Origin of the sequence: Pseudomonas sp. P9_2 (assembly GCF_034008255.1) — a bacterium.
Classification (GTDB): domain Bacteria; phylum Pseudomonadota; class Gammaproteobacteria; order Pseudomonadales; family Pseudomonadaceae; genus Aquipseudomonas; species Aquipseudomonas synxantha_A.
The window spans coordinates 2,242,598-2,298,842 of the sequence record NZ_CP125376.1; the positions used below are offsets into that span (position 1 = coordinate 2,242,598).

Genomic DNA, 56,245 nt, shown 5'->3' on the forward strand with positions numbered 1-56,245 from the left:
TCTCATCACGGTATTCAAAGGGGGGCCAGGACGCGTCCACCCCAAGGCGAAGCTCCTGATGGTCCGCCAACCAGCTACGCTCATCCTCCGTGAGAGTCAACGCGCCAGCCGTTGCGGTCCAGGTCAGCAGCGACAGTAGCAACACGGTCGGCAATCTGGGCATAACGGTCTCGTTATGGCACGGGGAATAGTTCGAGTGTAGACGGGCATTTCAGGGGAGGGGTGTTGCAGGGAATTTTATCTGTGCAAAACAAAACCCCCGGCCTGGGCCGGGGGTTCTGGTATCACTCGTCGAGGAAGGAGCGCAAATGCTCGCTTCGCGTCGGGTGGCGCAACTTGCGCAGTGCCTTGGCTTCGATCTGACGGATCCGCTCGCGGGTCACGTCAAACTGCTTACCGACTTCCTCAAGGGTGTGGTCGGTGTTCATGTCGATGCCGAAACGCATGCGCAGTACCTTGGCTTCACGGGCAGTGAGGCCGGACAGTACATCGCGAGTCGCTTCCTTCAGGCTCTCAACGGTGGCGACATCGATTGGCGACTGCATGGTCGAGTCTTCGATGAAGTCACCCAGATGGGAGTCTTCGTCATCACCAATCGGCGTTTCCATGGAGATCGGCTCTTTAGCGATCTTCAATACCTTGCGGATTTTATCCTCAGGCATTTCCATGCGTTCGCCCAGCTCTTCCGGGGTCGGTTCGCGACCCATTTCCTGCAACATCTGCCGGGAAATACGGTTGAGCTTGTTGATGGTCTCGATCATGTGCACCGGAATACGGATGGTGCGGGCCTGGTCGGCGATCGAGCGAGTGATCGCCTGACGGATCCACCAGGTGGCATAAGTCGAGAACTTGTAGCCGCGACGGTATTCGAACTTGTCTACCGCTTTCATCAAGCCGATGTTGCCTTCCTGGATCAGGTCCAGGAACTGCAGGCCACGGTTGGTGTACTTCTTGGCGATCGAGATCACCAGACGCAAGTTCGCTTCAACCATCTCTTTCTTCGCGCGGCGGGCCTTGGCCTCACCGATCGACATGCGACGGTTGATGTCCTTGATTTCAGCAATCGTCAGACCGGTTTCGGTCTCAAGCGCAGTCAGCTTCTGCTGGCAGCGGATGATATCGGGCTGCAGGCGGCCGATGGCTTCGGCGTATTTCGCCTTGCCCTTGGCCAGTGCGTCGGTCCAGCTTTCGTCAACTTCGTTGCCCGGGAACTGGCGCAGGAAGTCGGTACGCGGCATACGGGCATCACGCACGCACAGCTGCATGATCGCACGCTCTTGTGCACGCAGACGCTCAAGGGCGCTACGAACGCGCTCGACCAAACCTTCGAATTGCTTGGGCACCAGCTTGATCGGCATGAACAGCTCAGCCAGCGCCACCAGCTCGGCAATTGCCTGCTTGTTGGAGCGACCATGCTTCTTCAGGGCCTTGCGGGTGATTTCCATTTGATCGGAAACCGCACCGAAACGCTGGGCCGCGACGATTGGGTCCGGGCCGCTTTCGACTTCATCTTCGTCGTCGCTGCTGGCTTCGGCGTCGTCGTCTTCGGCGTCGTCATCCGCTTTCGCGGCTTTGGCGTCGACAGGCGGCGGTACTTCGGCGGCAGGCGGCGCAATGCCGTCGTCCGGGTCGATGTAACCGCTCAGGACGTCGGACAGGCGGCCACCTTCGGTGGTGACGCGGGTGTACTCGGAGAGAATGTGGTCAACCGTGCCTGGGAAGTGCGCAATAGCGCCCATCACTTCACGGATGCCCTCTTCGATACGCTTGGCGATTTCGATTTCGCCTTCGCGTGTCAGCAGCTCGACAGTACCCATTTCACGCATATACATGCGCACCGGGTCCGTCGTGCGGCCGATATCGGTCTCTACTGCAGCCAGCGCGGCAGCAGCTTCCTCAGCGGCGGCCTCGTCGGTATCAGCGTCGGCCAGCATAAGGGAATCCTTATCTGGCGCGACTTCGAATACGTTGATCCCCATGTCGTTAATCATGCGGATGATGTCTTCCACCTGCTCTGGATCTGAAATATCCTCAGGCAGGTGGTCGTTGACCTCCGCGTAAGTCAGGTAACCCTGCTCACGACCAAGTGTGATCAACTCTTTGATACGAGACTGCTGTTGCGCTTTTCCGGACATAACACCCTATCCACTGAAGGTCTTGGCGGGCAAAAAACAAGCCGAGGATTATACCCGAGCTATGACCTCACACGCCAGCTGAGGTCGGGTTTGATGCGTAAACATTCTGTTTTAAGAGGTCGCGCATCTGTTTTGCTATCTGAATCTGCTCTTCAGCCGACAATCCCGGCTGCCTTGCTCTCTTAATGAGCTCATCGAGGGTCTGAGTGTGTTGACCCGCAGATAACCTATTAATGGTGTCTAAAAACTGTTGTTCAAGGTTGTCGCCGTCAATTAGCCACTCCTTTTCCGCCAACGCTTTCAATAAACGGCCTTGTTCCGTGCCGTGCCAGCGAGCCATCAGCTGGATTGAGTTTAGCTTGGGATTTTTCTGCACCGCCTCGATCAGGGCAATCAGCACCTGGGCGTAGGTGTTGCTTTCGTTGGCAAAGTGGTCGGCGCTTTCAACCTTGCCGGCCAGTTGTGGGTGATGAATCAGCGTACGCAGCGCAATAAGCGTCGGGGCTTCCACTGCTACGGGTGTGCGTGGAGCGTAGGCTTCATCGCGATCACCGCGCTTGCCGTTTTTGCTCCAGGGTTTCTTGTCCCATTTCTTGCCGCCGGCCCCGGGCTTTTTCGGCGTCCACTCCTGTTGGGGGGCAAAGGCCTCCTGAGGCTGGTGAAAGTCGGCATAGTCCGGCATGGCGTCGTAATCCATGCCTGGATCGTAGGCTGGCGGCGCATCTTGCGGTGCGCTATGCACCAGCTGGCTCACGGCTTCGCCACTCAAACCGGTAATTTCCAGCAGGCGCTGGCGCATCAGCGTGCGCAAATTGGCGCCTGGCACCTTGTCGATCAATGGCGCAGCGAGGGTGGCCATATGAGCCTTGCCTTCGAGCGAGCGCGGGTCGGCTTCTTCGGTCAATTGCTGGAAAAAATAATCCGCCAGCGGCTGCGCATGTTGATTGATGCGCGCACGGAACGCGTCGGTGCCCTCCGAACGGACCAGGGTGTCCGGGTCTTCGCCTTCGGGCAGGAACAGGAAACGTGCGCGGCGCCCGTCCTGCAGGCTTGACAGTGTGGCCTCAAGCGCACGCCAGGCGGCGTTGCGGCCGGCCTGGTCGCCGTCAAAGCAGAACAGCACGCTGGGCACGACGCGGAACAGGCGCTTCAAATGCTCTTCGCTGGTGGCGGTGCCCAGGGTTGCCACGGCGTTGCGCAGACCTTGCTGGGCCAGGGCGATCACGTCCATATAGCCTTCAACCACGATGATTTCGTCGAGGTTGCGGTTGTTCTTGCGCGCTTCGAACAGTCCGTAGAGTTCCTGGCCCTTGTGGAACACCGGAGTTTCCGGGGAGTTCAGGTACTTGGGCTTGTCGTCCCCGAGTACGCGGCCACCGAAGGCGATGATGCGGCCACGGCTGTCGCGGATCGGAAACATCACGCGGTCGCGGAAACGGTCATAACGCTTGCCGGTCTCGGCGTTTTCTATCAGCAGGCCGGCATCGATCATGGCCTTTTGCTGCAGGGTGTCGCTGCTCAGGTGTTTGTACAGGTTGTCCCAGCCGGGCGGGGCGAAGCCGAGGCCGAAGTCGCGGGCGATTTCACCGGTGAGGCCGCGGCCCTTGAGGTAGTCAACGGCGGCCTTGCGCTGCGGATGGCTTTTAAGCGCCTGGCGATAGAAGTCGGCGGCCGCGGTCAGCAGCGGATACAGCGGCGAATCGGTGGGTTGCCGAGGTTTGTGCGGGCGGCCACTTTCTTCCCGGGGGATTTCCATGCCCGCGGCTTTTGCCAGATCCTCGACGGCCTGGGGAAAGTCCAGGTTGTCGTGGTCCATCAGGAAGCCGAGGGCGTTGCCGCCAGCGCCGCAACCGAAGCAATAATAGAACTGCTTGTCGGGGCTGACACTGAATGACGGCGTTTTTTCTTTATGGAACGGGCAGCAGGCGGTGTAGTTTTTGCCGGCTTTTTTCAGCTGTACGCGTGAGCTGACAACATCGACGATGTCGGTGCGGTTCAGAAGGTCGTCAATAAAGCTCTGGGGAATCAGCCCGGCCATGGCGTTCTCGTCATCACTGCGTGTAAATGAGGGCCCGTGAAGTGTTCAAGCGCACGTATGGAGTGCTTGATCATCATCGTCTGCATGGGTCTTCAGGAAGTGTATCTGCCGAATATTCACTGAGGGTAGTTTCTGATCAGTGTTCGGCATAGAAATGTTGCCCGGGCGTCCGGTCTAGGCCAACGGTGGGCCTCGGAAACGCATCGATGGGCACAGCCGATACAGTTGATCGCCTGCTTGAAGAATAGGTGTGCTCGTCAGTAGCCTTGTTAGGCTCGTCAGAAGAGACGTGCACCGCTGGCAAAAGAGCCAGCCCTGACGTGTGAAGCAGTGTCTCGGTCGCATGTGCGGCGTCGACGGTGAAGCATCAAGCGATATCCGCAAATGCCAACAGCCCGGCTGAGGGCCGGGCTTGGCAGAAGCTTGCTACGAACGTCTGTGTATTAGTACAGACGAACGGCGCGGCGCTGTTCGCGCTGAACTTTCTTGGCGTGACGCTTAACAGCGGCTGCTGCTTTACGCTTACGCTCAGAAGTTGGCTTCTCATAAAATTCGCGGCTACGAACTTCAGCCAGAACACCGGCTTTTTCGCAGGAGCGCTTGAAACGACGCAGAGCTACGTCGAAGGGTTCGTTCTCTTTTACTTTGACGGCTGGCATCCAGAGCTACCTTCTTTCATTACCGGGAATCAACGTTCTCGTCGCAAAAAATTCGCGGCTGAGGTCGTCGGTTTTTAAGGGTTGCGGATGTTAACCCCTCATTGGCCGGAATGCAAAGCCTCTGATCGAAAACCGCTAGTCGGGAGGGGGAGTGGCGACTATTATGCGCGCCTTCGAATTCAGCCTCTACAAGGCGCAAACCCATGCTAGTACTGGGACTTGAAACCTCCTGCGACGAAACCGGAGTCGCACTATACGACAGTGAACGCGGGCTTTTGGCCGATGCACTGTTCAGTCAGATCGACCTGCACCGCGCCTATGGCGGCGTGGTTCCGGAGCTGGCCAGCCGTGATCACGTCAAACGCATGCTGCCGTTGATTCGCCAGGTGCTGGATGAGGCCGGCTGTGTACCGACCGAGATCGACGCCATCGCCTATACGGCAGGCCCCGGATTGGTCGGAGCCCTTCTGGTTGGGGCCTCTTGCGCCCAGGCGCTGGCCTTTGCCTGGGGTATTCCCGCCCTTGGCGTGCACCACATGGAAGGCCATTTGCTGGCGCCGATGTTGGAAAAAACACCTCCAGAGTTCCCGTTCGTCGCTTTGTTGGTGTCGGGTGGTCATACGCAGTTGGTTCAGGTCGATGGAATCGGCCAATACACGCTGTTGGGCGAGTCCCTGGATGATGCCGCCGGTGAAGCGTTCGACAAAACCGCGAAGATGATGGGGCTTAACTATCCCGGTGGGCCGGAAATCGCCCGTCTGGCCGAGAAAGGCGTCGCCGGGCGCTACGTTTTCCCGCGTCCGATGTGTGATCGGCCGGGGCTGATGTTCAGTTTCAGCGGTTTGAAAACGTCCGCGCTGAATACCTGGCAGCAGAGCGTCAGCGCCGGGGACGACGGTCAGCAAGCCCGTTGCGACATCGCACTGGCGTTCCAGCAGGCCGTGGTAGAGACTTTGACCATCAAGTGCAAGCGCGCCCTCAAGCAGGCAGGTATGAAGCGGCTGGTGATCGCAGGCGGCGTCAGCGCCAATAAGGCATTGCGCAGTTCGCTTGAAAAAATGCTCGGCGACATGCAAGGCCATGTGTTCTACGCCCGCCCGGAATTCTGCACTGACAACGGCGCGATGATTGCCTACGCCGGCTGCCAGCGCTTGCAGGCCGGGCAGCATGAAAGCCTGGCGATCAGCGTGCAGGCGCGCTGGCCGATGGAGCAGTTGCCGCCGCTGTAGGGCTTACGTGAACCGGTTTCGCCCGGCGTATTTAAAAATGCCGTTCGCGCCCGGCAAACAGGTCGCGTAGATTGCCGCGGTGGCGCCAGACGATCAGCAGCGTCAGCACGCTCATCGGCAGTAACGCCTGCGGTGCCTGCCAGGCCAACAGCGGCAGGGTAAGCGGCGTGGCAATCAGCGCGGCCAACGAGCTGGTACGGGTCAGGTAGAACGTCAGCAGCCAGGCGAGCATGGCCAGCAATGCTGCCGGTGGGTAAATGCCCAGCAGCATCCCGGCCGCGGTGGCGACACCCTTGCCACCGCGAAAGCGGAAGTACAATGGGAACAGGTGACCGAGGACGGCGCATATGCCCACCCAGGCCTGCTGTTGCAAGGTAAGGCCGGCGAGACTGGCGATCAGCACGGGCAGCAGGCCCTTGCAAACGTCGCCCAGCAGGGTCAGGACGGCAAGTTTCTTGCCGGCCAGACGCAACATATTGGTGGCGCCGGCATTGCCTGAGCCACTCATTCGCGGGTCGGGATTTCCCGTCAGGCGGCTGAGCAAAATGGCGAAGGACAGCGAGCCGAGCAGGTAGGCGAAAATCGCCAGTGACCAAAACATGCTAACTATTCCGGGCGAGGACGCCCTGATTCTAACGGGGCATCGCGCCCTTGTCGTGCTGCGGAGAAGAGTGCTTGGACAGAGTGTTTATCGAAGGCCTGGAAGTGGACACCGTGATCGGGGCCTACGACTGGGAGCGCGGCATCCGTCAATGCCTGCGCCTGGACCTGAGCTTTGCTTGGGATAATCGCCCGGCCGCCGCGGGTGATGACCTGACCCTGGCGCTCGACTACGCCAGTGTATCCGCGCGTATCCAGGCCTTTGCCGAGCAGTCCCGGTATCAGTTGGTGGAAACCTTTGCCGAGCGCCTGGCCGAAGTGCTGATGAGCGAATTCCAGATTCCCTGGTTGCACCTCAAGTTGACCAAGCCAGGCGCGGTGCCCGCTGCCAAGGGCGTGGGCGTGGAGATCGAGCGCGGATGTCGTTGACTCAGGTTTACCTCGGGCTTGGCAGCAACATCGAGCGCGAGAGCCGTCTATGTGCCGGCCTGGATGCGCTGGCAGGGTTCCTGACGCAGATGCGCTGCTCGGCGGTGTTCGAGAGCCAGCCGGTGGGTATCAAGAGCGGGCCGTTTTTCAACCTGGTGGTGTCGGCCTATACCGACCTGCCGTTGATGGAGCTGGACCGTCGACTCAAACTCATCGAGGCCGATAATGGCCGGTATGCACCTGGTCGCAAAGGGTTACCGCTGGATATCGATGTGCTGTTGTATGGCGACTTGGTGGGGGATTTTGATGGATTGATCCTGCCGCGAGCAGAAATTCTTAAAAACGCTTTTGTGTTGTGGCCGCTTTCGATGATGGCGCCGGACCGTGTTCACCCTGAGGCAGGCAAGACAATGGCCGAGCTGTGGCGCGATGCGCAGATCGACCAGGTGCTGGCGCCTGTCGGCTTTGAGTGGCAAGGCCAGCAACTTACACCGGACAATCTCCTGTAGGAGCCGAGCTTGCCACAAAGACCGTGACTACGGTGAAGGCTGTTCCTTGTAGGCTTTCAGCGCGTTCAGCCGTTCGCGCTTGAGCGCTTCTCCCAGCTCGGGGCCTTTGAAACCTTTTTCCAGCAGTGGTGCGACCGGTACTTCGCGTGCAGCCTTTGCCGCGCCGCGCAAATAATCCGCCTGTGGATAACTGCGCTGCTCAAGACCCTTGCGGCCCCGGGCATCCATTTCGCAGGCCATCACAAACTCTTCGAAGCGTTGCGGCCGGCGGTACACGTCAAAGCTTTGCAGCAACTCCAGCAAAGTCGAGGCTTTCAGCTCCAGCGCTCGATGCCCATGGGTATGATATTGCCCCACCAGCAAGGCCAATTCCTGGCAATCCCTAGGTACCTTGAAGCGTTCGTTCACCGCCTTGATCAGCTTCAAGCCACGGTGCTCATGGGCAATATGCTGCGGCAACTTATCCACAGGCGTCAGGCCCTTGCCCAAATCGTGCAGCAGGCAACCCCAGCGTACGGTCAGCGGCTGTTTGTGCAATGCAGCTTGTTCCAGCACGCTCAAGGTGTGTACGCCAGTATCTATTTCCGGGTGATGGGCTTCGGGTTGCGGTACGCCGAACAGGGCATCTACCTCCGGCATCAGGGTTTTCAGCGCATCGCAGTCGCGTAGCACCTGGATGAAAACCTGTGGCTGATCCTCCATCAGTGCGCGGGAGATTTCTTTCCAGCTGCGCTCGGGGGTAAGGGCCTCCAGTTCGCCGGACTCACTGAGCTGGCGCATCAATTCCAGCGTCTCGGGTGCGACCTTGAAACCCAGGTGTGCATAACGTGCGGCAAAGCGGGCGACGCGGAGTACTCGCAGGGGATCTTCGGCGAACGCGGGGGAAACATGACGCAAAATGCGCGCTTCAAGATCGCGTTGGCCGTGATAAGGGTCGGTCAGGGTGCCGTCATCGTCTTCTGCCATGGCATTGATGGTCAGGTCGCGACGAATCAGGTCTTCCTCCAGCGTGACATCGGGGCTCGCGTGAAACACAAAACCACCGTAGCCTCGGCCACTCTTGCGTTCGGTGCGGGCGAGGGCGTACTCATCGCCGTTTTTCGGGTCGAGAAATACCGGGAAATCGGCCCCTACGGGCTTATAGCCTTTGGCGAGCATCTCTTCGGTGGTTGCACCTACGACGACACGATCGATATCGGTGACCTTGATGCCCAGCAGGCGATCACGCACCGCACCGCCGACTTTGTAGATTTTCATGAAAAAGCCTCCATTAGCGGCACAGGATAACGCCTGTGCCTTAGCAATGGAGGCTTTGCTGTTTCAGAGATGAACGACGGCCATGTCCAGGCGGCCGTAGTCGTTGTCGTTATGATCGCTGCGCGGTGGCACATGATGGGTTTTCATCACCTGATCGCCTTGCAGGGTCTCCAGGTGGATGTCAAACCCCCACAGTCGGTGCAGGTGCTTGAGTACTTCCTCGGTGGAATCGCCCAACGGCTTACGGTCGTGTTGCTGATGACGCAGGGTGAGCGAACGGTCGCCGCGCACATCGATGCTGTAGATCTGCACGTTGGGCTCGCGGTTGCCCAGGTTGTATTGGGCGGCCAGGGTTTCGCGAATGATGCGGTAGCCGGGTTCATCATGGATAGCCGGCACCACGAGGTCGTCTTTCAGGTCGTCATCCAGAATGCTGAACAGCTTGAGGTCACGAATCACCTGAGGTGACAGGTACTGCAGGATGAAACTCTCGTCCTTGAAGCTGCTCATGGCGAACTTGATGGTCGACAGCCAGTCGCTGCCAGCGATCTCCGGGAACCAGCGACGATCCTCCTCGGTGGGGTGTTCGCACATGCGACGGATATCGCGGTACATGGCAAAGCCCAGGGCATAGGGGTTGATGCCGTTGTAATACGGGCTGTCGAAGCCGGGTTGGAAGACTACGCTGGTGTGGGACGTGAGGAACTCCATCATGAAGCCGTCCGTGACCAGGCCCTCGTCGTACAGGTCGTTCATCAGCGTGTAGTGCCAGAATGTTGCCCAGCCTTCGTTCATCACCTGCGTTTGACGCTGGGGATAAAAATACTGGGCGATCTTGCGCACTATGCGCACAATCTCACGCTGCCAAGGCTCCAGCAGCGGGGCGTGTTTTTCCAGAAAATACAGGATGTTTTCCTGGGGTTCGGCGGGGAAGCGTGCATTGTCCTTGTCGTTGTTTTTGCCGGCGCGCTTGGGAATGGTGCGCCACAGGTCGTTGATCTGTTTCTGCAGGTGCTCCTCGCGTTCCTTCTGGCGCAGGCGCTCTTCCTCGGCTGAGATCGGATAGGGACGCTTGTAGCGGTCGACCCCGTAATTCATCAGTGCATGGCAGGAGTCCAACAGGTCTTCCACCGCATCAATGCCGTGTCGTTCTTCGCACTGCATGATGTACTGCTTGGCAAACACCAGGTAATCGATGATTGAGCTGGCGTCGGTCCAGGTTCGAAACAGGTAGTTGCCTTTGAAGAAACTGTTATGTCCATAGCAGGCATGAGCCACTACCAGCGCCTGCATGCAGATGGTGTTTTCTTCCATAAGATAGGCGATGCACGGGTCGGAGTTGATCACGATCTCATAGGCCAGGCCCATCTGGCCTCGCGTATAAGACTTCTCGGTGCTGAGGAAGTGTTTGCCATAGGACCAGTGGTGATAACCCAGCGGCATGCCCACCGAGGCATAGGCATCCATCATTTGCTCAGCGGTGATCACTTCAATCTGGTTGGGGTAAGTGTCCAGGGCATAACCTGCCGCGATACGGCTGATTTCCCGGTCATAGGCCTGGATCAGTTCAAAGGTCCACTCGGAGCCAGTGGATAGGGGTTGGCGCTTGTTCTCTTTTTTGGCGGTCATGTCACTAACCTGCGCTGGAAGAGTTCACGGAAGACCGGATAGATATCGCCGGCCGAGACCAGTTGCTGTTGGGCGAACGTGTCGGCAAAGGCTTCGCCGATGCGCTCGTATTCGAACCACAGGGCCTGATGCTCACGGGGGGTGATTTCAACATAGGTGTAGTACTGCACGAACGGCATGATCTGGTTGATCAGAATGTCGCGGCAGATCGGCGAATCGTCGTTCCAGTTGTCGCCATCCGAAGCTTGGGCGGCGTAGATGTTCCATTCGTTGGCAGGATAGCGCTCGGCCATGATTTCCTGCATGAGCTTCAGTGCACTGGAGACAATGGTGCCGCCGGTTTCCCGCGAATAAAAAAACTCTTCTTCGTCCACTTCCCGTGCGCTGGTGTGATGGCGAATGAAAACTACGTCAATCTTGTCGTAGTTCCGTTTCAGGAACAGGTACAGCAGGATGAAGAAACGCTTGGCGATGTCCTTGGTGGCCTGGGTCATGGAGCCGGAGACATCCATCAGGCAGAACATTACGGCTTTGGAGCTGGGATTGGGTTGCTTGACCAGCAGGTTGTATTTCAAATCAAAGGTGTCGAGGAACGGCACGCGGTGAATGCGTGCGCTGAGTTTCTCGATTTCTACCTCGATTTCCTGGATATCGCCGAAGTTGTCTGGTTCTTCACGCTTCAAACGCGCCAGCTCTTCCTTGGCCGCCTTCAGTTTTGCGCGGCTGCTGCCCGAGAGGGCGATGCGTCGTGCATGGGCTGAACGCAAGGTGCGGATGATGTTGATGCGCGAGGGGTTGCCTTCGTTGCTGATCCCGGCGCGTACAGTCTTGAACGTGTCGGTGCCGGTCAGGTTGCGCTTGACCAGGTTGGGCAACTCCAGGTCTTCGAACATGAATTCGAGAAATTCCTCCTGGGTGATCTGGAACACGAATTCGTCCATGCCTTCGCCGGAATTACCGGCCTTGCCCGGACCTTTGCCGCCACCGCCGCCTTGTGGGCGCTGGATGTGTTCGCCGGTGGTGAATTCCTTGTTACCGGGGTGCACGACGGTCTGTTTGCCGCCGCGCCCGTGGTGAAGCACGGGCTCGTCGATGTCCCGGCCAGGAATGCTGATTTGCTCGCCATGCTCCATGTCGGTAATGGAGCGGCGGCTGACGGCTTCTTCTACGGCCTTTTTGATGTGGTCACGGTAACGCCGCAGGAAACGCTGGCGGTTTACCGTGCTCTTGTTCTTGCCATTAAGGCGTCGGTCGATCACATAGCTCATGGGGAGCCCTCCGGGCAGCTTCACGTTACAAGCTTCAAGCCGCGAGCTGGAAGCTTAGAGACAAGCGGTCAGCCGCCAGGCCGGATGCCTGGCAGCGTTGGCTTGTCGCTGCCTTACTGCGATTTACGCACCCGCAAGTACCACTCGGAGAGCAGTCGTACCTGTTTGTCGGTGTAGCCGCGCTCGACCATTCGTGTGACGAAGTCGTTGTGTTTTTGCTGATCCTCCTTGCTGGCCTTGGCATTGAAGCTGATGACCGGCAGCAGATCCTCGGTGTTGGAGAACATTTTCTTTTCGATGACCACCCGCAGCTTCTCGTAGCTGAGCCAGGTGGGATTCTTGCCATTGTTGTTGGCACGGGCGCGCAGTACGAAGTTGACGATTTCGTTGCGGAAATCCTTCGGATTGCTGATGCCGGCCGGTTTCTCGATTTTCTCAAGCTCTTCGTTGAGCGCCACGCGATTGAGGATTTCGCCGGTTTCCGGATCGCGGTACTCCTGGTCCTGAATCCAGAAGTCGGCGTACAGCACATAGCGGTCGAAGATGTTCTGACCGTACTCGCTGTAGGACTCCAGGTACGCGGTCTGGATTTCCTTGCCGATAAACTCGATGTAGCGCGGTGCCAGGTATTCCTTGAGGAAGCGCAGGTAGCGTTCGCGGGTTTCCGCCTGGAATTGCTCCTGTTCGATCTGCTGCTCCAGTACATACAGCAGATGCACCGGGTTGGCGGCGATCTCGTGGGGGTCGAAGTTGAAGACTTTGGACAGGATCTTGAACGCAAAGCGTGTCGACAGGCCATTCATGCCCTCATCGACGCCCGCTGTATCGCGATACTCCTGGATCGACTTGGCCTTGGGGTCGGTGTCCTTGAGGTTCTCGCCGTCATACACCCGCATTTTCGAATAGATATTCGAATTCTCCGGCTCCTTGAGGCGCGACAGTACGGTGAACTGGGCGAGCATCTTCAACGTGTCGGGTGCGCAGTGGGCCTTGGCCAGGGAGCTGTTGAAGAGCAGCTTGTCGTAAATCTTGATCTCATCGCTGACCCGCAGGCAGTACGGCACCTTGACGATATAGATCCGGTCGATGAAGGCTTCGTTGTTCTTGTTGTTGCGGAAGGTGTGCCATTCCGATTCGTTGGAGTGGGCCAGCAGGATCCCGGTGAACGGAATCGCGCCCAGGCCTTCGGTGCTGTTGTAGTTGCCTTCCTGGGTAGCGGTGAGCAGTGGGTGGAGCACCTTTATCGGCGCCTTGAACATCTCCACGAACTCCATCAAGCCCTGGTTGGCCCGGCACAGCGCGCCGGAGTAGCTGTAGGCGTCAGCGTCGTTCTGTGGGAATTCTTCGAGTTTGCGGATATCGACCTTGCCCACCAGTGCCGAAATATCCTGGTTGTTTTCGTCGCCCGGTTCGGTCTTGGCCACGCCGATCTGGTTGAGGATCGACGGGTAGAGTTTCACTACGCGGAATTGGCTGATATCACCGCCGAACTCGGCCAGGCGCTTGGTGGCCCAGGGCGACATGATGGTGTTGAGGTAGCGCCGCGGGATACCGAAGTCTTCTTCGAGAATCGCGCCATCTTCCGTGGCGTTGAACAGGCCCAGGGGCGACTCGAAGACCGGCGAGCCCTTGATCGCGTAGAAGGGCACCTTCTCGATCAACTGCTTGAGCTTTTCCGCCAGGGACGACTTGCCGCCGCCGACTGGCCCGAGCAGGTAAAGGATCTGTTTCTTCTCTTCCAGGCCTTGGGCGGCATGGCGGAAGTAGGAGACGATCTGGTCGATGCATTCTTCCATGCCATGGAAGTCTTCAAAGGCCGGATAGCGGCGGATCACCTTGTTGGAGAATATTCGCGACAGGCGCGAATTGTTGGCGGTTTCCACCAGCTCCGGCTCGCCGATCGCCAATAGCAGGCGTTCGGCGGCAGAGGCATATGTGCTGCGGTCCTGCTTGCACAGCTCGAGATACTCTTGAAGCGTGAGTTCTTCCTGCTGCGTGGACGCGAAGCGTTGTTGGAAGTGGCTAAAGATACTCATGACGTCGTCACCTCGCTCGATACGTGGAGCCGACGCCGGATCAATCAGCGGATGCTGGCAGTCATTGACGTACGCCAATGGCTGTTTTCCCCCCAGAACACCCTGAAACGCTACCGATGACCCGTACGCCGGTGTACCGGCTCTCCCCTGATTCGGATGGCCTGCGCTTAAGGATAGTTCGGAATCCGGGAGGTCAAGGCGCGATGCGCAATTAGTTTGGCTGCGCCGTTCGTCAGAAACGGCGCAAGCCCAAGCGTCACGCGGGGTAGCGGGGTATGAAAAAAATTATTGCGAATCGCCTGAGGAAATTTCCGAGGGGTAAGTCGCACGCCACAGCTCAAAGCCGCCGTCCAGACTGTAGACATCGGAGAAGCCCTGGCTAATCAGGTAGGCGGCCGCGCTTTGGCTGGAGTTGCCGTGGTAGCACGCCACGATCAGCGGCGCATCGAGGTCGGCGGCGCGGATGAAGTCGGCGATGTTGACGTTGTCCAGATGCTTGGCGCCGCGGATATGAGCTGCCGCATAGGTAGGCTGGTCGCGGATATCGACGACCACCGCGCCTTGCTCGCGCAGCGCTTGGGCTTCTTGGGGAGGGATACGTTTGAATTCGGTCATGGCGGGCTCCTATGGTTTGGCGGCGGCCGGCTGGGTAATGGAAAGAGGGGATTCACACTGGCAGCCGAAGCGCTCGCCGGTGTCGATGTTCATCAGGGTCATGGCGCCGCCCCACACGCAGCCGGTGTCGAGGGCGAACACGCCGGGTTCGTCGCATTTGCCTTCCAGGGCGGCCCAGTGACCAAAGATGATCTTCGTATCACGGGTCTTGCGCTCCTTATGGGCGAACCATGGCTTGTAGCCGGGAAGGGCGGTGTCGGCGCCTTCCTTGCTCTTGAGGTCCAGTTTGCCTTCGGCCGTGCAGAAGCGCATCCGCGTGAAGTAGTTGGTGATGACTCGCAGGCGGGCCACGCCCGTGAGGTCGTTGTCCCACTTCACCGGATCGTTGCCGTACATGCCGTCGAGGTAAGCGGTGTACAGGTTGTCATCGGCCAATGCACTTTGGACTTCAGCGGCGCATTTGAGGGCTTTTTTCAGCGTCCACTGAGGTGGAATGCCTGCATGCACCAAGGCCATGTTGCGGCCCTCGTCGTAGTGCATGAGTTTTTGCCGGCGCAGCCAGTCGAGCAGTTGAGCGCGGTCCGGGGCTTCGAGGATTTCCCGCAGGGTGTCGCCTTTTTTGAGGCGCTCGATATTGTTGCCGGCCGCAAGCAAGTGCAGGTCATGGTTGCCCAGCACGCATACCAGCGAATCACGCAGGCTATAGAGGTAGCGCAGGGTTTCGAGGGACTGCGGGCCGCGGTTGACCAGGTCGCCCACCAACCACAAGCGATCATTTGCCGGGTCGAAGGCTACGCGCTCCAGCAGGCGCTTGAGAGGTTCCAGGCAGCCTTGCAGATCGCCGACCGCGTACGTCGCCATCAGTGCAGGGCTCCTGGCACGGCCAGGCGGAAGGGCTTGATGATTGCATCGAACAGTTGGCCGTCGGTGGCCTTCATTTGATACGAGCCTTGCATGGTGCCGACCTTGGAAGTCATCACCGTGCCGCTGCTATAAGTGTGGCTGGCGCCTATGTCGATCAACGGCTGCTGGCCGACAACGCCTGCCCCGCGCACTTCCTCGACCTGACCGTCGCCATCGGTGATGACCCAGTGGCGCGACAGCAGCTTGGCCGGCACCAGCCCGTTGTTCTTCACTGTAATGGTGTAGGCAAAGGCGAAGCGATTATGTTCGGGTTGCGATTGGTCCGCCAGGAAGCGGGTGACGACGCTGACGTCGATCTGATAGCGAGGATCGGACATGCAAGAGGCCTTAAAAGCAGAGGACAGCAGATGCGGGTCAGTCTAGGCCATCAGGTGGGCACTAGGCCAGACATGCCGTCTGGGATGACGTGATCCAGAATGTGGGAGGGGGCTTGCTCCCGATAGCGGTGTGTCAGTTGAAAATGTATCCACTGATACTCCTCTATCGGGAGCAAGCCCCCTCCCACATTTGGATCATGTTGTCCTTTTGTCTTATTCCGCCGTCGGAGCAGGCTGGATAGCCAGCTGGTCGGCCAGGCGTACAAATGCGGCCAGGTCCAACTGCTCGGGGCGCAGGCTGCCATCGACACCGGCAGCTTCGATTTCAGCGTTGCTCAGCAGGGCCTTGAGCGTGTTGCGCAGGGTCTTGCGGCGTTGGTTGAACGCTTCACGCACAACGCGCTCCAGCAGCTTGTGATCCTTGGCTGGGTGGGGCAGCACGGCATGCGGCACCAGGCGTACGATGGCTGAATCAACCTTCGGCGGCGGGTTGAACGCGCCCGGGCCGACGTTGAACAGGTGCTCCACGCGGCAATGATACTGGACCATGATCGACAAACGGCCCCAATCACCACCGCCAGGGCCTGCGGCCAGGCGCTCCACCACTTCCTTCTGCAGCATGAAGTGCATGTCGCGGATGATCCCGGCGTTGTTCAGCAGGTGGAAAATCAGCGGTGTGGAGATGTTGTACGGCAGGTTGCCCACCACCCGCAGGCTATTGGGGGCGGCATTCAGGCTATTGAAGTCGAACTTCAGCGCATCGCCCTGGTGCAGGTTGAAGTTGGGCTTGCCGGCGAACTGCTGGTTCAGGATCGGGATCAGGTCCTTGTCCAGTTCCACCACGTCCAGTTGCCCGCCGCTGGCCAGCAGGCCCTGGGTCAGCGCGCCCTGGCCCGGGCCGATTTCCAGCAGGCGGTCTTCTGGCTTGGCGTGGATGGAGCGCAGGATGCGATCGATGACACCCGCGTCGTGCAGGAAGTTTTGCCCGAAGCGCTTGCGCGCCCGGTGTTGGTAATGCTCAGTCATATGCGGGTCTCGGCCATCTGATAGGCGGTTTCCAGGGCTACGTGCAGGCTGCCGGTATCGATCTTGCCGCTGCCCGCCAGGTCCAGGGCTGTGCCATGGTCGACGGAGGTGCGGATGATCGGCAGGCCCAGTGTCACGTTGACTGCAGCGCCGAAGCCTTTGTACTTCAGCACGGGCAGCCCCTGGTCGTGGTACATCGCCAGCACTGCGTCGCAGTGCTCCAGATATTTGGGGGTAAACAGAGTGTCTGCAGGCAATGGGCCACGCAGGTCCATGCCTTCTTGGCGCAGGCGCTCTAATGTCGGTTCAATGATGTCGATTTCTTCATGGCCCAAGTGGCCGCCTTCACCGGCATGGGGGTTTAGCCCGCAGACCAGGATACGCGGTCGGGCAATGCCGAATTTGTGTTGCAGGTCGTCATGCAGGATGCGCGTGACGCGCTCTATGCGCTCGGCGGTGATGGCGTCGGCAATATCGCGCAGTGGCAGATGCGTGGTCACCAGCGCAACACGCAGGCCACGGGTCGCCAGCATCATCACGACCTGTTCGGTATGGGTCAGCTCAGCCAGGAATTCGGTATGGCCGGAAAACGCGATGCCGGATTCGTTGATCACGCCTTTATGCACGGGCGCGGTGATCATGCCGGCAAAGTCGCCGTCGATGCAGCCTTGCCCGGCGCGTGTCAGGGTTTCCAGCACAAAGGCTGCATTGGCCTTGTTCAGTTGCCCGGCGACCACCTTGGCCTGTAAAGGGGTGTCCCATACATACAGGCTGCCGGCCGGGGCGGGCAGGTCCGGCCAATTGCCCGGTGCCACTTCCAGCAAGTTGACAGCCACGCCCAACTGCGCGGCCCGCTCAAGGAGCAGGTCGCGGCTGGTAATGGCAATCAGGGGGTGTGGCTGAGGTTGCGAGGCGAGCAGCAGGCACAGGTCTGGACCAATGCCGGCCGGCTCGCCGGGTGTCACCGCGAAACGCTGGGGTTTCACTGGGCTGCCTGGTCGGTGCCTGTTTGCTCGGCGCCTGGCAGCTTGTTCTCTACGTAGGCTTCGTCACGGATCTGACGCAACCAGGTTTGCAGCTCTTCGTCGTATTTGCGGTTACGCAGCACGGTGAGGGCTTGCTGCTCGCGGGCCTGGTTGGTGTTGTCGGTGGCGCGACGGCCAAGGACTTCCAGCACATGCCAGCCGTATTGAGTCTTGAACGGCTTGGACAATACGCCTTGCGGCGTGTCGGCCATGACCTGTTGGAACTCGGGCACCAGAGCTTTCGGGTCGATCCAGTTCAAGTCGCCGCCGTTAAGGGCAGAACCAGGGTCTTCCGAAAAGCTTTTGGCCAGGGTGGCGAAGTCTTCACCGCTTTCGATGCGGTCGTAGATCTTCTGCGCCAGTTCCTTGGTTTGTGCCTCGGTACGGATTTCGCTTGGTTTGACCAGGATGTGACGAACGTGCACTTCGTCTTTCAGCGAGGTCTCGCCGCCGCGCTTGCCCAGCAGCTTGAGGATAATGAAGCCACCTGGGGTACGTGCCGGTTGGGTGATGCCGCCGACTTCCATGGAACTCAGCTCGCGATCAAACGGAGGTGGCAGCTGTGCGGCTTTGCGCCAGCCCATGTCACCGCCGTCCAGTGCGTTATCGCTGCCGGAGACGGCAATGGCGGTCTGGGCAAAGTCAGCACCGGCTTTCAGGCGGTCGTACACCGCTTGGGTCTTGGCCGCCGCCGCGTTCAGTTGCTCGGCGCTGGCGCTGTCTGGCGTCGGGATCAGGATATTGGCCAGGTGCAGTTCTTCGGAGAGCTGCATCTTGCCAAGGTCCGAGGCCAGGAAGTTCTTCACTTCCTGCTCCGATACCTGGACCCGCTCGGCCACACGGCGCTGGCGCACACGGCTGATGATCATCTCGCGCTTGATCTGGTCGCGGGCGTCCTCATAGGACAAGCCGTCGTGGGCCAGCGCGGCGCGGAACTGGTCAATGCTCATGTTGTTGCGTTGAGCGATGGTGCCGACGGCCTGGTTCAGTTCTTCGTCCGAAATCCGGATGCCGGAACGTTCGCCGATCTGCAACTGCAGGTTTTCGACGATCAGACGCTCCAGTACCTGGGGTTCCAGGACGCTGGTCGGCGGCACACCACCGCCACGCTTGGCGATGGTTTGCTGAACTTCCTTGACCCGTTGGTCCAGCTGGCTCTGCATGATCACGTCGTTGTCGACAATGGCCGCTACTTTATCCAGCTGTTGAACCGCGGCGTGTGCCGAAACAGTACCCAGGAACAGCGCGCCCAGCACTAGCGGGCGCAAACACTCAGAAAGCTTTGTCTTCACGTTCACGATAACCTTCAATGCCTTTGTCGAGGAAGCTCTCTACCTTGGCGCCGGTCAGGCCGCCGAGTCCTTTGAGGACGATCTGGAAGAAGAGCCCGTGGTCACCCTTTTCGTTAAGCGGGGCGATCTGGCTGTATTCGTCGTTGGAAACCCAATAGCGATTGATGACGCGCAGTTTCCAGCAGCAGTTGTCGTACTCGAAACCACCGAAGGCTTCCAGGGTGCGGTTGCGGGCATAGTCATACTGCCAGCGGGTGATCAGGTTCCACTGAGGAATGATCGGCCACATCATCGAGAAGTCGTGTTGCTGGATTTTGTAGTAATCCTTCACGTAGTTCGGTTCACTTGGTTGGCCGTAATCACCACCAAACTGCCATTTGCCGGTCAGCTGGTTGTAGACCACCTGGTCGTTGCGATAGCGATAGCCGAGGTTGACGACCTTGTTCGGGTTGTCTTCCGGCTGGTAGTGGAACATCGCGCTGCCCGAACGAGGGGCGTGGCTTTCAGGGTCCCAGTTGTAGTCGGCTGTTGCACGCCAATCGCGGTTGAAGCGGAACGCGTATTCCAGAGCGATAGGCGAGACGTTTGAGCGTGCATCGTCGCGATCAGCGGCCAATACACCCGGCAGTTGGACTTCGCGATCCTTGAAGTAGACAGCCTGACCGACGGAAACACGCTGGCGTTCAAAGCCGTTTTCTTCGATCCAGCGGCTGGTTACGCCCAGGGAAAGCTTATTCTCATCACCGATCCTGTCTGACCCGCTGAAACGATTATCGCGGAACAGGGAGGAGTAGCTGAACGAGTACTCACCTGTATCGAAGACCGGGATATCGCTTTGATCTTTGTTTGGTACGTAAAGATAGAAGGCGCGAGGCTCAAGGGTCTGGTTGTAGTCCTTGCCGAACCAATTGGTGGTGCGGTCGAAGTAGAGGCCGCTGTCGATGCTGGCGATCGGGACTGCACGATCTTGTGAACTTTTGAACACGCCGCCGGCGTAAGGAGCTGCACCAGGCTGAGCAGCATCCTGCTGCGCGCGGACAATGTCACCCTTGCCTATGCTATCGAGGTCAAGATCATATTTGGTATAGACGTACTTGAGTTTCGGCGTAATGAAGCCATAGCTCCAGTTCATTGGGTACTCGACAGCGGGAGCTACGTTCAAGCGTGTTCCGTTTGCACGGGTCAGGCCGTTTACGTAGGTATCCAGGCGTCGTTCACCGATGGTGCCATCAAGTGGGTTGATCGGCCCGCCATCTTCATTGACCACATTACCCTTTCGAAGGTCTCGGTCAAATCTTACGGCTTCAGTCTCGTAGGAGAAGTTGAGCCCACCCGGGTGATACGGCAGTTGACCATTGAAGGTGATCTGCGGCAAACGGTCATACGGAGTGATCTGCGAAATCGTCGCCAATTGATACGACTGCAGATTCACGCGAGCTTGATAGCTGTCACCACGGTAGGTCACCGAGCCTTGCTGATTCAGGTAGTCCTGGCTCTCAACGCCTTCCTGATACGACTTCAAATCCTGGAAGTAGAACGGATCACTGATCTTGGTGTAATCGACCTGAGTCGTCAGGCGCGAATCCAACCCACCCTTATGCTGCCAATTGAGCATATAACGGGTTTTTTCGTAATCGGTCTGCTTCTTCCGCTCGTCGCTATCATCGTTGAGATACGCCCCACCAAACTGCCCTTCACTCGACTTGGTCAGGTAGCGGAATTCGCCTTCCATCAACAAACCGCGCTTGGTCATGTATTGCGGGTACAACGTGGCATCGTAGTTCGGCGCCAGGTTGAAGTAGTACGGCGTTACCAGCGTGAAGCCAGTCTCGCTGCCGGTGCTGAAGCTCGGCGGCAGGAAGCCGGATTGACGACGGTCGTCGATCGGGAAGTAGATATACGGGGTATACAGGATCGGGATGTTCTTGACCCGCAACGTCGCGTTGGTGGCCGTACCGAAACCGGTGGCCGGGTTCAACGTGATGTTGTTGCCCTTGAGCTGCCAGGCGTTGCTGTCCGGCTCGCAGGTGGTGTACGTACCGTCCTTGAGACGGATGATCGCGTTCTCGGCACGCTTGGCGTACAGGGCGTTACCGCGAATGCGCGACTTGTGCATCACGTATTCGGCGTTGTCGATCTGGGCGGCGCCGGTGTCGAGCTGGACCTGGGCATGGTCGCCCACGATCAGCGCGCCGTTGTCGCGCAGTCGCACTTTGCCGTTCAGCTCGCCACGGTTCTCGGCCTGGTACAGGCTGGCTTCGTCCGCTTCAAGCTGCATGCTGCCCTGGCGCATGACCACGTCACCGGCCAGGGTGGCGACCTGCTGTTCCTGTTCGTAACGCGAGGCCTTGGCACCGATGAAGGTCGGCGCATCGCTCTTGTCCGTCTTGTCGTTCATGCCAGGACGAGTCGGCTCGATGTAGGCACCGCCGCAGTAAGGGCCGGTCTCGGCCAGCTGCGCTGCAGTCAGCTTGTCGCGAGGCACCCAGTCCAGGTGGCTGTAGTCGGCGCTGCGCGAGCGCAGGCCACGGCCCTTGGATTCGGTGACCAGCACAGTCTTGGGCTCGGCGTCGACGCTGCCGCCAGCCTTGCCTTGCGGCGTGCCGTTGGCCGAGCTGACGGCAGAACCGTCATGCACCGGGCGCGGTGGCAATGGGGCTGCGGCGGTCTTCGGCGCGCAATCCCAGGCACCCGAAGCAGAGACTGAGCAGTCATACTGTTCCGCGGCGACCACGAATGAGGTGGCGAAAGGTTGCAAGGCCAGCAGACTGCCGGTTACCAGCAACGGAAATTTTCTACGAAACGCGGGGGATTTCAATGCCATCTTATTAGTCCGGGCTTCCTGCGTGCCATCTGCCCGCGGTTTGGGCCGCACGCCTCTCGATGGTCTGAAAAAGATGCGTGATAATAAAGCATGCCCCGCTTGACGGCTAGCGCCGTCGGAGACCCTTGTAATGCCCGAGCAAGATCTACGTTTACAACAGCTGGAAGTCTGGCTGGATGAGCAGTTGCCGATCCTCTTCAACGCTCAGGACTGGGGCCCCGTACCCCCGGCCACATTGACCGCGGCCAGCAGCGACGCGAGTTTCAGGCGTTACTTCCGGTGGGAGGGCGGTGCCCATACGTTCGTCGTAATGGACGCGCCACCCCCCCAGGAAAACTGCAAACCTTTCGTCGATATCGCGCATTTACTGGCGAAATCAGGAATAAATGTGCCAAAAATTTATGCAGAAGACTTGCCTCGTGGCTTTCTTTTGCTCAATGACCTGGGCAGAAAAACCTATCTGGACGTGATTGACGCTGAAAATGCCGATCAATTATTTGCCGACGCCATCGATGCGCTGCTGGCTTTCCAGCAATTGCCGATGGACGCACCATTGCCCAGCTACGACGCGGCCTTGTTGCGTCGCGAGCTGGAGTTGTTCCCGGAATGGTATGTGCGCCGTCACCTGGGGATCGACTTCGACGCTGAGCAACACGCCCTCTGGCAACGCGTCAGCGAAAAATTGATCGACAGTGCCCTGGCGCAGCCCAAGGTGCTGGTGCATCGCGACTATATGCCGCGCAACCTGATGATCAGTGAGCCGAACCCCGGCGTACTGGATTTTCAAGATGCAGTCTACGGCCCGGTGACTTATGACATTACCTGCCTGTTCAAAGACGCCTTCCTCAGTTGGCCCCAGTCGCGTGTGCGTGAATGGCAGCACGGCTACTGGCAGCGCGCCGGGCAGTTGGGGATCCCGGTGCAGGACGACTTCGAAGACTTTCTGCGCGCCAGCGACCTGATGGGCGTGCAGCGTCATCTCAAGGTCATCGGTATTTTTTCGCGTATTTGCCACCGTGACGGTAAACCGCGCTACCTGGCCGATGTGCCGCGTTTCTTTGCCTATATAGAAGCGGTGCTCGCCGACCGACCCGAGTTGAGCGAACTGGGCGAACTGCTCGCCAGCCTGCGCCAGCCCGCCGAGGCCATTGTATGAAGGCAATGATCCTGGCAGCGGGAAAGGGCGAGCGCATGCGTCCGCTTACCCTGCATACGCCCAAGCCGCTGGTGCAAGCCGGCGGCAAGCGGTTGATCGAGTATCACCTTGAAGCCTTGGCGAAGGCCGGCTTCACCGAGATCGTGATCAACCATGCCTGGCTGGGCCAGCAGATTGAAAACTACTTGGGTGACGGCGCCCAGTTCGGGCTGCGCATCCGCTACTCGCCGGAGGGTGAGCCGCTGGAAACGGGGGGCGGGATATTCCAGGCGTTGCCGCTGCTGGGGGATGACCCCTTCCTGGTGGTCAATGGCGATATCTGGACTGACTACGATTTCACCCGCCTCAGGCAGCCGATCCAGGGCCTGGCGCACTTGGTGATGGTCGACAACCCTGAGCACCACCCGTCAGGCGGGGATTTCTACCTGGATGAAGGTCTGCTTCATGATGCCGCGCCCGGTGCCGATAAGCTGACCTTCAGTGGCATTTCAGTGCTCGACCCCAAATTGTTCGCGGGTTGCAGCGCCGGTGCCTTCAAGTTGGCCCCGCTGTTGCGCGCGGCCATGGCTAAAGGTCTGGTAACGGGGGAGCACATGACGGGACGCTGGGTGGATGTCGGGACGCTGGAGCGTCTGGGGCAAGTCGAAACCTTGCTGACAGCGGAGCAGTAGGATGTTGTGGCCAGGGACGCTGATCGGCGCCGGGGCTGGCTTTGCCATTGCCAGTATTCCGGGGGCCTTGTTGGGTGCATTGCTGGGGCAGGCGCTGGATCGTCGCCTGCAACTGCACAGTTGGGCGCAGTTGCGCGAACGCCTGGGCGGGCGCCCGGCGTTGCGCAACGACGAACTGTTGTTTGTGCTGTTGGGGCGGTTGGCCAAGAGTAACGGCCGGGTTGTGGATGGGCATATCCAGCAGGCGCGTCAGGAGATGCGCGCGTTGGATATGTCCGAGCCGGCCCAGCGTCGCGCTATCAGCGCCTTCAACCGAGGCAAGTCTGGCAGCGACCGTGTGCGCAGCTACCTGCGTGTACTCAAGGCGCAACCCCATGCGGCGGAAGGCGTGCTACGTGCCTGTTGGCGCATGGCCTGGGCGGACGGACGGGCGGATGACGCCGAGCGCGACCTGATCGACCTGTGGGGCAAATGGCTGGGCTGGACGCCGCAACAACTCCAGGCACTGGCAACCGATTACGCGCCGCAGCGCAAACCGCTGGCCAATCGTGGCGGAGCCTATCAGGAGGCGTTGCGGGTCCTGGGTGTGACGGCGACCACTGAGCCCTCGGTGATCAAACGCGCCTACCGTCGCCTCCTGAGCCGCCACCACCCGGACAAGGTCGCCGGCACGGGCGCCAGCCCTGCACAAGTGCGTGAAGCCACCGAGCGTACCCGGGAGCTGCATAACGCTTATGCATTGATTCGCGAGCGTCGGGATTTTCGCTGAGGCTATTGGCCTGAGAGTCCCCTCCCACATTGTTTCTGCAACAGGTTCGAAGACATGATCAGTCTGCGCCGCCCTGCGGGCTGAGCCACCCGCGAACCCGCCGATACAACTGTTCCTGCTCTGCTGCGCTATTGCCGGGCAACGCCGTGAGCGATACCTGCTTGTAACCTTCATTTTTCGAACGCTTGGCCGCCTGGATACGCTCCTGCGCGTTTTTGCGTTCCTGAGGGGCGTCTTGATAGAACACATCCGCCGTGGGCACCTTCAAGCTCGGCGCCAGTTGTTGCAGGTCCGGTTGGCGAGCCGCCGGCGTCTTCCCGGCCACCATGATCAGCTTCTGCACCTGGGATGGTTGTTTCTCGCTCAGGTAGCGTGCGGCCCACCAGGCGCCGGTGCCGTGGCCGAGCAACACCACGCTGCGCGCGCTTTGGGTCTGGGCGAAGGCAACAGCGGCGTCGATGCGGTCGAAGATGCGCTTGGCGTCGGTCTTGTCCTGTTCATCCGCACCCGGCACCACCGCAGGGTCAGTGCCTTCGGCCTCGGCGCTTGCGGCCTGTTCGACAGGTTTGGCGGCCGTGCTGCCGTCCTTGCTGCTGGTGTCGACCGCAGCTTTTGGCGGTTCGATGACCCGTGGCGGCAAGGTGTCTACATTTACGTCCGGCAGTGACAGGCTCAAGGTGCCCCAGGCCGCATCCGGTAGCTTGCGCCGCAAGGGGGCGATTGCTTGCGGCCAGTCGGCGTTCTCCCCGGCGCCCGGTACGATAATCACCACACCTTCGGCCTCTGCGCCGTTGGCGGGTTTCCACAGGGCCAGGAACGAATCGCTACCGGCTTGCAGCTGTTGTTGTTCCGGTTGCGGAATCTGGCGCTCCAGAGCGCTGGCTTGCGACTGGCTGCGCTCGGGCAGGGGTTGGCGCTCAGCTGGTTTTTCGGCAGCGGGCGCGGGCGCGTCGGCGGCGTGAACAGGCAGGGCGCTGGCACATAGTAGCGACAGGCACAACGTTGGCAGTGCCGAACGGTGGAGAAAAAGCATCGTTAATTTCCGGCCATAAGTGATGTGAGCAGCCTAATGGGTTGGTCAGTATTTGTCAGTGATGTGGGGCGTGGTTTTCTGCCAGCAGGTTATCGGCGATGACCATTCAACCAGTGAATGGCAGACAACACGCGATGGGCAGCTATTCTTGTGCCAGCCCATCATTCATAAGAGGCCGCGCACATGAGTACTTCCTCATTCAAGATCGCCCATAAACTGCTGACCGGCGCGGGCGCCATCGAGCAATTGGCCGCGGAACTGACCCGGCTGGATGTGGATAACCCGCTGATCGTCACCGATGCGGCTCTGGTCAAGTCTGGCACCGTGGCCCTGGCCCTCGAACAGCTGGGCGATCGTGCTTACGAAATCTTCGATCGCGTACTGCCCGATCCGGAAATCGCCATCGTTGAAGACTGCATGCGTGCGTACCGCGAAGGCGGGCATGACGGCCTCATTGGTGTGGGCGGCGGCAGCGCTATTGACATCGCCAAGAGCGTGGCGGCGTATGCCGGTTATCACGGTGCGCTGGCGGATTTGTTCGGCGTAGATCAGGTGCCGCGCAAGGGCCCGCCGCTGATCGCCATTCCGACCACGGCGGGCACGGGTTCGGAGGTGACCAATGTGGCGATCCTCTCCGACAAGGCCGCACAGCTGAAAAAAGGCATCGTCAGCGACTACCTGCTGCCGGATGTCGCGCTGATCAGCCCGCAAATGACCCTGACCTGCCCGCGCAGTGTCACCGCCGCCAGTGGTGTGGACGCCTTGGTGCATGCCATCGAATCCTACCTGTCACTGAACGCCTCGCCGATCACCGACGCTCTGGCCATCGGCGCGATCAAGCTGATCGCCAACGCGCTGCCCAAGGCTTACGCCAACCCGGCCAACCTGCAGGCCCGTGATGACATGGCTACTGCCAGCCTCATGGCCGGCATGGCATTCGGGAATGCCGGAGTCGGTGCCGTGCATGCGCTGGCGTATCCGCTGGGCGGGCGTTTCAATATTGCCCATGGTGTGAGCAATGCGCTGTTGCTGCCGTACGTCATGCATTGGAACAAGCTGGCCTGCGTCGAACGTATGCAAGATATTGCCCAAGCCATGGGCGTGAACGTGACGGGCTTGAGTGTCAGCGAGGCTGCCGACCGCGCGGTGGAGGCGATGACGCGACTGTGCGCCGCCGTCGAGATTCCCGCAGGGCTGCGCAGTTTCGGGGTGCCCGAGGACGCCATTGCCTCCATGGCCACGGAAGCTGCGGGTATCGAGCGCCTGATGCGCAATAACCCGCGTCAGCTCAGTGCGGCCGATATCGAGAAAATCTACCGGGCGGCTTACTAACCGTTGAGTTAGGTCACGGTGCGCGCAGCAAAGCATGAGGTATACAATGCGCGCCATCGTGATTTAGCTCAAAAAAGGTGCGTCATGCAGCCCTTCGTCATTGCTCCATCGATTCTCTCCGCCGACTTCGCCCGCCTGGGTGAGGAAGTGGACAAGGTGTTGGCCGCAGGTGCCGACTTCGTGCACTTCGATGTCATGGACAACCACTACGTACCCAACCTGACCATCGGCCCGATGGTCTGCGCAGCGTTGCGCAAATACGGCATCACCGCGCCGATCGACGCCCACCTGATGGTCAGCCCCGTGGACCGCATCATCGGTGACTTCATCGAGGCCGGCGCGACCTACATTACCTTCCACCCGGAAGCCACGCTGCACGTCGACCGCACCCTGCAACTGATCCGCGAAGGCGGCTGCAAGGCGGGCCTGGTGTTCAACCCGGCCACTCCGCTGAGCGTGCTTGAGTACGTGATGGACAAGGTCGACATGGTGCTGCTGATGAGCGTCAACCCAGGTTTCGGCGGGCAGAAGTTCATCCCGGGCACCCTGAACAAGCTGCGCGAAGCGCGGGCGCTGATCGACGCCTCAGGGCGCGATATCCGCCTGGAGATCGACGGCGGGGTCAACGTCAACAATATTCGTGAAATCGCTGCCGCCGGCGCCGATACCTTCGTGGCAGGCTCGGCGATCTTCAACGCACCGGACTACCAGGCCGTCATCGACACGATGCGTGCCGAACTGGCGCTGACGCGTCCATGAGCGGCTTCGAGCAGCTGTTCCCCGGCAAGCTGCCACGGCTGGTGATGTTCGATCTGGACGGTACGCTGATCGACTCGGTGCCTGACCTGGCAGCGGCGGTGGACCAGATGCTGCTCAAATTGGGGCGCAAGCCGGCGGGGATCGAGTCGGTGCGCGAGTGGGTCGGCAACGGCGCGCCGATGCTGGTGCGCCGGGCCCTGGCAAACCATATCGACGCTTCGGGTGTCGATGAGGTGGAAGCCGAGCACGCTCTGGAATTATTCAATGTCGCGTACGAAAACGGCCACGAACTCACCGTGGTCTACCCCGGCGTGCGTGACACTCTCAAATGGCTGAGCAAGCAGGGCGTGGAAATGGCCTTGATCACCAACAAGCCGGAGCGCTTTGTTGCGCCGCTGTTGGACCAGATGAAAATCGGCCGCTATTTTCGCTGGATCATCGGTGGCGATACCTTGCCGCAGAAGAAGCCTGACCCGGCGGCACTGTTCTTTGTAATGAAAATGGCCAATATCCCGGCGTCCCAGTCGTTGTTTGTCGGCGATTCGCGCAGCGATGTACTGGCGGCAAAAGCTGCAGGCGTGCAGTGCGTAGCCTTGAGCTACGGCTACAACCACGGGCGCCCGATTGCCGAAGAGTCGCCGGCGCTGGTGATTGATGATCTGCGCCTGCTAATCCCCGGTTGCCTGGGAGCTGGCGCTGAGATAACGTTGCCCGACATTGATCCGTCCCCTTCTGGAAACGCCATCGTGGTGGTCACTCGCAAACTCTGGATGAAAGTCATCAAGGCCCTGGCCCGCTGGCGTTGGCGCGCCTGACTGATTCTCGCCGCGCTGCGGCACGTTTGCCTACCTGACCGTTTGACCCTCAAGCCACGAGGCTCCCCCATGATCCGTGAAGAATTCCTGCGTTTGGCCGCTGCCGGCTATAACCGTATTCCCCTGGCCTGCGAAACCCTGGCCGACTTCGACACGCCATTGTCGATTTATCTGAAGCTTGCCGATGCGCCCAACTCTTACCTGCTCGAATCGGTACAGGGCGGCGAGAAGTGGGGCCGTTACTCGATCATCGGCCTGCCATGCCGCACGGTGCTGCGCGTGCACGACCATCATGTCAGCATCACCCACGATGGCGTAGAGATCGAAAGCCATGACGTTGAAGACCCGCTGGCCTTCGTCGAAGCGTTCAAGGCGCGCTATAACGTACCGACCATTGCCGGCCTGCCGCGTTTCAACGGTGGCCTGGTGGGGTATTTCGGCTATGACTGTGTGCGCTATGTGGAAAAGCGTCTTGGGAAATGCCCGAACCCAGACCCATTGGGTGTGCCGGACATTTTGCTGATGGTCTCCGACGCGGTCGTGGTGTTCGACAACCTTGCCGGCAAGATGCATGCGATTGTGCTTGCCGACCCTGCTCAAGCGGATGCCTTCGAGCAAGGCCAGGCCAGTCTGCAGGCGCTGCTGGAAAAACTCCGCCAGCCGATCACCCCGCGTCGCGGCCTGGACCTGAGCCGCCCACCCGCGGCCGACCCGGTGTTTCGCTCCAGCTTTACGCAGGATGACTACGAGCGCGCAGTCGATACCATCAAGCAATACATCCTCGCCGGTGACTGCATGCAAGTGGTGCCGTCGCAACGCATGTCCATCGACTTCAAGGCCGCGCCGATCGACCTGTACCGTGCGCTGCGGTGCTTCAACCCGACGCCGTATATGTACTTCTTCAACTTTGGCGACTTCCACGTGGTGGGCAGCTCGCCGGAAGTGCTGGTGCGTGTCGAAGATAACCTGATCACCGTACGCCCGATTGCCGGCACACGCCCACGTGGCGCGACCGAAGAGGCAGACTTGGCGCTGGAAGAAGACCTGCTCAGCGATGACAAGGAAATCGCCGAGCACCTGATGCTGATCGACCTGGGGCGCAATGACACCGGGCGTGTTTCAGAAATCGGTTCGGTGAAGTTGACCGAGAAGATGGTCATCGAGCGCTACTCCAACGTGATGCACATCGTGTCCAACGTGACTGGCGAACTGAAGGCCGGGCTGACGGCGATGGATGCACTGCGCGCGATTTTGCCGGCGGGCACCTTGTCGGGCGCACCGAAAATCCGTGCGATGGAAATCATCGACGAACTGGAGCCGGTCAAGCGTGGCGTGTATGGCGGTGCCGTCGGTTACTTCGCCTGGAACGGCAATATGGACACTGCGATCGCGATCCGCACCGCGGTGATCAAGGATGGCGAACTGCATGTACAGGCCGGTGGCGGGATTGTGGCGGACTCGGTGCCGGCCCTTGAGTGGGAAGAAACCTTGAACAAGCGCCGGGCGATGTTCCGTGCTGTGGCGCTGGCAGAGCAAACTCCACAAGACTAAAGCTGGAATAAAAAGTGTGGGAGCGGGCTTGCCCGCGATGGCGGTGTATCACTCGAGATATTCAGTGACTGATCCACCGCCATCGCAGGCAAGCCAGCTCCCACATTTGTTTTGCGTGGTATTTAGAAATCCAGACTCACCCCCACATTGACCCCTTGCTGGGTTAGGTTGTCATCCTTCCTCACGTTATATGCCGCCCGCAACGCCAGCTCCTGAGTCAGTTTGTGGCTGACCCCAAGGCTCAAACGGTCAGAGTTGCTGCGAGGCGTGTAGCCGTCCAGCTTGAAGTCGATCCCCTGAACACTGTTGAGCGAAATGTTCACCTTCTGGGTGTCATTTTCGAACTCATGCTCGTGGGCCACTTCGCCAAATACCTGGGTTTGCGGGGTGATGCGGTAGCTACCTTGCAGGCCGACGCCCAGGCGCCTGGAGTCGCGTTGTTGGTCATCAAAGGTCAGTGCGGTGGAGCGACTGTTTTTCTCCGAGTAGCCATTCACTTCGACGCGTGCGTAATCGGCGCTGACGAAGGGTGACAGGTGCCAATCGCTACCCGGTGCAGCAAGGTCGTAACCCAAGCGAGCGCTCAAGGCCCAGAGCCAGCCGTCGGTGTCGCCTTTCTCGGACGCTTCGTTGACGCCCAGGGCGAACTTGCGTTTGAGGCTGTCGAAGTCCAGCTTGCCACCCGTTAACGCGGCGTCGGCCCACCATTGATTGTGCTGATATTGCGCGAATGCCGTGCCCATGTAGCTGTTGAGCTTGTAGTCCGAGTCGCTGGCCCCGGCTTCGAGTGTCTGCCGGTACAGGCCGGCTGCAACGCCCACACGCCAATCGTCATCAAGCCGGTAGCTGCCACCGATATTCAGGTTATAGCCGCTGCCGTCACCACTGGCTGAACTGCTCTGATCATCGAAGTCCAGGCGCTGGCCGCCACCGGCCACGATTGCGCGCCATTGGCCGACGGCTTGCCAGTGGCCGTTGTCTGCTTGCCATTGGTTGCGTAGTTCGTCCTGATGGGCGCGCAACGTGCCTTGGGCCATTTCCGGCAGCAAGGTCAGCTCCCAGGGCGCTGCGAGCAGCGAATAGGCATAGTCGGCGATCAACTGTTGCCCGGCTACGGTGGGGTGGACCGAGTCGTTGTAGACCAGCTTGGTCGGGTCCGGGTTGGTGCCGCCGATGCCATAGACCGGGTTGGCGGTGCAGCTGTTGCCGCTGAAGCAGGTGCCGGTCAGGTTTTGCCCGGTTGCGAGGCCGAAGCGCGCAGGATCGGCGAAGGCTTCGTTCAATAGCAGCGGGATGTTCAGTGGAATAACCTGGGCATCGATTTGTGACAGACGCTGTACCAACGATTGGTTGAAAATATTGCTCAGGGCAGAGGTTGCGGCCTGCTGTGGGGTGCCGTTGATGGCTGGCGTCAGCCCCAGGTCGGGCAGCATCCACACCATGATGTAACGCGCACCGGCTTGCTGCAGCACTTGGGCACTGTCGGCCAGTCTCCCACCTGCGGCGACTGCTTGCGCGGGGCTGAGCACGCGGCCCTGAAGGAAGTCATTGCCACCACCGGAGAGGAAGTAGAGCGCGTTCGGGTCGGCTCGCCCGCCATTAGCCGGTAGATAGCCCTGGCGACTGCGCAATACTGTGCCACCGCCAGGATTTCCGGGTGGGATCGCGGCGTTGGAAACCGAGGTAATAGAGTCCAGGATGTTATCGGTGCGGTAGCCACCGACCGCCCAGTTGCTTCCGTCTGGCAAGCCTTGGGCCGCCCGAACCGGTGAGGTGGAGGCATTCAAGTCGTTGGGGGCCACACCCAGTTTGGTGCCCAACAGGGTTGATGAAACCAGGCCGTACTCACCCTGGAAGCTTGGACCTGTCCGGTTGGTAAAACGTAGTGTCGAGCCATTCGAACCGTCGGGGAACTGGCCTGCATCGGCCAGGCTATCGCCAAAAACCACCATGGTTGAATAAGGCGTCGGGGCGGCAAAGGCTTGGGTGCAGGCCAGTGCCAAGAGGCAGCCGGCAAGGGGTGTGAAAAACGCTGGTTTGAGCATGAGAATTCCATTTGGTTGTTTTTATGCAGGAAACAAAACACTAGCAAAACTTCCGGCATTTTCTGTAGGTATATGCGGAATGCGCCTACGCGGGGCCCCGTATTTGCTGCTCCATATTGCACCGCTGGCGAGGCTACGTTACTGTGCCTGAACGTATGAATGAGACCCTCCCCGTGTTGATCATCAGCAAACTCTTGATGCGAGTAGTCAAGGCACACGCCCGTTGGCGTTGGCGCGCCTGACATTTTTCTCTGCCGGCCCGGCCGGACCTGTACCGATCTGCCTTCTTCACCCTGTGTCTGACGCCCCTTGCCGGCCAACCCCGGCAACCGGAACGTGCGTTTGGCAGCGGGTTACTCTCCTGGAAGGCGGTCATTTGAAATCAGTGAATTCAAGAGGTTTGAACCCACATGTTGCTGATGATTGATAACTACGATTCCTTTACCTACAACGTTGTGCAGTACTTGGGCGAGCTGGGTGCGGACGTCAAGGTGGTGCGCAATGATGAACTCACCGTTGCGCAAATCGCCGCCCTGAACCCTGAGCGCATTGTGGTTTCGCCTGGCCCTTGCACGCCGACCGAGGCGGGTATCTCGCTGGAAGCCATCCAGTATTTCGCCGGCAAACTGCCGATCCTGGGCGTGTGCCTGGGTCACCAGTCCATTGGTCAGGCGTTTGGCGGCGATGTGGTGCGTGCGCGTCAGGTGATGCATGGCAAGACCAGCCCGGTGTTCCATAAGGACCTTGGTGTATTCCGAGGCCTGAACATGCCGGTGACGGTGACCCGTTACCACTCGCTGGTGGTCAAGCGTGACACCTTGCCTGAATGCCTGGAACTGACCGCCTGGACCCAGTTGGAAGACGGTTCGGTCGACGAGATCATGGGCCTGCGTCACAAGACACTGAACATCGAAGGGGTGCAGTTTCACCCTGAATCAATCCTGACCGAGCAGGGCTACGAGCTGTTCGCCAACTTTCTCAAGCAGAGCGGCGGCACGCGCTAAGGACTTTTCATGGATATCAAGACTGCCCTGAGCCGTATCGTCGGCCATCTGGACCTGAGCACCGCTGAAATGAGCGATGTGATGCGCGAAATCATGACCGGTCAATGCACCGACGCGCAGATCGGCGCCTTTATGATGGCAATGCGCATGAAGAGCGAGAGCATCGACGAAATCGTCGGCGCGGTCTCGGTGATGCGCGAGCTGGCGGACAAGGTTGAGCTCAAGACCCTCGACGGCGTCGTCGATGTGGTCGGCACCGGCGGTGACGGTGCGAATATTTTCAACGTGTCGACAGCTTCATCCTTTGTGGTGGCCGCCGCTGGTTGTACCGTTGCCAAGCACGGTAACCGCGCGGTATCCGGCAAGAGCGGCAGTGCCGACTTGCTGGAAGCGGCCGGCATCTACCTGAACCTCACGCCTGTGCAAGTCGCGCGCTGTATCGACAGCGTTGGCATCGGCTTCATGTTTGCCCAATCCCATCACGGCGCCATGAAACACGCGGCCGGCCCACGCAAGGACCTTGGCCTGCGTACCCTGTTCAACATGCTTGGCCCGCTTACGAATCCGGCCGGTGTGAAGCATCAGGTGGTGGGGGTGTTCAGCCAGGCGTTGTGCCGGCCGCTGGCCGAAGTCTTGCAGCGCTTGGGCAGCAAGCATGTGCTGGTAGTGCATTCCAAAGACGGCCTGGACGAGTTCAGCCTGGCGGCGCCGACCTTTGTGGCAGAGCTGAAAAACGACGAGGTCACCGAATACTGGGTCGAGCCTGAAGACTTGGGCATGAAAAGCCAGAGTTTGCACGGACTGGCAGTGGAAAGCCCGGCAGCTTCGCTGGAGCTGATTCGCGATGCCCTGGGGCGTCGCAAAACCGAAAACGGCCAGAAAGCTGCGGAAATGATCGTTCTGAATGCTGGCGCGGCACTTTACGCAGCCGACCATGCCTATAGTCTTAAGGAAGGTGTTGCGTTGGCCCACGATGCGCTGCACACCGGTCTGGCTCGAGAGAAGCTCGAAGAGCTGGGTGCATTCACTGCCGTATTCAAGATGGAGAATGAGGGATGAGTGTGCCAACCGTTCTGGAAAAGATTCTGGCCCGCAAGGCCGAGGAAGTGGCCGAACGCCGCGCCCGTGTGAGCCTGGCTGAGCTTGAGGCGCAGGCTAAAACCGCGGATGCGCCGCGTGGCTTTGCCAATGCTCTGATCGCCCAGGCCAAGCTCAAGCAACCGGCAGTGATCGCCGAGGTCAAGAAAGCCTCGCCGAGCAAAGGCGTGATCCGCGAAAACTTCGTACCAGCTGAAATCGCCGTCAGCTATGAGAAGGGCGGGGCGACTTGTCTGTCTGTGTTGACCGATATCGACTACTTCCAGGGTTCGGACCTATTCCTGCAACAAGCTCGCGCTGCCTGCAAGTTGCCGGTGATCCGCAAGGATTTCATGGTTGACCCGTACCAGATCGTCGAAGCCCGTGCTCTGGGCGCCGACTGCGTATTGCTGATCGTCTCGGCGCTGGATGACGTGAAGATGGCGGAGTTGGCGGCCGTGGCCAAAAGCGTCGGCCTGGATGTGTTGGTTGAAGTGCATGACGGCGATGAGCTGGAGCGTGCATTGAAAACCCTCGACACCCCGCTGGTGGGGGTCAATAACCGTAATCTGCATACCTTTGAAGTCAGCCTGGAAAATACCCTGGATCTGTTGCCGCGTATTCCTCGCGACCGCCTGGTGATTACCGAGAGTGGCATCGTCAACCGTGCCGATGTGGAACTGATGGAAATCAGCGGCGTTTACTCATTCCTGGTGGGCGAGACATTTATGCGCGCCGAGAACCCGGGAGCGGAACTGCAGCGCCTGTTCTTTCCGGAGCGCGGTACGACGATCAGCAGTTCGACATTGGATTGATGTGAAATACGCTCGAAACTGTGGGAGCAGGCAAGCCAGCTCCCACATTGGGTTTTGTGTTTATTCAGATAGGTAGGTGTTCGATGCTCCAGCCCGTGATCATGACTGTCGAAGCAGGCCTTGCCGCCGAGCAAGCCCTATTGGCAGCCGTTTGCGCGCAAGAGCAGGAATTCGGGCTGCTGTTCTGGCAGCCCAGCGACCAAGCGCTCGTCATGCCGCGCCGTTTGAGCCGGCTGCCTGCCTTCGCGGTGGCGAGCCAAGTCTCGGCCGATGCGGGTTGGCCGGTATTGCTGCGTGAAACCGGTGGTGAGCCTGTGCCGCAGTCCGGCGCCACGGTCAATATCGCCCTGGTCTATGCCCCGCCCCGTAGCGAAGGCGACCACGGGCGCATCGAGACGGGTTATCAGCGCTTGTGCCAACCGATCTGTGATCTATTGATTAAATTGGGCGGCGATGCATCCGTCGGCGAAATTGACGGTGCCTTTTGCGACGGTCGTTACAACGTCAATCTCAATGGCCGCAAAATGGTGGGCACGGCCCAGCGTTGGCGACAAAGCGGTGGCCGCCCGGTCGGGTTGGTGCATGGGGCGATGTTGCTGGAGAACGATCGTGAGGAGTTGATTGCGGCGGTCAACCGCTTCAATCAAGCCTGTGGCTTGGAGCAGCGGGTTCGCGCCGAGAGCCATATCGCGCTGCACGAAGCCTTTCCCGCACCGGCTGCGATCAATCGGCTCGATACCTTGTACCGTCAGATGCTGGCCAGCTTCCTGCCGGTTTAACGGGTGCCGAATACCACCATCGTCTTGCCTTTGACGTGTACCAGGTTGCGCTCTTCCAAGTCCTTGAGCACGCGGCCGACCATTTCCCTCGAACAACCGACAATGCGCCCGATCTCCTGGCGGGTGACCTTGATTTGCATGCCGTCGGGATGGGTCATGGCATCGGGTTGCTTGCACAACTCCAACAGGCAACGCGCCACGCGACCGGTCACATCGAAGAACGCCAGGTCGCCGACTTTGCGCGTAGTGTCGCGCAGGCGCTGGGCGATCTGGCCGCTCAGGGCGTACAGGATATCCGGATCATGCTGGGCCAATTCGCGAAATTTCGCATAGCTGATCTCGGCCACTTCGCACTCGACTTTGGTTCGGACCCAGGCGCTACGCTCCTGTTCTTTGCCTGCTTGTTCAAACAACCCCAGCTCTCCGAAGAAATCGCCGGTGTTGAGGTAGGCAATGATCATTTCGCGACCGTCTTCATCTTCGATCAGGATGGTGACCGAGCCCTTGATAATGAAGAACAGGGTTTCCGAGCGCTCGCCGGCGCAGATGATGTTGTGCTTGGCCGGATGACGCCGACGCTGACAATGCATCAACAGCTTGTCGAGGTTCTTGATCTTGGGTGTGGGAGTAAGAGCAACCATGGTTGTATCCCGAAAAGACTGCACGGTGTAAGTGGCGTTGTTTTTATCCAGCGGCATCGGCATTGATGCAGGCTGTGAGAATCATGGCAATGCGCCATTGATTTGGCGCCAGCTTACCAGACACATTCTGCCTCGATTAGCCAATTTACCGGCAAACGCAGTCATTTATCGATTTTATCCGGGGCGCTGCTGTTTCAAGGGCCTGTGCTAAGCTGGCGACCCTTTTTTAGCAGTGGAGTCTGGGCGATGAAGGCACGCATCCAATGGGCGGGCGAAGCCATGTTCCTCGGTGAGTCGGGCAGTGGCCATGTGGTGGTCATGGACGGCCCGCCGGAAGCCGGTGGCCGTAACCTGGGTGTACGCCCGATGGAAATGTTGCTGCTGGGTGTGGGCGGTTGCAGCAATTTTGATGTGGTCAGCATCTTGAAGAAGTCCCGCCAGGCAGTGGAAAGCTGCGAAGCCTTCCTGGAAGCCGAGCGCGCCACTGAAGACCCCAAGGTATTTACCAAGATCCATATGCATTTCGTGGTCAAGGGCCGGGCGTTGAAGGAAGCCCAGGTCAAGCGTGCCATCGAGTTGTCGGCCGAGAAGTATTGCTCGGCGTCGATCATGCTGGGTGCCGCGGGTGTGGCCATCACTCACGATTATGAAATCATCGAGTTGGGCTGATTGCGGCAATTGGCAAAAGAAAGGGCGCTTCGAGCGCCCTTTCTTTTGGGTTTAGATCCTGTAGGTGCTTTTGGTCATGACCTTGGCTAAAACGCTCATGCCGAAGCGCACCGGTGCCGGAAAGCGGAAACCGCCTGCGTCCAGCGCGCTATCTGCATGGTGTTCTTCATCGATGCGCATCTGCTCAAGGATGGCGCGGGACTTTTCATCTTCGGCCGGCAGTTGCTCAAGATGTTCGTCCAGATGTTTGCACACCTGATGTTCCGTCGCAGCGACAAATCCAAGGCTGACTTTATCGCTGATCAAACCGGCGGCGGCACCGATACCAAATGACAAACCGTAAAACAGCGGGTTCAGCACGCTGGGGTGGCTGCCCAATTGGCGGATACGTTGTTCGCACCAGGCCAGGTGGTCGATCTCTTCCTCGGCCGCATGCTCCATCGCTGCACGTACCTGCGGCAATTTGGCAGTCAACGCCTGGCCTTGATACAGCGCCTGGGCACACACTTCGCCGGTGTGGTTGATGCGCATCAGGCCGGCGACATGGCGGGTGTCCGTTTCGCTCATCTGGGCATCGGGCTGTACGATGGCCGGTGACGGGCGGTACGGTTGGCCACTGAATGGCAACAGCGTGCGCATGGCCATATCGGCTTGCAGCAGCAGACGGTCAATCGGCGAGTAGTGACGTTGGGTAGTCATGCTGACCTCCGGGAAGAATCTCGGCGGCCAGTTTACCGCAAGAGAGGACGAAGCGTTTGCGCTGAGTCAATTTGACCCTGGGCACTCAACCCGGCGGCCAGTTCATCTGACGTTGACCCAGCACGTGCATATGGATGTGGTAGACAGTCTGCCCACCGTCTTCATTGCAGTTCATCACCACACGAAAGCCTTTTTCGCAGCCCTGTTCCACGGCCAGGCGCTGGGCGGTGAACAAAATATGGCCGGCCAGGGCTTTGTCTTCCTCGGTCAAGTCATTGAGGGTACGAATCGGCTTTTTCGGAATAACCAGAAAATGCACCGGCGCCTGTGGGGCGATATCGTGGAAGGCGAGGACTTGATCATCTTCATAGATAATCTTGGCGGGTATTTCTCGGTTGATGATCTTGGTGAACAGAGTATCCACAGCTGTTTCTCCAGGGTGAAAGTGTAGGTAAGTGTAATCAGGCGGTTAGCGTGGGCAATAGGCTTTGTTGATGGCGCCGGCAATCTTGCGGGTCAGCCAGCGTGGACTGAAACGTGGGCTGAATGCCAGCCAGCGGTTGCGGCGCCCGGGAATGATGATGGCTTTGTTCTTTTCCAGCGCGCGTACGGTGTAGAGCGCGACTTCCTCCGGGCTCATTAGCTGCTGGCTGCGGTCGAGTTTTGCGGTGTCCATCTGCGCAGTGCCGAAGAACGCGGTGCGCGTAGGGCCGGGGCACAGTACTGAAACCTTGATGCCGCAGGTCTTCAGTTCTTCGCGCAAGCCCTCGGAGAAGTGCAATACATAAGCTTTGCTGGCGTAGTAGCTGCTCATCCACGGGCCTGGCTGAAAGGCAGCGATCGAAGCGACATTGAGTATCTGCCCGCCGCCTTGCAGCGCCATGGAGTTGCCGAGGGCATGGCACATACGGGTTAGCGCCAGGATGTTGACTTCGATCAGGTCTTGCTCGGTCATCCAGTCCTGGGCCAAAAATGGCCCGCTGGTACCGATGCCTGCGCAGTTGACCAGCAGGTCGATCTGCCGCTCGCCTTCTTCGAGTTCCAGCAAAAAACCGGACAAACGCAGCGGCTCGCCCAAGTCGCAGGCACGAAACAACACCTCGACGCCGAAGCGTTGGGTCAGTTCGGTGGCAATGCTTTCCAACTGATCACGTTGACGGGCCACGAGAATCAGGCTGCGGCCGCGTCGAGCCAGCGCTTCGGCCAAAGCCAGGCCGATGCCGCTGGAGGCGCCGGTGATCAGAGCGTAACGGGTCATGCCTTTCTCCATCGCAACGTCGCCTGCCTGTGACAGTGGCGTCACAGGCAGGCGGGCGTTTCTTCACTGTTGCGTAGAGTCTACAGGTTCGGCTGCGTCGTCAGCACTTTGCTCTGCGGCTTCATCAGTGATGACGCTTTGATCGGCGCCTTCATCGGAGGTGATTGAGCTGCTTTCGTAGCTGCTGTCCATGTTGGCTTCAAGTTGATCCAGGTAGCCGTTCATGCCCAGGGTCAGGCCGATGATGAGCATCAATGGAATAAACGCCAGCCACAGCGAGGCCAGGATTTTCACCGCAGTAGAGTTCGGTGGTGGCGGTGCGCCGTATTGGTTGGCACCCGCGTTCCCCGGCAATACCAGCAACAGGATAGGGAACACGCTATTGACCACTGGAACCAGGTTCAGCAAGTACAGCCAGCCAGACCAGCCCATATCGTGCAAGCGTTGCACACCGATTTGCACGCTCACGACTACCAGAGCAACAAACAGTGCGAAACCCAGTAGCGAGCCGAGGATGATGGCTATGGTTGGCGAGGCTGTCGCCACTGCGAAGCCGACGGTACTGATGATGCCTGCGGCTACCAGCAACGCGACGGTCAGCGCCAGTGTCCAGGCCAGATAACGCAGGCGCCCGATGCGCCCGTGGATGGTGAAGACCTTGAGTGTGGCGAACTCCGGCAAGTCATCGCCAACCGCTGCGCGTGGCGGGGCATAAGGCGAAGCTTCGGAGCGGGAAAAGTCGGAGCCAGGGGAGCTCGTCTCGTGGGTTTCAGCGAGGCTGAACGCCACGGGCTGTTCGGCTTCGATGCGTGCGTCGACCCCGGCGTTTTTCAATGCCGTCAGGTAGGTTTCGGCATCGGGGCGGGAAAGATCGCGTTTGAGCGCGACCGGGCGGCCGGTAAAGAGTTTTTCGATCGCCTCGACATCGCTCTTGAACAGCTCGGCGAGGTTCAGCTTGGCGGTGGTGCTTTCGACACCCGGAAGCAAGGCTCCGTCAAACACAATCTTGAAACGGCTGTCGCTCATGCGGGCATCCTTGTCACTTAATCAGGGAGGGTGTGCAGGCCCGTCCAATCGGCGGGCCGTGCAGTGGGTCAGCGTGGCCAGCGCAGTTGCGCGGCATGCTCGCGTGCTTTGCGGTATTCGGCATCCAGGCGGGCGACGAGTTCATCGACGCTGGGTAAATCATCGATTTCACCGACGCCCTGGCCCGCTGACCATACAGTTTTCCACGCTTTGGCCTCATCGCTCAATGGTTTGAGCTTGGAACCGAAATTGACTTCACCTTTGCCTTGCAGCGCGGCGAGGTCGAAACCGGCATTTTCCAGGCTCTGGCGCATAAAGCTCGCAGGTACGCCGGAGACTGCCGGAGTGTGCACGATGTCGGCGGCGCGCGACGTGAGCAGCATCTCTTTATAGGCATCTGGCGCGTGGCTTTCGGTAGTACCGATAAAGCGCGTGCCGAAATACGCCAAGTCGGCGCCCAGCAACTGGGCGGCGAGAATTTCGTGGCCGTGGTTGAGGCAACCGGCCAGCAGCAGGGTTTTATCAAAGAACTGGCGAATCTCGGCAATCAGAGCGAAGGGGCTCCAGGTGCCAGCGTGGCCACCGGCACCCGCGGCTACAGCAATCAGGCCATCGACGCCCGCCTCAGCGGCTTTCTCGGCATGTCGCCGGGTGGTGACGTCATGAAACACCAGGCCGCCGTAGCTGTGGACGGCATCGACCAGTTCCTTTACCGCGCCGAGGCTGGTGATGACGATGGGTACCTTGTGCTCTACGCAGATTGCCAGGTCTGCTTCCAACCGTGGGTTGCTGTTGTGCACGATCAGGTTCACAGCATAGGGAGCAGGGTTGTCCAACTGGGCCAAGCCCGCTTCGATTTCTTCCAGCCAGGCCCTGAAACCACTGCTTTCACGCTGGTTGAGCGCCGGGAAGCTGCCAACCACGCCATTACGACAGCAGGCCAGGACCAGTTGCGGATTGGAAATCAGAAACATCGGCGCCACCACGACGGGTAGGCGCAGATGTTGTTCCAGTAAAGCGGGCAGCGACATTGGAAGTTCCCCCGAGTAATTGAAACTAGAACGGTTTGACCACGACCAAAATTACGATAGCCAGCAATATCAGAACCGGTACTTCATTGAACCAGCGATAAAAGACATGGCTGCGGGTGTTTTCGCCACGGGCGAAGCGTTTTACCTGCGCTCCACACATATGGTGGTAGCCGATGAGCAGAACGACCAGGGTCAGTTTGGCGTGCATCCACGCGCCTGACTGGAAAATGCCGGGGTTGAGCGCCAGCATCCAGATACCGAAGACCAGTGTGGCAATCATCGCCGGTCCCATGATGCCGCGGTACAGTTTGCGCTCCATAACGCTGAAGCGCTCCTTGCTGACGCTGTCTTCGCTTTGGGCGTGGTAGACGAACAGGCGCGGCAGGTAGAACAGCCCGGCAAACCAGCAGACGATGCTGACGATGTGGAAGGCTTTGACCCATAGATAGAGCATTTTGGTTATTCCTAGGTTCACGGTAGCGAAGATAGTAGTGGCTCATGCGCCCGTACGTCACGTTGACGGTTGTCGCAGGACGATACGGCCCCTATTATCGACGGCTTTCCAGTGGGTTCGTTGAGGGCAGGTTTATGGTCAAGGTCGGTATCGTCGGCGGCACGGGTTACACCGGTGTCGAATTGCTGCGTCTGTTGGCTCAGCATCCGCAAGCTGAGGTGGTGGTCATCACTTCCCGATCCGAAGCTGGGCTGGCCGTGGCCGATATGTACCCGAACCTGCGAGGCCACTATGACGGCCTGGCGTTCAGCGTGCCGGACATCAAGACCCTGGGCGCGTGCGACGTGGTGTTCTTCGCCACGCCTCACGGTGTCGCCCATGCGCTGGCCGGTGAGTTGCTGGCGGCCGGCACCAAGGTTATCGACTTGTCGGCCGACTTCCGCCTGCAGGACGCCGATGAGTGGGCCAAGTGGTACGGTCAGCCTCATGGCGCGCCGCAGTTGTTGGAGGAGGCGGTGTACGGCTTGCCGGAAGTCAATCGTGAGCAGATCAAGCAAGCACGCCTGATTGCGGTACCAGGTTGCTATCCGACGGCGACACAGTTGGGGTTCCTGCCATTGCTGGAAGCTGGCCTGGCGGATGCGTCGCGCCTGATTGCCGACTGCAAATCGGGCGTCAGCGGCGCTGGTCGTGGTGCTGCTGTGGGGTCTTTGTACTCCGAAACGTCGGAAAGCATGAAAGCCTATGCGGTAAAAGGCCATCGCCACTTGCCGGAAATCCGCCAGGGGTTGCGTCGCGCCGCGGGCAAGGATGTGGGGCTGACCTTTGTGCCGCACCTGACGCCAATGATCCGCGGGATTCACTCCACGCTTTATGCAACCGTCACTGATCGCTCGGTCGACTTGCAGGCGCTGTTTGAAAAGCGTTATGCCAATGAGCCGTTCGTCGACGTGATGCCGGCGGGCAGCCACCCGGAGACTCGTAGTGTGCGTGGTGCCAATGTATGCCGTATCGCCGTGCATCGTCCGCAGGATGGCGACCTGGTTGTGGTGCTGTCGGTGATCGACAACCTGGTCAAAGGCGCGTCGGGCCAGGCGGTGCAGAACATGAACATCCTGTTCGGTCTGGATGAGAAGTTGGGCCTGGCCCATGCGGGGATGTTGCCTTAACGCAGTTTGGTGGTTACGCAAAAGGCCCGGTGATCGGGCCTTTCGTGTTTTTATGGCGGCTGCACGGATTGATATACCGTAACAATAGTTGACCGCTTTTCTAGGAGAAGCGGATAATGCCGGTCATTACGCATATGGCGGCGCTACGCCGGGAGATTATCAGCATGAGCGTTGAATCCTTCACCCCCACGGCTTTGCAATTCACCCACGGTGCTGCGCACAAGGTGAAGAGCCTGGTCGATGAAGAGGGTAATGATCGCTTGAAGCTGCGCGTATTTGTTACGGGCGGCGGTTGTTCAGGGTTTCAGTACGGTTTTACCTTCGATGAAGATGTGGCCGATGACGACACCATCGTCGAGCGCGAGGGCGTCAGCCTGGTCGTGGATCCGATGAGCTTCCAATACCTGGCTGGTGCCGAGGTGGATTATCAGGAAGGTCTGGAAGGTTCGCGTTTCGTGATCAAGAACCCTAATGCCACCACTACCTGTGGCTGCGGATCTTCGTTCTCGATCTGATCGCTAGCGGATACAGAAACGCCGCTTGGCTTTTATGGGTCAAGCGGCGTTTTGCTGTCTGAAGCTAGTTTAGGCCGGGTAGATGGCGCCGAGCACCCGTAACCCACGGGCGCCGGTTACGCTAGGGCGGTTGGCGGCGATGCCTTCCAGGCAGCAGTGCGCCAGCCAGGCGAAGGCCATGGCTTCGACCCAGTCCGGGTCTACCCCGTAAGTGGCTGTGCTACTGACGTGAGTAGAAGGCAATAGCGCGGTCAGCCGATTCATCAGCATCGTGTTGTGCGCGCCGCCGCCGCAGATGAGTAACGTCTCAGTGCTCGTCTGTGCGCTTTGCAGAGATTCGACGATGGTGAGGGCCGTCAGCTCCAGCAGAGTGGCCTGCACGTCTTCGGGCTCAAAGACGGGCAACGGGCTCAGGTGCTGTTGCAGCCAGGCCAGATTGAACACTTCGCGACCTGTGCTTTTGGGGCCTTTGGTCAAGAAGAACGGGTCGCTGAGCAATGCGTTGAGTAGTTGAGGCTGAACCTTGCCGCTGGCGGCCCATTGCCCGTCGCGGTCGAAGTGTTCACCGCGCTGGTGGTGAATCCACGCATCCAGAAGAACATTCCCGGGACCGCAGTCGAAACCCGCTACAGGCTTATTCGCCTCGATGAGGCTGAGGTTGCTGAACCCGCCGATATTCAGCACTGCGCGATTGCCAGTGTGCTCGCCAAACAGAGCTTCATGAAACGCTGGAACCAGAGGGGCTCCCTGGCCTCCGGCGGCAACATCACGGCTGCGGAAGTCGCTGACTACGCTGATCCCTGTCAGCTCGGTGAGCAGGGCAGGGTTGCCGATCTGCACGGTAAAGCTTCGAGCGGGTTCATGGCGGATCGTTTGCCCATGGCTGCCAATTGCGCGGATGTCCTGAGGCTTGAAGCGGTTTTGCTCCAGCAAGGCCCGGATGCCTTGTGCGGCGAGTGTTACCCACTGTTGCTGGGCGATTGCCGAGCGGGCGATTTCATCCGGGCCGCTGGCGCACAGGCTCAGCAGTTCAGCCCGCAAGGTGTCTGGCATCGGGATGTAGTGCGTGGCGATCAGCTTGATCGCCGCACCTTGTTCGATAAGGGCGATATCCAGTCCATCAAGGCTGGTTCCGGACATCACACCGATATAGAGCGGCATACCTTAACGCTTCGCCGAAGCCAGCAAGGTAGAGCGCTCTTGATCCATCCGTGCCATCAACGGCTGGCTCTGTTGCATGAAGCGTGCGCGTTCGGCCTTGGCGATCGGATCGGCCATTGGCAGTTTTTGACCCAGGGGGTCGACGTGTACGCCGTTGACCTGGAACTCATAATGCAAGTGCGGTCCGGTGGACAGGCCGGTGGTGCCGATGTAGCCGATCACTTGACCTTGCTTCACGTTGCCGCCGGTTTTGACGCCCTTGGCGAACCCTTGCATGTGGCCGTATAGCGTACGGTAAGTGTTGCCGTGCTGGATGATCACCGTATTGCCGTAACCACCCCGGCGCCCCGCCAGCAGTACCTTGCCGTCGCCCGCCGCCTTGATGGGCGTGCCACGCGGAGCGGCATAGTCCACACCCTTGTGTGCGCGAATTTTGTTCAGAATTGGATGCTTGCGGCCCATGGAGAAACGCGAGCTAATACGGGCGAAGTCCACGGGCGTACGGATGAAGGCCTTGCGCATGCTATTGCCGTCGGCCGTGTAATAGCTGCTATTGCCTTGTTTGTTTGTGTAGCGAACGGCTGTGTAGGTTTTGCCGCGGTTGGTGAAGCGCGCAGAAAGAATGTTGCCAGTGCCCACCACTTTGCCGTTGGCCACTTTCTGTTCGTAGATCACATCGAATTCGTCGCCCTGGCGGATGTCCTGAGCGAAGTCGATGTCATAGCCAAATACGCTGGCCATGTCCATGGTCATGCTGTGGGACAGGCCGGCGCGGGCAGCCGATTGTGACAAGGAGCTGTTGATCACCCCGTGTACGTAGGCGGAGCGCATAACCGGCTTGGTGGTGATGCGGTTGAAGGCGAAGCCTTTAGCACCTTTGCTCAGGCTGATGCTTTCCAGGTCGCTGAGGCTAGTGTGCAGGTTGCTCAACTGGCCGTCTGGCGTCAGTTCAAATTCAAGCTTCTGGCCGCGTTTGAGCTGGGTGAATTGCTTGGCTTGCTTATCACTGGCCAGCACTTCATTGACAGCGGTGGCAGGCAGCCCAACCTTTTCGAACAGGGTGGATAGCGTGTCGCCTTTGCCCACGATGACTTCGCGATGCTGGGGATTCTTTGCGGCAGCTGCCGCAGGTGCTTCCTGGGCGGCTTGCTGGGTGTCTTCGGGAGCGCTTTCGATCTGTGCGAAAGGTGATTCAGTTGCAGTGTTTGTGGCTTGTTGGGCGTCGGAAGCGTCTTGATCTTGTGTCAGTTGTTCAACTGGGCTTTCCAGATCAAGGCTCAGGGATGTTCGTTTGGCTTCTACGTCACTGGAAGGGAATACCAGCAGTGCCAGGCTGAGAAGGGCGGCGATACCACTTGCGGCGAGCAGGTGGGTCTTCGGGTAAAGCGGCGGCGCTTTAGACGGTTCAGTGGTCATAGGTAATTTGACTTTGAAGATGAAATGGAAAAGATGAATGACATGATGAAGATGAAATAACTGTATAAAATATAACCAAATCATCTGTGGCGCAAGCTCGCGAATGCTGGGCTCGCTGAATGGTGTCCGTGCGCAGGGCAAAACTTGTAATTAGTCCCTGATCTTGTATGGTTGGTTCCCTTTTGAATCTGAGCCTTGCGGGTCTGTTATGAAGTCGGTTGAAGAGCAGCTAGCGCTGATAAAACGTGGTGCGGAAGAACTGTTGGTTGAAGCTGAGCTGATCGAAAAGCTTAAGCGTGGCCAGCCCCTGCGTATCAAGGCTGGCTTTGATCCGACTGCGCCGGATCTGCACCTGGGTCATACCGTGCTTATTAATAAGCTGCGTCAGTTCCAGGAGTTGGGCCATCAAGTCATCTTTCTTATCGGTGACTTCACGGGAATGATCGGTGATCCCAGCGGCAAGAGTGCTACGCGCCCGCCGCTGACTCGTGAGCAGGTTCTCGATAATGCCGAGACCTACAAGACCCAAGTGTTCAAGATCCTTGATCCGGCCAAGACCGAGGTGGCATTCAACTCCACCTGGATGGACAAGATGGGGCCGGCAGACTTTATTCGCCTGACCTCCCAGTACACCGTGGCACGTATGCTCGAGCGCGATGACTTCGACAAGCGCTACTCCACCAATCAGCCGATCGCGATTCATGAGTTCCTCTACCCATTGGTCCAGGGGTATGACTCGGTGGCGCTGCGTGCGGATGTGGAGTTGGGCGGTACCGATCAGAAGTTCAACCTGCTGATGGGGCGTGAGTTGCAGCGCGCATACGGTCAGGAGGCTCAGTGCATTCTGACTATGCCGTTGCTGGAAGGGTTGGATGGTGTCAAGAAGATGTCCAAGTCCCTGGGTAACTATGTTGGTATCCAGGAGGCGCCGGGCGTAATGTACGGCAAGCTGGTTTCCATTCCTGATGCGTTGATGTGGCGTTACTTCGAGCTGTTGAGCTTCCGCTCGATGGACGAAATCAATGCGTTGCGTGCGGACGTAGAGGCAGGCGCCAATCCGCGTGATGTGAAGATCAAGCTGGCGGAGGAGATTGTCGCGCGCTTCCATGGCGAAGAGGCGGCTGCCAGTGCGCATCGTGCCGCTGGTAACCGTATGAAGGATGGTGAGCTGCCGGATGATCTGCCTGAGATTGAACTGACCGCTGCCGAGGCTATGCCGATCGCGGCTGTCCTTAATAAGGCGGGCTTGGTGAAGAACTCGGCGGTCGCTCGTGATCTCTTGGGGTCGGGTGGTGTACGTATAGATGGTGAAGTGGTTGATCGCACATTTATATATGAGCTGGGCGCCACGCACGTTTGTCAGGCGGGCAAGAAGGCGTTCGCGCGAATTACGCTCAAATCCGAATAAGTCTGAAAATAGATGTTGACGGCGAATTATATCTGTCTATAATTCGCCCCACTTCCGGCGCAGTCGAAACGGAAAACTCCTTGTTAAACAATGAGTTACGTAGTTTTCGGCAGTAGGTTGCTTCAGTTCATCGAAGCCAAAAGGAAGTTGAAAAAGAGGTGTTGACAGCAGCGTGTAACGCTGTAGAATTCGCCTCCCGCTTCGGAGAGATCTTAAGCGCAAGTGGTTGAAGTTGTTGAAGAAATCTTCGAAAGCTTCTGAAAATAATCACTTGACAGCAAATGAGGCTGCTGTAGAATGCGCGCCTCGGTTGAGACGAAAGATCTTAACCAACCGCTCTTTAACAACTGAATCAAGCAATTCGTGTGGGTGCTTGTGGAGTCAGACTGATAGTCAACAAGATTATCAGCATCACAAGTTACTCCGCGAGAAATCAAAGATGTAACCAACGATTGCTGAGCCAAGTTTAGGGTTTCTTAAAAACCCAAAGATGTTTGAACTGAAGAGTTTGATCATGGCTCAGATTGAACGCTGGCGGCAGGCCTAACACATGCAAGTCGAGCGGTAGAGAGAAGCTTGCTTCTCTTGAGAGCGGCGGACGGGTGAGTAATGCCTAGGAATCTGCCTGGTAGTGGGGGATAACGTTCGGAAACGGACGCTAATACCGCATACGTCCTACGGGAGAAAGCAGGGGACCTTCGGGCCTTGCGCTATCAGATGAGCCTAGGTCGGATTAGCTAGTTGGTGGGGTAATGGCTCACCAAGGCGACGATCCGTAACTGGTCTGAGAGGATGATCAGTCACACTGGAACTGAGACACGGTCCAGACTCCTACGGGAGGCAGCAGTGGGGAATATTGGACAATGGGCGAAAGCCTGATCCAGCCATGCCGCGTGTGTGAAGAAGGTCTTCGGATTGTAAAGCACTTTAAGTTGGGAGGAAGGGTTGTAGATTAATACTCTGCAATTTTGACGTTACCGACAGAATAAGCACCGGCTAACTCTGTGCCAGCAGCCGCGGTAATACAGAGGGTGCAAGCGTTAATCGGAATTACTGGGCGTAAAGCGCGCGTAGGTGGTTTGTTAAGTTGGATGTGAAATCCCCGGGCTCAACCTGGGAACTGCATTCAAAACTGACTGACTAGAGTATGGTAGAGGGTGGTGGAATTTCCTGTGTAGCGGTGAAATGCGTAGATATAGGAAGGAACACCAGTGGCGAAGGCGACCACCTGGACTAATACTGACACTGAGGTGCGAAAGCGTGGGGAGCAAACAGGATTAGATACCCTGGTAGTCCACGCCGTAAACGATGTCAACTAGCCGTTGGAAGCCTTGAGCTTTTAGTGGCGCAGCTAACGCATTAAGTTGACCGCCTGGGGAGTACGGCCGCAAGGTTAAAACTCAAATGAATTGACGGGGGCCCGCACAAGCGGTGGAGCATGTGGTTTAATTCGAAGCAACGCGAAGAACCTTACCAGGCCTTGACATCCAATGAACTTTCCAGAGATGGATTGGTGCCTTCGGGAACATTGAGACAGGTGCTGCATGGCTGTCGTCAGCTCGTGTCGTGAGATGTTGGGTTAAGTCCCGTAACGAGCGCAACCCTTGTCCTTAGTTACCAGCACGTAATGGTGGGCACTCTAAGGAGACTGCCGGTGACAAACCGGAGGAAGGTGGGGATGACGTCAAGTCATCATGGCCCTTACGGCCTGGGCTACACACGTGCTACAATGGTCGGTACAGAGGGTTGCCAAGCCGCGAGGTGGAGCTAATCCCACAAAACCGATCGTAGTCCGGATCGCAGTCTGCAACTCGACTGCGTGAAGTCGGAATCGCTAGTAATCGCGAATCAGAATGTCGCGGTGAATACGTTCCCGGGCCTTGTACACACCGCCCGTCACACCATGGGAGTGGGTTGCACCAGAAGTAGCTAGTCTAACCTTCGGGAGGACGGTTACCACGGTGTGATTCATGACTGGGGTGAAGTCGTAACAAGGTAGCCGTAGGGGAACCTGCGGCTGGATCACCTCCTTAATCGACGACATCAGCTGCTCCATAAGTTCCCACACGAATTGCTTGATTCATTGAAGAAGACGAAAGAAGCAGCCTAAAGGGTTGTAGCTTAGTTGGTTAGAGCGCACCCCATGCTCTGTGGTAAAGAGCAGGGTGAGGTCGGCCTTAGCAGCTCGAAATTGGGTCTGTAGCTCAGTTGGTTAGAGCGCACCCCTGATAAGGGTGAGGTCGGCAGTTCGAATCTGCCCAGACCCACCAATTTTGTGTGGGAAACGCCTGTAGAAATACGGGGCCATAGCTCAGCTGGGAGAGCGCCTGCCTTGCACGCAGGAGGTCAACGGTTCGATCCCGTTTGGCTCCACCACTACTGCTTCTGTTTGTATAAAGCTTAGAAATGAGCATTCCATCGTTGTGATGGTGAATGTTGATTTCTAGTCTTTGACTAGTTCGTTCTTTAAAAATTTGGGTATGTGATAGAAAGATAGACTGAACGTTACTTTCACTGGTAACGGATCAGGCTAAGGTAAAATTTGTGAGTTCTCTTAACTGAGAAATTCGAATTTTCGGCGAATGTTGTCTTCACAGTATAACCAGATTGCTTGGGGTTATATGGTCAAGTGAAGAAGCGCATACGGTGGATGCCTTGGCAGTCAGAGGCGATGAAAGACGTGGTAGCCTGCGAAAAGCTTCGGGGAGTCGGCAAACAGACTTTGATCCGGAGATGTCTGAATGGGGGAACCCAGCCATCATAAGATGGTTATCTTGTACTGAATACATAGGTGCAAGAGGCGAACCAGGGGAACTGAAACATCTAAGTACCCTGAGGAAAAGAAATCAACCGAGATTCCCTTAGTAGTGGCGAGCGAACGGGGACTAGCCCTTAAGTGGCTTTGAGATTAGCGGAACGCTCTGGAAAGTGCGGCCATAGTGGGTGATAGCCCTGTACGCGAAAATCTCTTAGTCATGAAATCGAGTAGGACGGAGCACGAGAAACTTTGTCTGAATATGGGGGGACCATCCTCCAAGGCTAAATACTACTGACTGACCGATAGTGAACTAGTACCGTGAGGGAAAGGCGAAAAGAACCCCGGAGAGGGGAGTGAAATAGATCCTGAAACCGTATGCGTACAAGCAGTGGGAGCCCACTTTGTTGGGTGACTGCGTACCTTTTGTATAATGGGTCAGCGACTTATTTTCAGTGGCGAGCTTAACCGAATAGGGGAGGCGTAGCGAAAGCGAGTCTTAATAGGGCGTCTAGTCGCTGGGAATAGACCCGAAACCGGGCGATCTATCCATGGGCAGGTTGAAGGTTGGGTAACACTAACTGGAGGACCGAACCGACTACCGTTGAAAAGTTAGCGGATGACCTGTGGATCGGAGTGAAAGGCTAATCAAGCTCGGAGATAGCTGGTTCTCCTCGAAAGCTATTTAGGTAGCGCCTCATGTATCACTGTAGGGGGTAGAGCACTGTTTCGGCTAGGGGGTCATCCCGACTTACCAAACCGATGCAAACTCCGAATACCTACAAGTGCCGAGCATGGGAGACACACGGCGGGTGCTAACGTCCGTCGTGAAAAGGGAAACAACCCAGACCGTCAGCTAAGGTCCCAAAGTTATGGTTAAGTGGGAAACGATGTGGGAAGGCTTAGACAGCTAGGAGGTTGGCTTAGAAGCAGCCACCCTTTAAAGAAAGCGTAATAGCTCACTAGTCGAGTCGGCCTGCGCGGAAGATGTAACGGGGCTCAAACCATACACCGAAGCTACGGGTATCACGTAAGTGATGCGGTAGAGGAGCGTTCTGTAAGCCTGTGAAGGTGAGTTGAGAAGCTTGCTGGAGGTATCAGAAGTGCGAATGCTGACATGAGTAACGACAATGGGTGTGAAAAACACCCACGCCGAAAGACCAAGGTTTCCTGCGCAACGTTAATCGACGCAGGGTTAGTCGGTCCCTAAGGCGAGGCTGAAAAGCGTAGTCGATGGAAAACAGGTTAATATTCCTGTACTTCTGGTTATTGCGATGGAGGGACGGAGAAGGCTAGGCCAGCTTGGCGTTGGTTGTCCAAGTTTAAGGTGGTAGGCTGAGATCTTAGGTAAATCCGGGATCTTAAGGCCGAGAGCTGATGACGAGTTAACTTTTAGTTAACGAAGTGGTTGATGCCATGCTTCCAAGAAAAGCTTCTAAGCTTCAGGTAACCAGGAACCGTACCCCAAACCGACACAGGTGGTTGGGTAGAGAATACCAAGGCGCTTGAGAGAACTCGGGTGAAGGAACTAGGCAAAATGGCACCGTAACTTCGGGAGAAGGTGCGCCGGTGAGGGTGAAGGACTTGCTCCGTAAGCTCATGCCGGTCGAAGATACCAGGCCGCTGCGACTGTTTATTAAAAACACAGCACTCTGCAAACACGAAAGTGGACGTATAGGGTGTGACGCCTGCCCGGTGCCGGAAGGTTAATTGATGGGGTTAGCTAACGCGAAGCTCTTGATCGAAGCCCCGGTAAACGGCGGCCGTAACTATAACGGTCCTAAGGTAGCGAAATTCCTTGTCGGGTAAGTTCCGACCTGCACGAATGGCGTAACGATGGCGGCGCTGTCTCCACCCGAGACTCAGTGAAATTGAAATCGCTGTGAAGATGCAGTGTATCCGCGGCTAGACGGAAAGACCCCGTGAACCTTTACTATAGCTTTGCACTGGACTTTGAATTTGCTTGTGTAGGATAGGTGGGAGGCTTTGAAGCGTGGACGCCAGTCTGCGTGGAGCCAACCTTGAAATACCACCCTGGCAACTTTGAGGTTCTAACTCAGGTCCGTTATCCGGATCGAGGACAGTGTATGGTGGGTAGTTTGACTGGGGCGGTCTCCTCCTAAAGAGTAACGGAGGAGTACGAAGGTGCGCTCAGACCGGTCGGAAATCGGTCGTAGAGTATAAAGGCAAAAGCGCGCTTGACTGCGAGACAGACACGTCGAGCAGGTACGAAAGTAGGTCTTAGTGATCCGGTGGTTCTGTATGGAAGGGCCATCGCTCAACGGATAAAAGGTACTCCGGGGATAACAGGCTGATACCGCCCAAGAGTTCATATCGACGGCGGTGTTTGGCACCTCGATGTCGGCTCATCACATCCTGGGGCTGAAGCCGGTCCCAAGGGTATGGCTGTTCGCCATTTAAAGTGGTACGCGAGCTGGGTTTAGAACGTCGTGAGACAGTTCGGTCCCTATCTGCCGTGGACGTTTGAGATTTGAGAGGGGCTGCTCCTAGTACGAGAGGACCGGAGTGGACGAACCTCTGGTGTTCCGGTTGTCACGCCAGTGGCATTGCCGGGTAGCTATGTTCGGAATAGATAACCGCTGAAAGCATCTAAGCGGGAAACTAGCCTCAAGATGAGATCTCACTGGAACCTTGAGTTCCCTGAAGGGCCGTCGAAGACTACGACGTTGATAGGTTGGGTGTGTAAGCGCTGTGAGGCGTTGAGCTAACCAATACTAATTGCCCGTGAGGCTTGACCATATAACACCCAAGCAATTTGTTTCTCGAAAGAGCATCAGATTGCGGTGTGTGAAGACGAAGATGAACCGAAAGTTCGACGCTCACAAAACACCGAAAGCTGTCACATACCCAATTTGCTGAAGCGAGGCCAGCTGGTCACGACTCAGTACCCGAATTTCTTGACGACCATAGAGCATTGGAACCACCTGATCCCATCCCGAACTCAGCAGTGAAACGATGCATCGCCGATGGTAGTGTGGGGTTTCCCCATGTGAGAGTAGGTCATCGTCAAGATTAAATTCCGAAACCCCTGTTTGCTAACGCAAACAGGGGTTTTGTTTTGGGCGGTCGAAAAAACTAAAAAACCACCGCTCATGTCCTGGGTGCAAACGCCCGGCGTTTCTATGCAATGACCTTACGCATGGCTATTATGCGTGCCTCATTGTGAGGCGATATTTGCATGCTGATGTTGTTGAAACTACTGAAAGACGGTCGATTCCATTCTGGAGAAGCGCTTGGCGCCGCCCTGGGCGTCAGTCGCAGCGCTGTGTGGAAGCAGCTTCAGCATCTTGAGGCAGAGTTAGGGCTGCCCATTCATAAGGTCCGAGGTCGTGGGTATCAATTGGCTGCGCCGTTGGTGTTCTTGAGTGCAGAGCAAATTTCCCTGAATACGGCCTCTTTAACCTGGCCAGTTCATATTTTCGATTCCATCGACTCCACTAACGCCGAAGCTTTGCGTCTTGTTGACTCAGGGTGCGCAGCCCCCTTTGTCGTACTGGCGGAGCAGCAGACGGCTGGTAGGGGAAGGCGTGGTCGAAAATGGGTCAGTCCGTTTGCGCAAAATGTCTACTACAGCCTCGTGCTGCGCATTGAAGGTGGTCTGCGACAGTTGGAGGGGTTGAGTCTCGTAGTTGGCTTAGCCGTTATGCAGGCGTTGCGTGAGACCGGTGTACAGGGCGCGGCTTTGAAATGGCCAAACGACGTCTTGGTCGGGAGCAAGAAAATTTCTGGCATCTTGCTGGAGCTGGTGGGGGATCCTGCGGATATCTGTCACGTTGTCCTAGGGATAGGCATCAATGTGAATATGCAGAAAGCCGATGATGTGGATCAGCAATGGACTTCAATTCAGCTCGAGACCGGTTCTGCTATTGATCGCAACCAATTGGTGGCGCGTCTGGGGATGCAGTTGCAAGGCTATCTGGATCGACATAAGACTGCCGGTTTTGCCGGGCTGCAAGATGAGTGGGAGCGGCATCACTTGTGGCAGGGCAAGCCTGTGTCTCTCGTTGCGGGTGTTACCCAGATTGATGGGGTGGTGTTGGGCGTGGATCATCAGGGCGCGTTGCGCTTGAATGTCGATGGCGTCGAGAAAATATACAGCGGTGGTGAGTTAAGCCTGAGGTTGCGTGATGATTCTTGAGCTCGACTGTGGGAACAGCTTCATAAAGTGGCGCGTGCTTGAGGCGAGTGATGCAAGTGTCTCCGCCGAAGGCGTGGTGGGTTCGGATAATGCGTTGATTGAGAGCCTGATAGCGCTTCCTGGCCTTCTGCTCACGCGTTGTCGGTTAGTGAGTGTTCGAGCGCTTGAGGAAACCGACAAGCTGGTAGCGGCGTTGGTGAAGGCATTTGGCGTTACCGTTTCCTGTGCGGGTTCCGCGCGACAAATGGCCGGTGTGCGCAATGGCTACGAAGAGTTCGAGCGGCTTGGGCTGGATCGTTGGTTGGCGATGCTGGGGGCATATAAGTTAGCGTCCGGCGCATGCGTAGTGCTCGATTTTGGTACGGCGGCGACCGCAGACTTTATTGATGTGGATGGTGAGCACTTGGGTGGGTTTATTTGCCCGGGCTTGCCACTTATGCGCAATCAGTTGCGAACCCATACGCGCAAGATACGTTATGACGATGCCGCGGCTGAGAGAGCTCTTGAGCGTCTCTCTCCTGGGCGGACGACCGTAGAGGCTGTCGAGCGCGGTTGTACGCTTATGCTAAGAGGGTTCGTGTTGACCCAGCTTGAATTGGCGCGAGGCTATTGGGGCGAGGATTTCACTGTCTTCCTGACGGGTGGGGATGCCGACCTGGTGAGGGATGCTGCGCCTCAGGCTTGTTTGGTCCCGGACCTTGTGTTTGTTGGTTTGGCAATGGCGTGTCCTTTGTCTTGAGGTGATTATGCGCTGGCTGTTTTTGCTTTTACTTGTCCTCAATGTTTTCTACTACGTCTGGCATCAGCAAGAAGCGCCATTGCGTGCCAAGGACGTCACACCGTTGAGTCTCTATCGTGGAACGCAGCAAGATATTCGGCTCCTGAGTGAGTCTGCCGACACGGTGGCGCGGCGTGATCGAGCAAGGGGGGCTGATGCACAAAGCACCTGTCTGTACATTGGTGGTTTCTCGGATCGTCACCAGGCGCTCTCTCTCGAGCAGCGGCTGACAAGCTTGGACATAAGGGTCAGGCTTCAATTGTTGAGCGCGCCTGAAGCCTCGGGTTACTGGTTGCGAGTAGCCCCTGAGAGTAGGCGCTTGGCTGACGATCTGCCCTTTGAAAGCCTTGCTAATGAATTCAATGAGTTAAAACATAAAATAATGCTGTGCGAAGGCATTGCAACTCTCGAATAGTTTGCATAGAATGGCGCCCGCTTCGCAGTGAAGACCTTTAAGGGCTTCAGCGCGAATCGAAGGTCAACGCAGCTAACCTCATATTTTTAATGAGAAAATGCTTGACAGAAGGCCGGCGTGATGTAGAATGCCGGCTCGCTTAGGAGGGGTTCCCGAGCGGCCAAAGGGATCAGACTGTAAATCTGACGTCTACGACTTCGAAGGTTCGAATCCTTCCCCCTCCACCATTTTTAGCGTGAGCTGCAAGCTCCGCGGGTATAGTTTAGTGGTAGAACCTCAGCCTTCCAAGCTGATGATGCGGGTTCGATTCCCGCTACCCGCTCCAAGTTTGCAGGTTGTGCAAGGTGTTTTGCTCTTGTAGCTCAGTTGGTAGAGCACACCCTTGGTAAGGGTGAGGTCAGCGGTTCAAATCCGCTCAAGAGCTCCATATAACAAGGCAGATATGAAAATATCTGCCTTTGTTTTAACAGCTGCCTCGGCTTGTATCGTGTTATGTCTGGCTGAGATTGTCAGGTGATTTCAAGTCTGTTGGGGTTGGTTGTTGTAAAGTCTTTTTCAGGCCTGCATAATGGTCGGCCTGATTTTGTTTTAGGTCAGTAGCTCAATTGGCAGAGCGACGGTCTCCAAAACCGTAGGTTGGGGGTTCGATTCCCTCCTGACCTGCCAGATTCACGTGGTGTGTCTGGCTTTCTTTTCACAGGATCTTCATAGATGACTCCTAAGGCTGAAGCTCAAAGCTCTCGTTTCGATCTGTTCAAGTGGCTCGCTGTAGTCGCCTTGGTGGTCGTAGGCGTTGTTGGCAATCAGTACTATTCTGCTTCGCCGATCCTGTACCGTGTCCTCGCATTGCTCGCCCTCGCTGCTGTAGCTGCCTTTGTAGGCCTGCAGACTGCCAAAGGCAAGTCTTTCGCGGTCCTGGTGAAGGAAGCTCGCACCGAAATTCGTAAAGTCGTTTGGCCGACTCGCCAAGAAACCACGCAGACCACATTGATTGTTGTGGCTGTTGTTCTGGTTATGGCGTTGCTGTTGTGGGGGCTCGATTCCCTGCTCGGCTGGCTTGTTTCCTTGATTGT

Annotated in this window: 49 protein-coding genes, 6 tRNA genes and 3 rRNA genes (2 of these 58 cut by a window edge); 31 read left to right on the forward strand and 27 right to left on the reverse strand. The window is 58.0% G+C overall.

Features of this window, described 5'->3' with window-relative positions:
• The 4 genes from QMK52_RS09895 to rpsU form a co-directional block, all read right to left on the reverse strand.
• Positions 1-163, reverse strand: partial view of a bifunctional diguanylate cyclase/phosphodiesterase gene (locus QMK52_RS09895; RefSeq protein WP_005792070.1) — the 5' end (the start) only. 3,581 nt of this gene lie to the left of the window's left edge; the window shows 163 of its 3,744 coding nt (coding positions 1-163); its start codon is at positions 161-163; the stop codon falls past the left edge of the window.
• 121 nt (positions 164-284) lie between these two features.
• Positions 285-2,135 carry an RNA polymerase sigma factor RpoD gene (gene rpoD, locus QMK52_RS09900; protein ID WP_005792068.1) on the reverse strand — a complete coding sequence of 617 codons (1,851 nt, stop codon included), beginning with the start codon at positions 2,133-2,135 and terminating at the stop codon, positions 285-287.
• 67 nt (positions 2,136-2,202) lie between these two features.
• Entirely contained in the window at positions 2,203-4,173 is a 1,971-nt protein-coding gene (gene dnaG, locus QMK52_RS09905; protein WP_005792066.1) for a DNA primase, read from the reverse strand.
• A gap of 443 nt (positions 4,174-4,616) precedes the next feature.
• Positions 4,617-4,832: a 30S ribosomal protein S21 gene (rpsU, locus tag QMK52_RS09910; RefSeq protein ID WP_002551877.1), complete on the reverse strand. Its 216-nt coding sequence runs from the start codon at positions 4,830-4,832 to the stop codon at positions 4,617-4,619.
• Positions 4,833-5,035: 203 nt separating this feature from the next.
• On the opposite strand from rpsU, the gene tsaD reads away from it, so the two are divergent.
• Positions 5,036-6,061: a tRNA (adenosine(37)-N6)-threonylcarbamoyltransferase complex transferase subunit TsaD gene (gene tsaD, locus QMK52_RS09915; RefSeq protein ID WP_005792063.1), complete on the forward strand. Its 1,026-nt coding sequence runs from the start codon at positions 5,036-5,038 to the stop codon at positions 6,059-6,061.
• A 31-nt stretch (positions 6,062-6,092) separates the two neighbouring features.
• Here tsaD and plsY read toward each other — a convergent pair whose 3' ends face one another.
• Positions 6,093-6,662 (reverse strand): glycerol-3-phosphate 1-O-acyltransferase PlsY, encoded by a 570-nt coding sequence (plsY, locus tag QMK52_RS09920; RefSeq protein WP_005792062.1) that lies wholly within the window; start codon positions 6,660-6,662, stop codon positions 6,093-6,095.
• 74 nt (positions 6,663-6,736) lie between these two features.
• Here plsY and folB point away from each other — a divergent pair, with 74 nt between their 5' ends.
• Together folB and folK are read left to right on the forward strand one after the other, a co-directional pair.
• Positions 6,737-7,090 carry a dihydroneopterin aldolase gene (gene folB, locus QMK52_RS09925; protein ID WP_032803736.1) on the forward strand — a complete coding sequence of 118 codons (354 nt, stop codon included), beginning with the start codon at positions 6,737-6,739 and terminating at the stop codon, positions 7,088-7,090.
• Complete coding sequence (gene folK, locus QMK52_RS09930) at positions 7,081-7,599, forward strand: 2-amino-4-hydroxy-6-hydroxymethyldihydropteridine diphosphokinase (protein ID WP_194439403.1); 519 nt, start codon at positions 7,081-7,083, stop codon at positions 7,597-7,599. The genes folB and folK overlap by 10 nt, the downstream gene beginning before the upstream one ends.
• 27 nt (positions 7,600-7,626) lie before the next feature.
• On the opposite strand, the gene QMK52_RS09935 is transcribed toward folK, so the two are convergent.
• From QMK52_RS09935 to QMK52_RS09985, 11 genes are all read right to left on the reverse strand, one after another.
• Complete coding sequence (locus tag QMK52_RS09935) at positions 7,627-8,856, reverse strand: multifunctional CCA addition/repair protein (RefSeq protein ID WP_005792057.1); 1,230 nt, start codon at positions 8,854-8,856, stop codon at positions 7,627-7,629.
• 63 nt (positions 8,857-8,919) lie between these two features.
• On the reverse strand, positions 8,920-10,485 hold the full coding sequence (locus tag QMK52_RS09940) for a SpoVR family protein (RefSeq protein WP_005792056.1): 1,566 nt from the start codon (positions 10,483-10,485) through the stop codon (positions 8,920-8,922).
• Positions 10,482-11,753 carry a YeaH/YhbH family protein gene (locus QMK52_RS09945; protein WP_005792055.1) on the reverse strand — a complete coding sequence of 424 codons (1,272 nt, stop codon included), beginning with the start codon at positions 11,751-11,753 and terminating at the stop codon, positions 10,482-10,484. The genes QMK52_RS09940 and QMK52_RS09945 overlap by 4 nt, the downstream gene beginning before the upstream one ends.
• Positions 11,754-11,866: 113 nt before the next feature.
• Positions 11,867-13,789 (reverse strand): PrkA family serine protein kinase, encoded by a 1,923-nt coding sequence (locus QMK52_RS09950; protein WP_003194732.1) that lies wholly within the window; start codon positions 13,787-13,789, stop codon positions 11,867-11,869.
• Positions 13,790-14,074: 285 nt separating this feature from the next.
• Positions 14,075-14,404, reverse strand: coding sequence for a thiosulfate sulfurtransferase GlpE (gene glpE / locus QMK52_RS09955; protein WP_122736000.1), 330 nt, complete (start codon positions 14,402-14,404; stop codon positions 14,075-14,077).
• Between the two features lie 9 nt (positions 14,405-14,413).
• A complete protein-coding gene (locus tag QMK52_RS09960; RefSeq protein WP_320404059.1) occupies positions 14,414-15,265 on the reverse strand; it encodes a symmetrical bis(5'-nucleosyl)-tetraphosphatase in 852 nt (283 codons plus the stop codon).
• Complete coding sequence (gene apaG, locus QMK52_RS09965; protein ID WP_099585670.1) at positions 15,265-15,645, reverse strand: Co2+/Mg2+ efflux protein ApaG; 381 nt, start codon at positions 15,643-15,645, stop codon at positions 15,265-15,267. The genes QMK52_RS09960 and apaG overlap by 1 nt, the downstream gene beginning before the upstream one ends.
• Before the next feature lie 213 nt (positions 15,646-15,858).
• Entirely contained in the window at positions 15,859-16,671 is an 813-nt protein-coding gene (gene rsmA / locus QMK52_RS09970) for a 16S rRNA (adenine(1518)-N(6)/adenine(1519)-N(6))-dimethyltransferase RsmA (protein WP_122736002.1), read from the reverse strand.
• Entirely contained in the window at positions 16,668-17,657 is a 990-nt protein-coding gene (gene pdxA / locus QMK52_RS09975) for a 4-hydroxythreonine-4-phosphate dehydrogenase PdxA (protein ID WP_078822479.1), read from the reverse strand. The genes rsmA and pdxA overlap by 4 nt, the downstream gene beginning before the upstream one ends.
• On the reverse strand, positions 17,654-18,988 hold the full coding sequence (locus QMK52_RS09980) for a peptidylprolyl isomerase (protein WP_164366076.1): 1,335 nt from the start codon (positions 18,986-18,988) through the stop codon (positions 17,654-17,656). The genes pdxA and QMK52_RS09980 overlap by 4 nt, the downstream gene beginning before the upstream one ends.
• The gene (locus QMK52_RS09985) at positions 18,969-21,812 is read right to left on the reverse strand and encodes an LPS-assembly protein LptD (protein WP_194439391.1); all 2,844 of its coding nucleotides are present in this window, start codon (positions 21,810-21,812) and stop codon (positions 18,969-18,971) included. Before QMK52_RS09985 ends, QMK52_RS09980 begins: the two co-directional genes overlap by 20 nt.
• 130 nt (positions 21,813-21,942) lie before the next feature.
• On the opposite strand from QMK52_RS09985, the gene QMK52_RS09990 reads away from it, so the two are divergent.
• The 3 genes from QMK52_RS09990 to QMK52_RS10000 are packed head-to-tail and all read left to right on the forward strand — an operon-like array spanning position 21,943 to position 24,408.
• The gene (locus QMK52_RS09990; RefSeq protein ID WP_194439389.1) at positions 21,943-22,968 is read left to right on the forward strand and encodes an aminoglycoside phosphotransferase family protein; all 1,026 of its coding nucleotides are present in this window, start codon (positions 21,943-21,945) and stop codon (positions 22,966-22,968) included.
• Positions 22,965-23,639 carry an N-acetylmuramate alpha-1-phosphate uridylyltransferase MurU gene (gene murU, locus QMK52_RS09995; RefSeq protein ID WP_320404060.1) on the forward strand — a complete coding sequence of 225 codons (675 nt, stop codon included), beginning with the start codon at positions 22,965-22,967 and terminating at the stop codon, positions 23,637-23,639. The genes QMK52_RS09990 and murU overlap by 4 nt, the downstream gene beginning before the upstream one ends.
• Position 23,640: 1 nt before the next feature.
• On the forward strand, positions 23,641-24,408 hold the full coding sequence (locus QMK52_RS10000; RefSeq protein WP_320404061.1) for a TerB family tellurite resistance protein: 768 nt from the start codon (positions 23,641-23,643) through the stop codon (positions 24,406-24,408).
• A 58-nt stretch (positions 24,409-24,466) separates the two neighbouring features.
• Here the strand turns inward: QMK52_RS10000 and QMK52_RS10005 are convergent, their stop codons facing one another.
• Positions 24,467-25,441 carry an alpha/beta hydrolase family protein gene (locus QMK52_RS10005; protein WP_320404062.1) on the reverse strand — a complete coding sequence of 325 codons (975 nt, stop codon included), beginning with the start codon at positions 25,439-25,441 and terminating at the stop codon, positions 24,467-24,469.
• Between the two features lie 183 nt (positions 25,442-25,624).
• On the opposite strand from QMK52_RS10005, the gene QMK52_RS10010 reads away from it, so the two are divergent.
• From QMK52_RS10010 to trpE, 4 genes are all read left to right on the forward strand, one after another.
• Positions 25,625-26,773, forward strand: a complete 1,149-nt coding sequence (locus QMK52_RS10010; protein WP_005792033.1) for an iron-containing alcohol dehydrogenase — start codon at positions 25,625-25,627, stop codon at positions 26,771-26,773.
• A gap of 84 nt (positions 26,774-26,857) precedes the next feature.
• Entirely contained in the window at positions 26,858-27,532 is a 675-nt protein-coding gene (rpe, locus tag QMK52_RS10015; RefSeq protein ID WP_057702265.1) for a ribulose-phosphate 3-epimerase, read from the forward strand.
• Positions 27,529-28,347 carry a phosphoglycolate phosphatase gene (locus tag QMK52_RS10020; RefSeq protein WP_122736009.1) on the forward strand — a complete coding sequence of 273 codons (819 nt, stop codon included), beginning with the start codon at positions 27,529-27,531 and terminating at the stop codon, positions 28,345-28,347. The genes rpe and QMK52_RS10020 overlap by 4 nt, the downstream gene beginning before the upstream one ends.
• 69 nt (positions 28,348-28,416) lie before the next feature.
• Entirely contained in the window at positions 28,417-29,898 is a 1,482-nt protein-coding gene (gene trpE, locus QMK52_RS10025; protein ID WP_005792028.1) for an anthranilate synthase component I, read from the forward strand.
• A gap of 122 nt (positions 29,899-30,020) precedes the next feature.
• On the opposite strand, the gene estP is transcribed toward trpE, so the two are convergent.
• Entirely contained in the window at positions 30,021-31,943 is a 1,923-nt protein-coding gene (gene estP, locus QMK52_RS10030; RefSeq protein ID WP_320404063.1) for an esterase EstP, read from the reverse strand.
• Between the two features lie 410 nt (positions 31,944-32,353).
• On the opposite strand from estP, the gene QMK52_RS10035 reads away from it, so the two are divergent.
• The 4 genes from QMK52_RS10035 to QMK52_RS10050 all read left to right on the forward strand — a co-directional run bounded on the left by QMK52_RS10035 (position 32,354) and on the right by QMK52_RS10050 (position 35,618).
• Positions 32,354-32,947: an aminodeoxychorismate/anthranilate synthase component II gene (locus QMK52_RS10035; protein ID WP_005792025.1), complete on the forward strand. Its 594-nt coding sequence runs from the start codon at positions 32,354-32,356 to the stop codon at positions 32,945-32,947.
• Positions 32,948-32,956: 9 nt separating this feature from the next.
• Positions 32,957-34,006 carry an anthranilate phosphoribosyltransferase gene (gene trpD / locus QMK52_RS10040; RefSeq protein WP_003194694.1) on the forward strand — a complete coding sequence of 350 codons (1,050 nt, stop codon included), beginning with the start codon at positions 32,957-32,959 and terminating at the stop codon, positions 34,004-34,006.
• Positions 34,003-34,839, forward strand: a complete 837-nt coding sequence (gene trpC / locus QMK52_RS10045) for an indole-3-glycerol phosphate synthase TrpC (protein ID WP_122736012.1) — start codon at positions 34,003-34,005, stop codon at positions 34,837-34,839. The genes trpD and trpC overlap by 4 nt, the downstream gene beginning before the upstream one ends.
• A gap of 83 nt (positions 34,840-34,922) precedes the next feature.
• Positions 34,923-35,618 carry a lipoyl protein ligase domain-containing protein gene (locus tag QMK52_RS10050; RefSeq protein ID WP_320404064.1) on the forward strand — a complete coding sequence of 232 codons (696 nt, stop codon included), beginning with the start codon at positions 34,923-34,925 and terminating at the stop codon, positions 35,616-35,618.
• On the opposite strand, the gene crp is transcribed toward QMK52_RS10050, so the two are convergent.
• On the reverse strand, positions 35,615-36,259 hold the full coding sequence (gene crp, locus QMK52_RS10055; RefSeq protein ID WP_005792020.1) for a cAMP-activated global transcriptional regulator CRP: 645 nt from the start codon (positions 36,257-36,259) through the stop codon (positions 35,615-35,617). The two genes, QMK52_RS10050 and crp, sit on opposite strands and share 4 nt — an antisense overlap.
• A 246-nt stretch (positions 36,260-36,505) precedes the next feature.
• Between crp and QMK52_RS10060 the strand changes: the two genes are divergently transcribed.
• A complete protein-coding gene (locus QMK52_RS10060; protein ID WP_005792019.1) occupies positions 36,506-36,928 on the forward strand; it encodes an OsmC family protein in 423 nt (140 codons plus the stop codon).
• A 51-nt stretch (positions 36,929-36,979) separates the two neighbouring features.
• Here QMK52_RS10060 and coq7 read toward each other — a convergent pair whose 3' ends face one another.
• The 6 genes from coq7 to hemJ form a co-directional block, all read right to left on the reverse strand.
• The gene (gene coq7 / locus QMK52_RS10065; RefSeq protein ID WP_005792017.1) at positions 36,980-37,627 is read right to left on the reverse strand and encodes a 2-polyprenyl-3-methyl-6-methoxy-1,4-benzoquinone monooxygenase; all 648 of its coding nucleotides are present in this window, start codon (positions 37,625-37,627) and stop codon (positions 36,980-36,982) included.
• A gap of 85 nt (positions 37,628-37,712) precedes the next feature.
• Positions 37,713-38,051 carry a histidine triad nucleotide-binding protein gene (locus QMK52_RS10070; protein WP_005792015.1) on the reverse strand — a complete coding sequence of 113 codons (339 nt, stop codon included), beginning with the start codon at positions 38,049-38,051 and terminating at the stop codon, positions 37,713-37,715.
• Positions 38,052-38,096: 45 nt separating this feature from the next.
• A complete protein-coding gene (locus tag QMK52_RS10075; protein ID WP_005792013.1) occupies positions 38,097-38,885 on the reverse strand; it encodes an SDR family NAD(P)-dependent oxidoreductase in 789 nt (262 codons plus the stop codon).
• A gap of 63 nt (positions 38,886-38,948) precedes the next feature.
• Complete coding sequence (locus QMK52_RS10080; RefSeq protein WP_005792011.1) at positions 38,949-39,911, reverse strand: DUF805 domain-containing protein; 963 nt, start codon at positions 39,909-39,911, stop codon at positions 38,949-38,951.
• Between the two features lie 68 nt (positions 39,912-39,979).
• On the reverse strand, positions 39,980-40,942 hold the full coding sequence (locus QMK52_RS10085) for an NAD(P)H-dependent flavin oxidoreductase (protein ID WP_005792009.1): 963 nt from the start codon (positions 40,940-40,942) through the stop codon (positions 39,980-39,982).
• 25 nt (positions 40,943-40,967) lie between these two features.
• Positions 40,968-41,396 carry a protoporphyrinogen oxidase HemJ gene (gene hemJ / locus QMK52_RS10090; RefSeq protein WP_005792007.1) on the reverse strand — a complete coding sequence of 143 codons (429 nt, stop codon included), beginning with the start codon at positions 41,394-41,396 and terminating at the stop codon, positions 40,968-40,970.
• Positions 41,397-41,530: 134 nt separating this feature from the next.
• Here hemJ and argC point away from each other — a divergent pair, with 134 nt between their 5' ends.
• Both argC and erpA read left to right on the forward strand, forming a co-directional pair.
• The gene (gene argC, locus QMK52_RS10095) at positions 41,531-42,565 is read left to right on the forward strand and encodes an N-acetyl-gamma-glutamyl-phosphate reductase (protein ID WP_122736018.1); all 1,035 of its coding nucleotides are present in this window, start codon (positions 41,531-41,533) and stop codon (positions 42,563-42,565) included.
• Between the two features lie 164 nt (positions 42,566-42,729).
• The gene (gene erpA / locus QMK52_RS10100) at positions 42,730-43,080 is read left to right on the forward strand and encodes an iron-sulfur cluster insertion protein ErpA (RefSeq protein WP_003176443.1); all 351 of its coding nucleotides are present in this window, start codon (positions 42,730-42,732) and stop codon (positions 43,078-43,080) included.
• Between the two features lie 69 nt (positions 43,081-43,149).
• Here erpA and QMK52_RS10105 read toward each other — a convergent pair whose 3' ends face one another.
• Complete coding sequence (locus tag QMK52_RS10105) at positions 43,150-44,241, reverse strand: anhydro-N-acetylmuramic acid kinase (RefSeq protein ID WP_032879209.1); 1,092 nt, start codon at positions 44,239-44,241, stop codon at positions 43,150-43,152.
• Positions 44,242-44,244: 3 nt separating this feature from the next.
• A complete protein-coding gene (locus QMK52_RS10110; RefSeq protein ID WP_320404065.1) occupies positions 44,245-45,657 on the reverse strand; it encodes a peptidoglycan DD-metalloendopeptidase family protein in 1,413 nt (470 codons plus the stop codon).
• A 208-nt stretch (positions 45,658-45,865) separates the two neighbouring features.
• Between QMK52_RS10110 and tyrS the strand changes: the two genes are divergently transcribed.
• The 14 genes from tyrS to secE all read left to right on the forward strand — a co-directional run.
• Entirely contained in the window at positions 45,866-47,065 is a 1,200-nt protein-coding gene (tyrS, locus tag QMK52_RS10115; RefSeq protein ID WP_005791998.1) for a tyrosine--tRNA ligase, read from the forward strand.
• A 496-nt stretch (positions 47,066-47,561) separates the two neighbouring features.
• Positions 47,562-49,098: ribosomal RNA gene (locus QMK52_RS10120) — 16S ribosomal RNA — on the forward strand.
• Positions 49,099-49,258: 160 nt separating this feature from the next.
• Positions 49,259-49,335, forward strand: a tRNA-Ile gene (locus QMK52_RS10125).
• 30 nt (positions 49,336-49,365) lie between these two features.
• A tRNA-Ala gene (locus tag QMK52_RS10130) sits at positions 49,366-49,441 on the forward strand.
• A 247-nt stretch (positions 49,442-49,688) separates the two neighbouring features.
• Positions 49,689-52,580 (forward strand): 23S ribosomal RNA (locus QMK52_RS10135).
• Between the two features lie 157 nt (positions 52,581-52,737).
• Positions 52,738-52,853, forward strand: a 5S ribosomal RNA gene (gene rrf, locus QMK52_RS10140).
• Together the 16S, 23S and 5S rRNA genes with 2 tRNA genes alongside form the textbook arrangement of a ribosomal RNA operon.
• 166 nt (positions 52,854-53,019) lie before the next feature.
• Complete coding sequence (birA, locus tag QMK52_RS10145) at positions 53,020-53,979, forward strand: bifunctional biotin--[acetyl-CoA-carboxylase] ligase/biotin operon repressor BirA (protein ID WP_005791996.1); 960 nt, start codon at positions 53,020-53,022, stop codon at positions 53,977-53,979.
• Positions 53,969-54,718, forward strand: coding sequence for a pantothenate kinase (locus tag QMK52_RS10150; RefSeq protein ID WP_005791994.1), 750 nt, complete (start codon positions 53,969-53,971; stop codon positions 54,716-54,718). The genes birA and QMK52_RS10150 overlap by 11 nt, the downstream gene beginning before the upstream one ends.
• 7 nt (positions 54,719-54,725) lie before the next feature.
• Positions 54,726-55,172, forward strand: a complete 447-nt coding sequence (locus QMK52_RS10155; RefSeq protein ID WP_005791992.1) for a hypothetical protein — start codon at positions 54,726-54,728, stop codon at positions 55,170-55,172.
• A gap of 142 nt (positions 55,173-55,314) precedes the next feature.
• Positions 55,315-55,399 (forward strand) — tRNA-Tyr (locus QMK52_RS10160).
• A gap of 24 nt (positions 55,400-55,423) precedes the next feature.
• Positions 55,424-55,497: transfer RNA gene (locus tag QMK52_RS10165), tRNA-Gly, on the forward strand.
• A gap of 26 nt (positions 55,498-55,523) precedes the next feature.
• A tRNA-Thr gene (locus QMK52_RS10170) sits at positions 55,524-55,599 on the forward strand.
• Between the two features lie 163 nt (positions 55,600-55,762).
• Positions 55,763-55,838, forward strand: a tRNA-Trp gene (locus QMK52_RS10175).
• Between the two features lie 45 nt (positions 55,839-55,883).
• Positions 55,884-56,245 carry the 5' portion of a preprotein translocase subunit SecE gene (gene secE, locus QMK52_RS10180; RefSeq protein ID WP_005791990.1) on the forward strand. It continues 7 nt past the right edge of the window, so the window shows 362 of its 369 coding nt (coding positions 1-362); it begins with the start codon at positions 55,884-55,886; its stop codon lies beyond the right edge, outside the window.

What these genes read in the sequence shown, in the direction of transcription:
- rpoD (WP_005792068.1), bottom strand. Translation starts at nt 2,135, where the DNA reads ATGTCCGGAAAAGCGCAACAGCAGTCTCGTATCAAAGAGTTGATCACA.
- dnaG (WP_005792066.1), bottom strand. Translation starts at nt 4,173, where the DNA reads ATGGCCGGGCTGATTCCCCAGAGCTTTATTGACGACCTTCTGAACCGC.
- rpsU (WP_002551877.1), bottom strand. Translation starts at nt 4,832, where the DNA reads ATGCCAGCCGTCAAAGTAAAAGAGAACGAACCCTTCGACGTAGCTCTG.
- tsaD (WP_005792063.1), top strand. Translation starts at nt 5,036, where the DNA reads ATGCTAGTACTGGGACTTGAAACCTCCTGCGACGAAACCGGAGTCGCA.
- plsY (WP_005792062.1), bottom strand. Translation starts at nt 6,662, where the DNA reads ATGTTTTGGTCACTGGCGATTTTCGCCTACCTGCTCGGCTCGCTGTCC.
- folK (WP_194439403.1), top strand. Translation starts at nt 7,081, where the DNA reads ATGTCGTTGACTCAGGTTTACCTCGGGCTTGGCAGCAACATCGAGCGC.
- QMK52_RS09935 (WP_005792057.1), bottom strand. Translation starts at nt 8,856, where the DNA reads ATGAAAATCTACAAAGTCGGCGGTGCGGTGCGTGATCGCCTGCTGGGC.
- QMK52_RS09940 (WP_005792056.1), bottom strand. Translation starts at nt 10,485, where the DNA reads ATGACCGCCAAAAAAGAGAACAAGCGCCAACCCCTATCCACTGGCTCC.
- QMK52_RS09945 (WP_005792055.1), bottom strand. Translation starts at nt 11,753, where the DNA reads ATGAGCTATGTGATCGACCGACGCCTTAATGGCAAGAACAAGAGCACG.
- QMK52_RS09950 (WP_003194732.1), bottom strand. Translation starts at nt 13,789, where the DNA reads ATGAGTATCTTTAGCCACTTCCAACAACGCTTCGCGTCCACGCAGCAG.
- glpE (WP_122736000.1), bottom strand. Translation starts at nt 14,404, where the DNA reads ATGACCGAATTCAAACGTATCCCTCCCCAAGAAGCCCAAGCGCTGCGC.
- QMK52_RS09960 (WP_320404059.1), bottom strand. Translation starts at nt 15,265, where the DNA reads ATGGCGACGTACGCGGTCGGCGATCTGCAAGGCTGCCTGGAACCTCTC.
- apaG (WP_099585670.1), bottom strand. Translation starts at nt 15,645, where the DNA reads ATGTCCGATCCTCGCTATCAGATCGACGTCAGCGTCGTCACCCGCTTC.
- rsmA (WP_122736002.1), bottom strand. Translation starts at nt 16,671, where the DNA reads ATGACTGAGCATTACCAACACCGGGCGCGCAAGCGCTTCGGGCAAAAC.
- QMK52_RS09985 (WP_194439391.1), bottom strand. Translation starts at nt 21,812, where the DNA reads ATGGCATTGAAATCCCCCGCGTTTCGTAGAAAATTTCCGTTGCTGGTA.
- QMK52_RS09990 (WP_194439389.1), top strand. Translation starts at nt 21,943, where the DNA reads ATGCCCGAGCAAGATCTACGTTTACAACAGCTGGAAGTCTGGCTGGAT.
- murU (WP_320404060.1), top strand. Translation starts at nt 22,965, where the DNA reads ATGAAGGCAATGATCCTGGCAGCGGGAAAGGGCGAGCGCATGCGTCCG.
- QMK52_RS10000 (WP_320404061.1), top strand. Translation starts at nt 23,641, where the DNA reads ATGTTGTGGCCAGGGACGCTGATCGGCGCCGGGGCTGGCTTTGCCATT.
- QMK52_RS10005 (WP_320404062.1), bottom strand. Translation starts at nt 25,441, where the DNA reads ATGCTTTTTCTCCACCGTTCGGCACTGCCAACGTTGTGCCTGTCGCTA.
- QMK52_RS10010 (WP_005792033.1), top strand. Translation starts at nt 25,625, where the DNA reads ATGAGTACTTCCTCATTCAAGATCGCCCATAAACTGCTGACCGGCGCG.
- rpe (WP_057702265.1), top strand. Translation starts at nt 26,858, where the DNA reads ATGCAGCCCTTCGTCATTGCTCCATCGATTCTCTCCGCCGACTTCGCC.
- QMK52_RS10020 (WP_122736009.1), top strand. Translation starts at nt 27,529, where the DNA reads ATGAGCGGCTTCGAGCAGCTGTTCCCCGGCAAGCTGCCACGGCTGGTG.
- trpE (WP_005792028.1), top strand. Translation starts at nt 28,417, where the DNA reads ATGATCCGTGAAGAATTCCTGCGTTTGGCCGCTGCCGGCTATAACCGT.
- estP (WP_320404063.1), bottom strand. Translation starts at nt 31,943, where the DNA reads ATGCTCAAACCAGCGTTTTTCACACCCCTTGCCGGCTGCCTCTTGGCA.
- QMK52_RS10035 (WP_005792025.1), top strand. Translation starts at nt 32,354, where the DNA reads ATGTTGCTGATGATTGATAACTACGATTCCTTTACCTACAACGTTGTG.
- trpD (WP_003194694.1), top strand. Translation starts at nt 32,957, where the DNA reads ATGGATATCAAGACTGCCCTGAGCCGTATCGTCGGCCATCTGGACCTG.
- trpC (WP_122736012.1), top strand. Translation starts at nt 34,003, where the DNA reads ATGAGTGTGCCAACCGTTCTGGAAAAGATTCTGGCCCGCAAGGCCGAG.
- QMK52_RS10050 (WP_320404064.1), top strand. Translation starts at nt 34,923, where the DNA reads ATGCTCCAGCCCGTGATCATGACTGTCGAAGCAGGCCTTGCCGCCGAG.
- crp (WP_005792020.1), bottom strand. Translation starts at nt 36,259, where the DNA reads ATGGTTGCTCTTACTCCCACACCCAAGATCAAGAACCTCGACAAGCTG.
- QMK52_RS10060 (WP_005792019.1), top strand. Translation starts at nt 36,506, where the DNA reads ATGAAGGCACGCATCCAATGGGCGGGCGAAGCCATGTTCCTCGGTGAG.
- coq7 (WP_005792017.1), bottom strand. Translation starts at nt 37,627, where the DNA reads ATGACTACCCAACGTCACTACTCGCCGATTGACCGTCTGCTGCTGCAA.
- QMK52_RS10075 (WP_005792013.1), bottom strand. Translation starts at nt 38,885, where the DNA reads ATGACCCGTTACGCTCTGATCACCGGCGCCTCCAGCGGCATCGGCCTG.
- QMK52_RS10080 (WP_005792011.1), bottom strand. Translation starts at nt 39,911, where the DNA reads ATGAGCGACAGCCGTTTCAAGATTGTGTTTGACGGAGCCTTGCTTCCG.
- QMK52_RS10085 (WP_005792009.1), bottom strand. Translation starts at nt 40,942, where the DNA reads ATGTCGCTGCCCGCTTTACTGGAACAACATCTGCGCCTACCCGTCGTG.
- hemJ (WP_005792007.1), bottom strand. Translation starts at nt 41,396, where the DNA reads ATGCTCTATCTATGGGTCAAAGCCTTCCACATCGTCAGCATCGTCTGC.
- argC (WP_122736018.1), top strand. Translation starts at nt 41,531, where the DNA reads ATGGTCAAGGTCGGTATCGTCGGCGGCACGGGTTACACCGGTGTCGAA.
- erpA (WP_003176443.1), top strand. Translation starts at nt 42,730, where the DNA reads ATGAGCGTTGAATCCTTCACCCCCACGGCTTTGCAATTCACCCACGGT.
- QMK52_RS10105 (WP_032879209.1), bottom strand. Translation starts at nt 44,241, where the DNA reads ATGCCGCTCTATATCGGTGTGATGTCCGGAACCAGCCTTGATGGACTG.
- QMK52_RS10110 (WP_320404065.1), bottom strand. Translation starts at nt 45,657, where the DNA reads ATGACCACTGAACCGTCTAAAGCGCCGCCGCTTTACCCGAAGACCCAC.
- tyrS (WP_005791998.1), top strand. Translation starts at nt 45,866, where the DNA reads ATGAAGTCGGTTGAAGAGCAGCTAGCGCTGATAAAACGTGGTGCGGAA.
- birA (WP_005791996.1), top strand. Translation starts at nt 53,020, where the DNA reads ATGCTGATGTTGTTGAAACTACTGAAAGACGGTCGATTCCATTCTGGA.
- QMK52_RS10150 (WP_005791994.1), top strand. Translation starts at nt 53,969, where the DNA reads ATGATTCTTGAGCTCGACTGTGGGAACAGCTTCATAAAGTGGCGCGTG.
- QMK52_RS10155 (WP_005791992.1), top strand. Translation starts at nt 54,726, where the DNA reads ATGCGCTGGCTGTTTTTGCTTTTACTTGTCCTCAATGTTTTCTACTAC.